Annotated in this window: 49 protein-coding genes and 3 tRNA genes (2 of these 52 only partly in view); 31 read left to right on the top strand and 21 right to left on the bottom strand. The window is 71.8% G+C overall.

The window, feature by feature from the left end; all coding sequences use genetic code 11:
- A protein-coding gene (locus IE313_RS21595) for a universal stress protein (protein ID WP_189934725.1) crosses the window boundary here: on the bottom strand, positions 1 to 344 show its 5' portion. 181 nt of this gene lie to the left of the window's left edge; the window shows 344 of its 525 coding nt (coding positions 1-344); it begins with the start codon at positions 342 to 344; the stop codon falls past the left edge of the window.
- 1,153 nt (positions 345 to 1,497) lie between these two features.
- On the opposite strand from IE313_RS21595, the gene IE313_RS21590 reads away from it, so the two are divergent.
- The 3 genes from IE313_RS21590 to IE313_RS21580 all read left to right on the top strand — a co-directional run bounded on the left by IE313_RS21590 (position 1,498) and on the right by IE313_RS21580 (position 3,844).
- The gene (locus tag IE313_RS21590) at positions 1,498 to 2,712 is read left to right on the top strand and encodes a GlxA family transcriptional regulator (protein ID WP_189934723.1); all 1,215 of its coding nucleotides are present in this window, start codon (positions 1,498 to 1,500) and stop codon (positions 2,710 to 2,712) included.
- Positions 2,713 to 2,981: 269 nt separating this feature from the next.
- On the top strand, positions 2,982 to 3,584 hold the full coding sequence (orn, locus tag IE313_RS21585) for an oligoribonuclease (RefSeq protein ID WP_189934721.1): 603 nt from the start codon (positions 2,982 to 2,984) through the stop codon (positions 3,582 to 3,584).
- Positions 3,585 to 3,771: 187 nt separating this feature from the next.
- Positions 3,772 to 3,844 (top strand) — tRNA-His (locus tag IE313_RS21580).
- Between the two features lie 815 nt (positions 3,845 to 4,659).
- Here IE313_RS21580 and IE313_RS21575 read toward each other — a convergent pair.
- Positions 4,660 to 5,145 carry a hypothetical protein gene (locus tag IE313_RS21575; RefSeq protein ID WP_189934719.1) on the bottom strand — a complete coding sequence of 162 codons (486 nt, stop codon included), beginning with the start codon at positions 5,143 to 5,145 and terminating at the stop codon, positions 4,660 to 4,662.
- A 9-nt stretch (positions 5,146 to 5,154) separates the two neighbouring features.
- Positions 5,155 to 6,600 carry an NsdA family TPR-like regulatory protein gene (locus tag IE313_RS21570; RefSeq protein ID WP_189934717.1) on the bottom strand — a complete coding sequence of 482 codons (1,446 nt, stop codon included), beginning with the start codon at positions 6,598 to 6,600 and terminating at the stop codon, positions 5,155 to 5,157.
- A gap of 195 nt (positions 6,601 to 6,795) precedes the next feature.
- Between IE313_RS21570 and IE313_RS21565 the strand changes: the two genes are divergently transcribed.
- The 7 genes from IE313_RS21565 (at position 6,796) to IE313_RS21540 (ending at position 10,538) form a co-directional block, all read left to right on the top strand.
- Positions 6,796 to 7,182, top strand: coding sequence for a DUF6415 family natural product biosynthesis protein (locus IE313_RS21565; protein WP_189934715.1), 387 nt, complete (start codon positions 6,796 to 6,798; stop codon positions 7,180 to 7,182).
- The gene (locus IE313_RS36630; protein ID WP_444546254.1) at positions 7,179 to 7,439 is read left to right on the top strand and encodes a DUF7848 domain-containing protein; all 261 of its coding nucleotides are present in this window, start codon (positions 7,179 to 7,181) and stop codon (positions 7,437 to 7,439) included. Before IE313_RS21565 ends, IE313_RS36630 begins: the two co-directional genes overlap by 4 nt.
- Positions 7,436 to 7,648 (top strand): hypothetical protein, encoded by a 213-nt coding sequence (locus tag IE313_RS21560; protein WP_189934713.1) that lies wholly within the window; start codon positions 7,436 to 7,438, stop codon positions 7,646 to 7,648. Before IE313_RS36630 ends, IE313_RS21560 begins: the two co-directional genes overlap by 4 nt.
- A gap of 100 nt (positions 7,649 to 7,748) precedes the next feature.
- Complete coding sequence (locus IE313_RS21555) at positions 7,749 to 7,982, top strand: DUF5999 family protein (protein WP_189934711.1); 234 nt, start codon at positions 7,749 to 7,751, stop codon at positions 7,980 to 7,982.
- Positions 7,979 to 8,248: a DUF7848 domain-containing protein gene (locus IE313_RS21550; RefSeq protein ID WP_189934709.1), complete on the top strand. Its 270-nt coding sequence runs from the start codon at positions 7,979 to 7,981 to the stop codon at positions 8,246 to 8,248. The genes IE313_RS21555 and IE313_RS21550 overlap by 4 nt, the downstream gene beginning before the upstream one ends.
- A gap of 519 nt (positions 8,249 to 8,767) precedes the next feature.
- Positions 8,768 to 9,712, top strand: a complete 945-nt coding sequence (locus IE313_RS21545; protein WP_189934707.1) for a radical SAM/SPASM domain-containing protein — start codon at positions 8,768 to 8,770, stop codon at positions 9,710 to 9,712.
- Positions 9,713 to 9,719: 7 nt separating this feature from the next.
- Positions 9,720 to 10,538: a hypothetical protein gene (locus tag IE313_RS21540; RefSeq protein WP_229924835.1), complete on the top strand. Its 819-nt coding sequence runs from the start codon at positions 9,720 to 9,722 to the stop codon at positions 10,536 to 10,538.
- A 252-nt stretch (positions 10,539 to 10,790) separates the two neighbouring features.
- On the opposite strand, the gene IE313_RS21535 is transcribed toward IE313_RS21540, so the two are convergent.
- Positions 10,791 to 11,846 carry a LacI family DNA-binding transcriptional regulator gene (locus IE313_RS21535; RefSeq protein ID WP_189934705.1) on the bottom strand — a complete coding sequence of 352 codons (1,056 nt, stop codon included), beginning with the start codon at positions 11,844 to 11,846 and terminating at the stop codon, positions 10,791 to 10,793.
- 355 nt (positions 11,847 to 12,201) lie between these two features.
- Between IE313_RS21535 and IE313_RS21530 the strand changes: the two genes are divergently transcribed.
- The 4 genes from IE313_RS21530 (at position 12,202) to IE313_RS21515 (ending at position 17,131) form a co-directional block, all read left to right on the top strand.
- The gene (locus tag IE313_RS21530; RefSeq protein ID WP_189934704.1) at positions 12,202 to 13,536 is read left to right on the top strand and encodes an ABC transporter substrate-binding protein; all 1,335 of its coding nucleotides are present in this window, start codon (positions 12,202 to 12,204) and stop codon (positions 13,534 to 13,536) included.
- 2 nt (positions 13,537 to 13,538) lie between these two features.
- Positions 13,539 to 14,546 (top strand): carbohydrate ABC transporter permease, encoded by a 1,008-nt coding sequence (locus IE313_RS21525; RefSeq protein WP_189934860.1) that lies wholly within the window; start codon positions 13,539 to 13,541, stop codon positions 14,544 to 14,546.
- 91 nt (positions 14,547 to 14,637) lie between these two features.
- A complete protein-coding gene (locus IE313_RS21520; RefSeq protein ID WP_189934702.1) occupies positions 14,638 to 15,489 on the top strand; it encodes a carbohydrate ABC transporter permease in 852 nt (283 codons plus the stop codon).
- Positions 15,490 to 15,694: 205 nt separating this feature from the next.
- Positions 15,695 to 17,131, top strand: coding sequence for a GH1 family beta-glucosidase (locus IE313_RS21515; RefSeq protein ID WP_189934700.1), 1,437 nt, complete (start codon positions 15,695 to 15,697; stop codon positions 17,129 to 17,131).
- A 90-nt stretch (positions 17,132 to 17,221) separates the two neighbouring features.
- Here IE313_RS21515 and IE313_RS21510 read toward each other — a convergent pair whose 3' ends face one another.
- The 3 genes from IE313_RS21510 to IE313_RS21500 all read right to left on the bottom strand — a co-directional run bounded on the left by IE313_RS21510 (position 17,222) and on the right by IE313_RS21500 (position 21,024).
- On the bottom strand, positions 17,222 to 18,271 hold the full coding sequence (locus IE313_RS21510) for a chitinase (protein ID WP_189934699.1): 1,050 nt from the start codon (positions 18,269 to 18,271) through the stop codon (positions 17,222 to 17,224).
- 642 nt (positions 18,272 to 18,913) lie between these two features.
- Positions 18,914 to 20,314 (bottom strand): sensor histidine kinase, encoded by a 1,401-nt coding sequence (locus IE313_RS21505; RefSeq protein WP_189934697.1) that lies wholly within the window; start codon positions 20,312 to 20,314, stop codon positions 18,914 to 18,916.
- Positions 20,311 to 21,024: a response regulator transcription factor gene (locus IE313_RS21500; RefSeq protein WP_189934695.1), complete on the bottom strand. Its 714-nt coding sequence runs from the start codon at positions 21,022 to 21,024 to the stop codon at positions 20,311 to 20,313. Before IE313_RS21500 ends, IE313_RS21505 begins: the two co-directional genes overlap by 4 nt.
- Positions 21,025 to 21,363: 339 nt before the next feature.
- Between IE313_RS21500 and IE313_RS21495 the strand changes: the two genes are divergently transcribed.
- The gene (locus IE313_RS21495) at positions 21,364 to 21,906 is read left to right on the top strand and encodes a hypothetical protein (protein WP_189934693.1); all 543 of its coding nucleotides are present in this window, start codon (positions 21,364 to 21,366) and stop codon (positions 21,904 to 21,906) included.
- 505 nt (positions 21,907 to 22,411) lie between these two features.
- On the opposite strand, the gene IE313_RS21490 is transcribed toward IE313_RS21495, so the two are convergent.
- Both IE313_RS21490 and IE313_RS21485 read right to left on the bottom strand, forming a co-directional pair.
- Positions 22,412 to 23,320, bottom strand: coding sequence for a spermidine synthase (locus tag IE313_RS21490; RefSeq protein ID WP_189934691.1), 909 nt, complete (start codon positions 23,318 to 23,320; stop codon positions 22,412 to 22,414).
- Between the two features lie 364 nt (positions 23,321 to 23,684).
- On the bottom strand, positions 23,685 to 24,077 hold the full coding sequence (locus IE313_RS21485; RefSeq protein WP_229924843.1) for a hypothetical protein: 393 nt from the start codon (positions 24,075 to 24,077) through the stop codon (positions 23,685 to 23,687).
- 809 nt (positions 24,078 to 24,886) lie between these two features.
- Between IE313_RS21485 and IE313_RS21480 the strand changes: the two genes are divergently transcribed.
- The 4 genes from IE313_RS21480 (at position 24,887) to IE313_RS21460 (ending at position 30,324) form a co-directional block, all read left to right on the top strand.
- Positions 24,887 to 25,855: a phosphatase PAP2 family protein gene (locus IE313_RS21480; protein WP_189934688.1), complete on the top strand. Its 969-nt coding sequence runs from the start codon at positions 24,887 to 24,889 to the stop codon at positions 25,853 to 25,855.
- Complete coding sequence (locus IE313_RS35360; protein WP_229924834.1) at positions 25,764 to 27,110, top strand: hypothetical protein; 1,347 nt, start codon at positions 25,764 to 25,766, stop codon at positions 27,108 to 27,110. Before IE313_RS21480 ends, IE313_RS35360 begins: the two co-directional genes overlap by 92 nt.
- Positions 27,101 to 28,744, top strand: coding sequence for a hypothetical protein (locus IE313_RS21465; RefSeq protein WP_189934686.1), 1,644 nt, complete (start codon positions 27,101 to 27,103; stop codon positions 28,742 to 28,744). Before IE313_RS35360 ends, IE313_RS21465 begins: the two co-directional genes overlap by 10 nt.
- Before the next feature lie 209 nt (positions 28,745 to 28,953).
- The gene (locus tag IE313_RS21460) at positions 28,954 to 30,324 is read left to right on the top strand and encodes an AAA domain-containing protein (RefSeq protein ID WP_373317034.1); all 1,371 of its coding nucleotides are present in this window, start codon (positions 28,954 to 28,956) and stop codon (positions 30,322 to 30,324) included.
- A gap of 135 nt (positions 30,325 to 30,459) precedes the next feature.
- On the opposite strand, the gene IE313_RS21455 is transcribed toward IE313_RS21460, so the two are convergent.
- A complete protein-coding gene (locus tag IE313_RS21455; RefSeq protein ID WP_189934854.1) occupies positions 30,460 to 31,233 on the bottom strand; it encodes a class I SAM-dependent methyltransferase in 774 nt (257 codons plus the stop codon).
- 667 nt (positions 31,234 to 31,900) lie between these two features.
- Between IE313_RS21455 and IE313_RS21450 the strand changes: the two genes are divergently transcribed.
- Together IE313_RS21450 and IE313_RS21445 are read left to right on the top strand one after the other, a co-directional pair.
- A complete protein-coding gene (locus IE313_RS21450; protein WP_189934684.1) occupies positions 31,901 to 32,299 on the top strand; it encodes a hypothetical protein in 399 nt (132 codons plus the stop codon).
- Positions 32,300 to 32,360: 61 nt separating this feature from the next.
- Positions 32,361 to 32,711 carry a DUF8844 domain-containing protein gene (locus tag IE313_RS21445; protein WP_189934682.1) on the top strand — a complete coding sequence of 117 codons (351 nt, stop codon included), beginning with the start codon at positions 32,361 to 32,363 and terminating at the stop codon, positions 32,709 to 32,711.
- Positions 32,712 to 32,847: 136 nt separating this feature from the next.
- Here the strand turns inward: IE313_RS21445 and IE313_RS21440 are convergent, their stop codons facing one another.
- Entirely contained in the window at positions 32,848 to 33,438 is a 591-nt protein-coding gene (locus IE313_RS21440) for a GNAT family N-acetyltransferase (protein WP_189934680.1), read from the bottom strand.
- A gap of 659 nt (positions 33,439 to 34,097) precedes the next feature.
- Between IE313_RS21440 and IE313_RS21435 the strand changes: the two genes are divergently transcribed.
- Together IE313_RS21435 and IE313_RS21430 are read left to right on the top strand one after the other, a co-directional pair.
- Positions 34,098 to 34,835 (top strand): hypothetical protein, encoded by a 738-nt coding sequence (locus IE313_RS21435; RefSeq protein WP_229924833.1) that lies wholly within the window; start codon positions 34,098 to 34,100, stop codon positions 34,833 to 34,835.
- Positions 34,826 to 34,899, top strand: a tRNA-Lys gene (locus IE313_RS21430). Before IE313_RS21435 ends, IE313_RS21430 begins: the two co-directional genes overlap by 10 nt.
- 154 nt (positions 34,900 to 35,053) lie before the next feature.
- Here IE313_RS21430 and IE313_RS21425 read toward each other — a convergent pair.
- Positions 35,054 to 36,646 carry a M6 family metalloprotease domain-containing protein gene (locus IE313_RS21425; RefSeq protein ID WP_189934852.1) on the bottom strand — a complete coding sequence of 531 codons (1,593 nt, stop codon included), beginning with the start codon at positions 36,644 to 36,646 and terminating at the stop codon, positions 35,054 to 35,056.
- A gap of 1,178 nt (positions 36,647 to 37,824) precedes the next feature.
- Here IE313_RS21425 and IE313_RS21420 point away from each other — a divergent pair.
- On the top strand, positions 37,825 to 39,609 hold the full coding sequence (locus IE313_RS21420) for a putative bifunctional diguanylate cyclase/phosphodiesterase (RefSeq protein ID WP_229924842.1): 1,785 nt from the start codon (positions 37,825 to 37,827) through the stop codon (positions 39,607 to 39,609).
- 213 nt (positions 39,610 to 39,822) lie between these two features.
- On the opposite strand, the gene IE313_RS21415 is transcribed toward IE313_RS21420, so the two are convergent.
- The 3 genes from IE313_RS21415 to IE313_RS21405 form a co-directional block, all read right to left on the bottom strand.
- Positions 39,823 to 40,932 carry an LLM class flavin-dependent oxidoreductase gene (locus IE313_RS21415; protein ID WP_189934676.1) on the bottom strand — a complete coding sequence of 370 codons (1,110 nt, stop codon included), beginning with the start codon at positions 40,930 to 40,932 and terminating at the stop codon, positions 39,823 to 39,825.
- A 286-nt stretch (positions 40,933 to 41,218) separates the two neighbouring features.
- On the bottom strand, positions 41,219 to 41,956 hold the full coding sequence (locus IE313_RS21410) for a maleate cis-trans isomerase family protein (RefSeq protein ID WP_189934673.1): 738 nt from the start codon (positions 41,954 to 41,956) through the stop codon (positions 41,219 to 41,221).
- 90 nt (positions 41,957 to 42,046) lie between these two features.
- On the bottom strand, positions 42,047 to 42,886 hold the full coding sequence (locus tag IE313_RS21405) for a maleate cis-trans isomerase family protein (protein WP_189934671.1): 840 nt from the start codon (positions 42,884 to 42,886) through the stop codon (positions 42,047 to 42,049).
- Between the two features lie 358 nt (positions 42,887 to 43,244).
- On the opposite strand from IE313_RS21405, the gene IE313_RS21400 reads away from it, so the two are divergent.
- Together IE313_RS21400 and IE313_RS21395 are read left to right on the top strand one after the other, a co-directional pair.
- Positions 43,245 to 44,201 (top strand): D-2-hydroxyacid dehydrogenase, encoded by a 957-nt coding sequence (locus tag IE313_RS21400; protein ID WP_189934669.1) that lies wholly within the window; start codon positions 43,245 to 43,247, stop codon positions 44,199 to 44,201.
- A 135-nt stretch (positions 44,202 to 44,336) separates the two neighbouring features.
- Positions 44,337 to 45,818, top strand: a complete 1,482-nt coding sequence (locus tag IE313_RS21395) for an amidase (RefSeq protein ID WP_189934667.1) — start codon at positions 44,337 to 44,339, stop codon at positions 45,816 to 45,818.
- A 534-nt stretch (positions 45,819 to 46,352) separates the two neighbouring features.
- On the opposite strand, the gene IE313_RS21390 is transcribed toward IE313_RS21395, so the two are convergent.
- Positions 46,353 to 46,856, bottom strand: coding sequence for a DUF3830 family protein (locus IE313_RS21390; protein ID WP_189934665.1), 504 nt, complete (start codon positions 46,854 to 46,856; stop codon positions 46,353 to 46,355).
- 95 nt (positions 46,857 to 46,951) lie between these two features.
- Here IE313_RS21390 and ehuB point away from each other — a divergent pair, with 95 nt between their 5' ends.
- From ehuB to IE313_RS21365, 5 genes are all read left to right on the top strand, one after another.
- A complete protein-coding gene (gene ehuB, locus IE313_RS21385) occupies positions 46,952 to 47,857 on the top strand; it encodes an ectoine/hydroxyectoine ABC transporter substrate-binding protein EhuB (RefSeq protein ID WP_189934663.1) in 906 nt (301 codons plus the stop codon).
- On the top strand, positions 47,854 to 48,603 hold the full coding sequence (gene ehuC, locus IE313_RS21380; protein WP_189934661.1) for an ectoine/hydroxyectoine ABC transporter permease subunit EhuC: 750 nt from the start codon (positions 47,854 to 47,856) through the stop codon (positions 48,601 to 48,603). Before ehuB ends, ehuC begins: the two co-directional genes overlap by 4 nt.
- Positions 48,600 to 49,250 (top strand): ectoine/hydroxyectoine ABC transporter permease subunit EhuD, encoded by a 651-nt coding sequence (gene ehuD, locus IE313_RS21375; protein WP_189934658.1) that lies wholly within the window; start codon positions 48,600 to 48,602, stop codon positions 49,248 to 49,250. The genes ehuC and ehuD overlap by 4 nt, the downstream gene beginning before the upstream one ends.
- A complete protein-coding gene (gene ehuA / locus IE313_RS21370; RefSeq protein WP_189934656.1) occupies positions 49,240 to 50,055 on the top strand; it encodes an ectoine/hydroxyectoine ABC transporter ATP-binding protein EhuA in 816 nt (271 codons plus the stop codon). Before ehuD ends, ehuA begins: the two co-directional genes overlap by 11 nt.
- Before the next feature lie 319 nt (positions 50,056 to 50,374).
- Positions 50,375 to 50,451, top strand: a tRNA-Lys gene (locus IE313_RS21365).
- A gap of 158 nt (positions 50,452 to 50,609) precedes the next feature.
- On the opposite strand, the gene IE313_RS21360 is transcribed toward IE313_RS21365, so the two are convergent.
- From IE313_RS21360 to IE313_RS21340, 5 genes are all read right to left on the bottom strand, one after another.
- Positions 50,610 to 50,978, bottom strand: a complete 369-nt coding sequence (locus IE313_RS21360) for a tyrosine-type recombinase/integrase (protein ID WP_189934654.1) — start codon at positions 50,976 to 50,978, stop codon at positions 50,610 to 50,612.
- Positions 50,979 to 51,598: 620 nt separating this feature from the next.
- The gene (locus IE313_RS21355; protein WP_189934652.1) at positions 51,599 to 52,000 is read right to left on the bottom strand and encodes an Imm32 family immunity protein; all 402 of its coding nucleotides are present in this window, start codon (positions 51,998 to 52,000) and stop codon (positions 51,599 to 51,601) included.
- Positions 52,001 to 52,434: 434 nt separating this feature from the next.
- Positions 52,435 to 52,881: a hypothetical protein gene (locus tag IE313_RS21350; RefSeq protein WP_189934650.1), complete on the bottom strand. Its 447-nt coding sequence runs from the start codon at positions 52,879 to 52,881 to the stop codon at positions 52,435 to 52,437.
- 307 nt (positions 52,882 to 53,188) lie between these two features.
- Positions 53,189 to 53,737, bottom strand: coding sequence for a hypothetical protein (locus IE313_RS21345; protein ID WP_189934648.1), 549 nt, complete (start codon positions 53,735 to 53,737; stop codon positions 53,189 to 53,191).
- 13 nt (positions 53,738 to 53,750) lie between these two features.
- Positions 53,751 to 56,653 carry the end of an RHS repeat-associated core domain-containing protein gene (locus tag IE313_RS21340; protein ID WP_229924831.1) on the bottom strand. It continues 3,730 nt past the right edge of the window, so only the last 2,903 of its 6,633 coding nucleotides appear in the window; its start codon lies off the right edge, out of view — the gene reads right to left on this strand; it ends in the stop codon at positions 53,751 to 53,753.

Below are 56,653 nucleotides of genomic sequence, written 5' to 3'. Positions count from 1 at the left end.
ACCTCGGTGAGGTAGTCCGCGCAGGCCAGTTCGAGGCCGAGCACCTCGGTGCGGTGGTCCGGAACGTCCACGAAGACGGGGGGCTCGCAGCCCGCCCAGACCGTGGTCGGCAACCGGTTGGCGACATGAACGATGATCAGACCGGAACTTGATCGGTGCGCCATGCCGATGGCATAGGCAAGGGCGCGCTCGCTCGATGTGGAGCCGTCGAATCCCACGACGACGCCGTGCTTGAAGGCGGGGTCGCAGGAATGGCGTGGGTCTTCAGCCGCCAGGGGGTCTGCCGTGGGGTCGGCGACCTGCCGCTTGCGGTCCGCTGGTTCGAAGTATTCGTGACCGGCCATCGGTGTCTCGGCGAAGGGAGTCCTCTTGTGGAGGGGGCGGCTGACGGGATGCGGCTGTCAAGGTGTCGGGGGCTTACGCGCGTGATTCAGCGGCAGTCAGGATGTCTGCAACACCGGAGCTGTGTCCGGGAATCATCTTCCCAACCCCATACCCGCGAGAGTACGGCGGCACTCCTTTCCTGCCGAGGTCCTTCCATGCCCCGCCCAGGGCACTGAACGGTCCTTTGCAGCGGCGCGATGCGGTGTTCACCGGAGCATGCATGAGCAAGCGCCCCTCTGGCAATGGTTGCTGCCCAGTACAGCCGGTTCACCCTCTGGCACGTTCCGTGCACGATCCCCGAGCATACGCCGCTGACCTGCCGGTACGTCATGTTGGGGGCACGTTACGGAGGCATACACACGACAAGTCCCGGCCATGTGCCGACGGGTCCGCGAGGCTCGGGGGACAGGCGGTCCGCTCCGCGGCGGCCGGCGGAGCGCCGCCGACGCACCCATGCGCCCCGCGCAGCCCCGCGGTCCATCGCGGCACTCCCGTGCGACCGCGGGCGCACACCGTCCTCAACGGATGCGCTACGGCGCACAAGAGGGTCGCACTCGGCACCTCGCAACGCGCCGTCCGAGCCGTCCGGGACGCTCGGGGGGCGCGTGCCGTCCCAGCCATCCGCGCGGTCGAACCTTTGAACCATCTCTGCGAACGGGGGCGGACCGCCGCACGAAGGCACAAGCGCCACGGGGCCTCCGAGGGGGTGCAGACCGGAAGACCGTCCGGTTTGTTGAGTCGCGATCGATGGTTTTCGGCCAACTTCTCAGGGGTGATTTTCCCTCGGCCATATCCCCCTCAACCCCTGTGGCCACCAGTACGGAAAGGGCTACAGGGGGGACTTGGGCCCTACAGGGATTGGCCACGAGGCGGAGGCCCACTTCCCAGCCGGGGCCCAGGAGTGCAACGCTTCGTGATCGAATGCTTTACGCCAAGTTGCCATGTCGACATAGTGGCGGGTGCTGAACTGGTCACGCCGGTACCACCGGACGCAGTAGATTCGATCATGACTGTCACACGGCGGGGGACTCGTGCAGGACCGAGGGGAAACGTGCAGGAGCGACAGACCCACAGGGTAAGGGGCGCCGCGACGACCGAGGGGGGCTTAGGGACATGAGCCACGACTCCACAGCCGCACCCGAGACCGCGGCTCGGAAGCTGTCGGGGCGACGCCGCAGGGAAATCGTCGCCGTGGTGCTGTTCAGCGGCGGGCCCATCTTCGAGAGTTCCATACCGCTGTCCGTCTTCGGCATCGACCGCCAGGACGCCGGTGTGCCGCGGTACCGGCTGCTGGTGTGCTCCGGCGAGGACGGCCCGCTGCGCACCACGGGCGGACTCGAACTCACGGCGCCACACAATCTCGATGCCATCTCGCGGGCGGGCACCGTGGTGGTGCCGGCCTGGCGTTCGATCACCGCGCCGCCTCCCGAGGAGGCCCTCGACGCGCTGCGCAGGGCCCACGAGGAGGGCGCAAGGATCGTCGGGCTGTGTACCGGCGCCTTCGTACTGGCCGCGGCGGGCCTGCTGGACGGCCGCCCGGCCACCACGCACTGGATGTACGCGCCGACGCTGGCCAAGCGCTATCCGTCCGTCCACGTCGATCCGCGCGAGCTGTTCGTGGACGACGGCGACGTGCTCACCTCCGCGGGCACGGCCGCGGGCATCGACCTGTGCCTGCACATCGTGCGCACCGACCACGGCAACGAGGCGGCGGGCGCGCTCGCCCGCCGGCTCGTCGTACCGCCGCGCAGGAGCGGAGGCCAGGAGCGCTACCTGGACAGGTCGCTGCCGGAGGAGATCGGCGCCGATCCGCTCGCCGAGGTCGTCGCCTGGGCGCTGGAGCACCTCCACGAGCAGTTCGACGTGGAGACCCTGGCGGCGCGCGCCTACATGAGCCGCCGTACGTTCGACCGGAGGTTCAGGTCACTGACCGGGAGCGCTCCCCTGCAGTGGCTGATCACCCAGCGGGTGCTCCAGGCACAGCGGCTGCTGGAGACGTCCGACTACTCCGTCGACGAGGTCGCGGGCCGCTGCGGCTTCCGCTCGCCGGTGGCCCTGCGGGGTCACTTCCGGCGCCAGCTCGGCTCCTCGCCCGCGGCCTACCGGGCCGCGTACCGGGCCCGCAGGCCGGGCGCGGACAAGTCCTCGGAGGCCGGTGTCCACCCGGAGGGCCTGCCCTCGGGGGCCCGCCGCGGCGCCGGCCCCCTCGGCGGGGGGGCACCGCTGGCCGCGGAGAACAGCCGGGGGCAGGAGACGTACGGTGCTGCCCGGCCCAGTCTTCCGGGCCAGCGGACCGACGCCGAACGATCGGCTTCGGGCCGGGTCTGAGCCAGGACCGGCCGGCACCGGCCGCGTCCGGGCCGCCCGTCGGCCGCCTGCCGGCCGCACGCGTGGTGCCCCGCGCTCCCGCCGGGACCCGCGTCCGGCAAGGGCGCGACCGGCCAGGACGCCATCCGCACCGCGCCACCGCCCGGCGGGGCGCCCCTGGCCCTGCCCTGGGCCCTGCCCTGCTCCGCCCATCGACGGGCGGGCGGGGGCGGCCCCCGTCACGGCTCCGGGGTGGCCGGGGGACCCGGGGGGCGCCGTAGGGTAGGCGCATGAACGATCGCATGGTGTGGATCGACTGCGAGATGACCGGGCTCTCGCTGACGAACGACGCGCTCATCGAGGTGGCCGCACTGGTCACGGACTCCCATCTGAACGTGCTCGGCGACGGTGTGGACATCGTGATCCGCCCGCCGGAGGCGGCGCTGGAGACGATGCCCGACGTGGTGCGGCGGATGCACACCTCCTCGGGCCTGCTGGACGAGCTCTCCCACGGCACGACACTCGCGGAGGCCGAGGAACGGGTCCTCGCCTATGTACGCGAACACGTCAAGGAGCCCGGCAGGGCCCCGCTGTGCGGCAACTCGGTCGGCACCGACCGCGGCTTCCTGGCCCGCGACATGCCGGGCCTGGAGCAGTACCTCCACTACCGGATCGTGGACGTCTCCTCCATCAAGGAACTGGCCCGGCGGTGGTACCCCAGGGCGTACTTCAACAGCCCCGAGAAGAACGGCAACCACCGCGCGCTCGCCGACATCCGCGAGTCCATCGTCGAACTGCGCTACTACCGGGAGGCGGTCTTCGTACCGCAGCCCGGCCCCGACTCGGAGTCCGCGAAGGCGATCGCGACGCGGCACGTACTGCCCCCGGAGTGAACGGGACCCGGACGGGCCGGGTACCGCCGCCCCGGTGCACCGCCCAGCCTAGGCCGCACCCGCCGGTACGGCACGGCGGCCCGCCCCCCGAAAAGGCGTGCGTGAGCACCCGCCCGGACCCTGTACACTTTTTCTCGGCCGGAAGGATCCCTCGTCACACGAGGACAGGGTGAGAAAACCGGTCGTGGTGGGTGTAGCTCAGCTGGTAGAGCACCTGGTTGTGGTCCAGGATGTCGCGGGTTCGAGTCCCGTCACTCACCCTGAATGATCAAGGGCTGACCTGCGCAAACGGGTCGGCCCTTTGTCATGCCCGGGCTCCGTGGGCACCCCGGAAGACGCCTCCCCTCGCCCGTCCGCAGACAGACCCGCGGCGACCGGCAGCGAAAGGCGGCGCCCATCACCCGACCGGCACGGGCGGGCACGGACACCCCGGCGTCTTCCCCCGGCCCGGCGTCTCCGCCCGGCCCGGCGCCGCTGATACCGATCCCGAGCACCTCCCCGGCGACCCTCGCCCACCCCTCGGCTGCGGACAGCGCGGGGACCCCCGGCAGGCTCAGGGGGCACCGGCCGCGCCCGACCCCGCGGACCGGCCCGGGCCCTGCCGGACCGGGCCAAGGTACCGGTGTCGATCCCGACCCCGCGGCGCGGCCGACATGCCGGGGAAGGCCGGCACCCACGGGAAGAACCGCCCCGACGGCAAGGACGGCGAGCCGGGCCCCGCGTCCACCGTCCCGGGACCACAAAGGCCGCAGGAGGAGCAGGGCCCCGTCAGCCCGCCCGGGCCACAGGGCGAGCAGGGGCCGAAGGGCGACACCGGCCCCGAAGGGCCCGCGGCCCGGTCGGGCCGGCCGGACCGGCCCACCCGGACGGCTAGTCCCTCCAGACGCCGCCCGGTGACCCTGACACACTCGTGCGCCGCCGGACCGGCACCCCAGCCCCGCCCCACGACGACCGCGGCTCAACGCCGCCGGTGGCCGCCGGGCTTGACCCGCAACGCAGGCAGTACCGGTGAAGCACGCCCCCTCCGACTTTCGGTGGCGGGAGGGGGCGAATTCGTCCCGTTCGGGAAGGGAGATCAGCCTCGGCGCGACGCGCCGTCTGGCCAGACCACGTCGACGAGGAGCCCTACTTCGCGGGCCTCGGCCACGGTGTCTGCGGTGCCGCCGCCCTTCCCCGTCGGCGGATTGCCGTCCCAGACAGCCATGAGCCGGTCAGAGCGCCGGAGAAGCGTGCGGTTGGCATCCTCATATGCCGAGCGGTTCGCGGTCTCGTGTTCCAGGACGACTACTTCGACGGCGCTGCGGACGAGCCGGTCGAAGGTTTCGGCGTGCTCCGGCTTCACCTTGCTCTGCCGGTAGTCCTGGGAAGGGATGATCGCGACGAGGCGTCCGCCGAGTTCGAGCACGGTCTCGGCGAACAAGGAGTCAGCGCCCGCAGCGATGCATGAGACGCCAGTGAGATCTTCGGCGTAGGGCTTGAGCGCCTCGCGAAGGGCATCGCGGATGAGAGGGATGCTGTCCACGGTCAGGTCCATGTGCCCAGTGACGGCGATGGTGGCCACGGTGCTTCCTTAGCTCGACAACAAGTCCCGGATCATAGTGCGGACCTCTGCTGTGGCCTGTGGGGCCCCTCGCCCGACGGTGTACGGGTAGAGCTGGTGGAGTTGAGTCCGTACCCGGTTCGACCTGGTTCGGGCGGCCGCCTCGACAGCCCGTCGGGTGTACTCGACGGCTCCCGTCACGTCTCCCATGAGGAAGTGGCACTCGGCGAGGCCAATGCTGTCCAGCGCGTAGCTGCGGCCGGCCTCAGCGCCGCGCATGCCCAGTGCTCCCTGGATGTATTCAGCCGCCGTTTGAGCATGCTGAGGCTCTTGCCTCGCCAGGTCCAGGTGGCGGCCGCCGGTTACGCCTGCCAGTTCCGCTTCGTCGAAGTACGCGATCCAGTACGGTTCGGGGACACCCGCGGTTCCAGCCAATGACTCCGCAGCCTCGTCTGTGGCGCGCCGGAACGCTGCTCTGCGCCCCATGGCCGCGTACGCCCAGGCTTCCCGGGTGTGCAACATGGCCCGAAGCCTCGGACCTGCGGCGTGGCGCACGCCCTTCTGAGCCAGGTGGATCAGCTCCAATGCGTCCTGAGGGCGCTCGCTGTACAGCATCTGCCGTGCCATGCCTGCCAGCGCATTGGCACCGTAGACGACATCGTCGCCTGCATGGGCTGCACGTAGGGCAAGTAGGTAGTAGTCCTGGGCTCGCCGCTGAAGCCCCGAGTCCCACGAGATGGTCGCCGCAGTGCCGCCGAGATACGCCATCACCCGAAAAAGCCCCCGCTGGACCTCGGGTTTCTGGTGATCTTCGAGGTGACTCGCCACCTCGTTGAGCTGGCCGACGACGGCTTTGCGACGCAGTCCGCCACCGTAGCGGTGGTCCCAAGAACGGAAAGCCCGCGCGGTACCTTCCAACTCTTGTACCTCCCGCATTCCGATGCGCCCTGGGCGACGTGCAACTGTTCCCGGGGATGCTGGCTGGAGCCATCGTTCCAGTGGGTCAAGGAGTGCGGCACCGGACACGACTGCGCCGGCCAGGGTGCGCGTTACTGCGCGGCGGTCCATCACGAGATCGCTCCTGGTCAAATCTTCGGCCATGTCCACGGTCTCAGAGGGGCACCAAGGAGTTTCACTAGCTGACCGTGTGGCCGGTTGTGCTGGCTGAGGGTTCGGGCTCTCTGGCTGTGCCTCCCAGGGGCGGTCAGCGAGTCCCACCATGCGCCCAGGAATGCGTAAGCCGTCAGCGATACGCCGGATCACGTCGAAGCTGGTGACTTGCTGTTGACCGCTCATGATGGTTGAGACCTTGCCCGGAGTGAGCTGGCAAGCCGCTGCGATGCGGTTCTGGGACAGACCACTCCACTTCTTGATGAGCGAGAAGACTGCTGCGAAGTCGTGCTCTGACAGGGCTCGCCGCAGATCGTCCCTGTCGAGGATATCTGGCGGGAGCAGGCCTGAGGTGGTGGTGTCCATGGAGTGACTTCCGAGGTAAGCGTAATCGCGGCCAAGTACTGAATCACTGCCTCAACGAGCCTATTACCGCCTCGGTAACCCCTGCTGGGCATCCCGAAATTGCAGGTAAACGGCGACTCTCATTGCACACGACATGACGCGCCCCGGCGACCGCGCCACACGGCCCCGAGGCTTGGCCGACTGCAAGGAGTCGACGTGAACGAACGTAGCGCCCTGCCGGCGCTGGTGCGAAGTGGGCCTCCGGACATCGCGAAGATGCGCGTGGCCTCGGCCGCACTGCTCGCCGACGGCGCGTCGCTGCCGCGGTTCGACGACCTCGACGAGAGGGCCATCCGGCTGCGGGGGCATCTGAAGCTGCTGATCCCCGTGGTGGAGGAAGCCGCACGCGCACTGCCTGATGAGCATGCGACCCGGGTCACCGCGCTGGCCGCCGTGGCCAACGCCCGTGTCCGCCTGAGCGCGTCCCCGGGTCCGGGGCTGGTGTCTGCTACGCAGCACGCCCGCAGTCTCGCCCGCGAGCTGGCCTGGCTGTGCGACCACTACGAGGCACTCGCCGGTACCCCGGCCGTGGGGCTGGCATGAGTGGGCCGCGGGAGCCGGTGTCCGGCGGGTGGCTGCTGGAACGGGGGAGCGGCCTCGTCCGGCCGCCGGTGCGCGACATGCTGTGTCTGATCTGTGGGGCTCCGTCCGAGGCCGTGCAGGGTAGTCCGGCCGAGGTGCGCCAGTGGGCGACCGGGCACGCCGCCCGCTACGGGCACCACGACTATCTGGAGACGGCCCGCGTGATCCTGCGCGCCACCTTCGTGTCTTCGGGTGCTCGGCGCAGGGGGGATCGGTGAGCGGTCCGCACGCCGGCCCCCGCCGCCGGCCCCCGTCCCGGGCCGCCCGGCTCGCACGCGACACCTCCGGGCACCCCGTCCGCACGCTCCACCGGATCCAGGCCGCGGCCATACGCCGCTGGGGCATCGGCCTCGGAGCCGGCCTCGTGGTCACGCCCGCCCTCGTCTACACAGGCTGGGTCCTCCACAAGCTGCACCAGCTCGGGTAGCCCAGCCAGCTCGGCCAGCTCGGGTAGCCACCGCGCGCCATCCTGCGCCCGCCCCGGGGCACGGGCACCTTCTATCACCCCTTTCCTCACGGAGACCTCTGTGCTTCCTACTCGCAGCCCGGGCCGTTGTCCGCACCAGCCGCCCTGCCCGCCGGCCGATTCCGCCGACCGGGAGGCCGCCCATCCCGTGGCGCACCGCCCGGAGCAGGGCTGGACCCTGCTGTGCAACGGGGTCCTGCTCTTCGACGACACCGGCGAACTCCTGCCGGACGGGCAGGCCATCGCACCGCACCGGCCCCCGGTGACGGCCGCGGCCCTGAAGGCGGCGCCATGAGCGCCGTGCTCCGGTACGCGGAATGGACCATCGGCCCCGAGCGGGACAAGGACGGGCACCTCGTCGTACCCACCCGGCTCGTGCAGTGCACGACCTGCCCCGAGGCATCCCCGCCCGGCGCGCAGCAGAGCGACACCGACATGTGGGCCATGAAGCACGCCGATAGGACCAACCACCGGTCCTTCCAGGAGATCACCACCGCCCCGCTCACCGCCCACCCGGCGCCCACCAACCCACTCGCCGAAGCCGAACGGGACACGCGGTGACGCACACCCGACAGCGACCTCGGCCCCTACTCGCCCGCCTGCGGCGCGTGCACGACGCGCTTGTGGCACACACCGGTCTCGGCCTCGGCCAGATAGCCGTGGTCGTGACCGCCGTGCTCACCGACGCCGCATGGGCCCTCTACCACCCGACCTGAAAGGCACACGCGTGTACTGCGTCCGCTGCGATCAACTCATCCACCCGGACGAGCCCTACGACACTCACATCCACCACGGCGCCAGCGGCCCGGGCAGCACGACCCACACCCACAAGCAGTGCCCCAAACGACCGCGGCGACCCACCCCAGGGCCCGCGAACCGCTCGCAACCGAAACCCGACCACCGCCCCTGACCGCCTTGACCCGCCAGATGCCCGCGCACCCGACCCCCCGCCGTCCGGCTGGCCCCAACCCCGCACCGCGGGACACGCGACCACCAGAACCACGTGGCCGCACCCCGGCCTGGGCCGCAGCGCTGCGGCCCAGGCCGGGGGACCCAACCCACGAACCACTCGGAAAGGCCATGAGCGCCAAGGACACCATTCGGGCAGCCCGCACCTCCGGCGTCGACCCGCCGGCATACATCCGCCTCGCGCGCACCCCGCAACGTCAGATCGACGAGGGCGTGCACAAGCCCGGCCGGCGGATCGCGCGGCCGGAACGGGCCAGAACTTCACACCACAACAGGAAGGGACAAGCGGTGACACCGATTACGGACACATCAGCGAAGAAGTCCACGACTCGGCTTCTGTGGCTGGACCTGACGCGCAGGTGCCAACTCGAATGCACGCACTGCTACAACGCGTCGGGGCCGAATGGGGACCACGGCACGATGACCCGCGACGACTGGGCCGGGGTTCTGGATCAGGCCGCCTCTTGCGGAGTGCTCGATGTCCAGTTCATCGGTGGGGAACCGACCACCCTCGCCACGTCCTACTACTCGCACCGGGCCGCCGAGCACAACGCGATGACAGGTCGACCGAGCCACGCCCGGACCCGGGCCAACATCGAAAAGGCCGTCCGGCTCGGCGTCCCGCTGCGCGTCGGGGTCGTCTCCGGTAGTGACGCCCAGTGCGTCAGTGAAGCGCGGCGGGAGTTTGAGGCTCTGGGCGTCACGAGGATCACAGTGGACCACGTCCGACCCTTCGGGCGGGGAGCGCAGGACAGGGCCCCAGACCCGGCCAACCTCTGCGGCCGGTGCGGCGTGGGCACGGCTGCCGTCAGTCCTACCGGCGAGGTCTCCCCGTGCGTCTTCTCCGGCTGGATGAACGTCGGGAACGTTCAGGACGCCCCGCTGGCCGGTATCCTCGGCGGCGCTGCAATGGCTAAGGCCAACATCTCGATTCGCAGCTCCGCCCGTAACGGTGGCGGCGATGACGAGAGCGGCGATCACTGCGACCCCGGATGCGACCCCAATGCGGAGTGCAGTCCAGGGTTCCCGAGCGGTGAATGCGATCCCAGGAGATGAAAGCTGTATGGCGGACGGCCCCGGACCTGGGTTTCATGCGCTGATCCACCCGCACACCGGAGATATGACCGGTATCCGGCCGACTGAGCGCGGGAACATGTCGGATCTCACGGCGCTCATCGAGTGTGAGAAAGGGGCGTTCTTCGTCAAGGCGATGCGCAACCGACCGGGAGGCCGGCGTGACTCCGTCCTTCGGGAGAAGCGGATCAACACATTCGTGCAGCCCGTGTCCCCGGTTCTGCGGTGGCATGCGGAAAACGAGGAGTGGATCGCTCTCGGGTTCGACGTCGTGGACGGCAGGCCGTCGAACTTCAAGCCGTGCTCACCCGATCTGCTGTCCATCGTCGAACTGCTCAACCGGATCGGGGAACTGGACCTGCCCGACGTCGCACGGGACTGGCCCGAGACCCGCTGGAACAGGTTCGCCTCCAGCGCATCGGAAGCGGAGCTGTTCCAGGGAGACGCACTGCTCCACGCAGACATCAACCCAAGCAACCTGCTCGTCGGCGACCGGGACGCGTGGGCCGTGGACTGGGCCTGGCCAACCCGCGGCGCAGCATTCATCGACCCCGCCCAACTCGTCGTGCAACTCGTAGCGGCAGGGCACTGCGCCGAAGCTGCCGAGTCATGGGCAGCCGAGTGCAAGGCATGGGCGGACGCGGATCCGAAGGCCATCGACGCGTTCGCCGCCGCCAGTGTGCGCATGTGGCGTGCGATGGCTGATCGGCGCCCCGCCGAGCCATGGCTCACGGCCATGGTGGCAGCAGCGCAGGCATGGGCCAACCACCGAGCAGTGACCCGGAGGCTCAGCGTGTCCACTGGGTGATCCGGCACCACCATGGCCGCCACCCACCCAGATCGACCCGCTCCGTACCGCCCCCCAGGCATCGGAGATCGGCCGCGACGCCCTCGGCCCACCCCTCGAAGCCGCGGACAGCGCGGCGCCCCGGCAGGCTCAGAGGACGGTCGTCATGCCTGCGTCCGCACGACCCGTCCCCCCGCACCCCTGGCACCGCCGTGCCACCGGAAAGCCTTCCGCTCGGGCACGAGCCCGCTCCCCCTCAGCGAGAGAGCCCCGCTAGGAAGAGGCCCGCTCCACCAGCTCCGTGGGCAGCAGCACCTGGCGGTGGACCGCGCCCCGCACGCCCGTCGGGCGGCGTTCCGCGATCTCCGCCAGGAGGACGTCGATCATGGCCCGGCCCATCTCCTCGATCGGCTGCCGCACGCTCGTCAGCGGCGGGTCCATGTGCCGGGCGATGGCCGAGTCGTCGAAGCCGATCAGGGCGACGTCCTCGGGTATCCGGCGGTTCAAGGCGCGCAGCGCCTGGCGGGCGCCCGCCGCCATCACGTCGGACGCGGCGAAGACGGCGTCCAGGTCCGGGTGGTGCTCAAGGAGGCGGGTCATGGCCCGGCGGCCGCCCTCCTCGGTGAAGTCGCCGGGCACGATCAGGTCCTCGTCGACCGCGTGGCCCGCCTCCTCCAGACCCGCGCGGTACCCGTCGACACGGCACTGGGCACCGTAGATCTCCAGGCGGCCCGCGATGTGGGCGATGGTCGTGCGGCCGCGGGCGACCAGGTGCCGGACGGCGGAGCGTGCGCCCGCGAAGTTGTCGGCCTCGACCGCGGGCAGGGTCTCCTCGGCGGACCTGCGGCCGCTTATCACCGTGGGGATCTCCAGTTGGTCGAGCAGGTCCGGGAGGGGATCGTCCGCGTGCACGGAGACCAGCAGCACACCGTCCACGCGGTGCGCCGCCAGGTACTGGGCGAGCCGCTGACGCTCCCGTGCGCTGCCCGCGAAGATCAGCAGGAGCTGCATCTCGGTGTCCGCGAGCTCGGCGCCCACGCCGTGCAGCATCCCGGAGAAGTACGGCTCGGCGAAGAACCGGGTCTCCGGCTCGGGCACCACGAGGGCGATGGCGTTCGTGCGGTTGGCGGCGAGCGCGCGTGCCGCGGTGTTCGGCACGTAGCCCAGCTCCGCCACCGCCGCCTCCACCGCGGCCCGGGTCGCCTCGCTGACCCGTGGGGAGCCGTTGATCACCCGGGAGACCGTGCCCCGGCCCACGCCCGCCCGCGCGGCGACCTCCTCCAGGGTCGGCCGCCCGCCGCTCCGGCCCCGCGTTCCGTGGCCCGTCATCTGCCCGCCTTCCGTCAACCGCATCCGGCCAGGAATCTAACAGCCCCGGATTCCCCGCCCGGATCCCGCCGACCTCCCGGGACGGCTTCCCCGCTCCGGCCCCCGCCGGTCCCTGTCGACACTGTTCTCCCATATCTAACAGGCCGATAACTCACGCCGTATCTGCGCGCCGGTGTCTTGACACCCTCCCGCATACCCGCGAGTCTTCAACACATCACTTGTGGGAGCGCTCCCACAGTACCTCGCACATACATCTCCCGCACGTTCCCCACCCGCGCCGCCGCCACGCTCGATCGTGTGTCCAACAGTGCAGTTGGCCGGGGGGTCGGCACGTCAGGGGCAACAGGAGGACGCAATGCGCACGAGCATCCGCGGGTCCCGGCGGCTGGTGGCCTTCGCGGTCGTCGCCGCGCTCACGACGGGGCTGCTTGCCGGTTGCGCCGAGGACTCGGACGGCGGGTCGTCGAACGCCTCGTCGGGCGGCGGCGACTCGGACGGCAGGATCACACTGACGGTGGGGACCTTCGGTGTCTTCGGATACAAGCAGGCCGGTCTCTACGACGAGTACATGAAGCTGCATCCGAACATCAACATCAAGGAGAACGTCACCGAGCGGAACGACGTCTACTACCCCAAGCTGCTGACCCGTCTCCAGGCCGGCAGCGGCGCGGACGACGTCCAGGCCATCGAGATCGCCAACATCACCGAGGTCGTGCAGACCCAGGCCGACAAGTTCGAGGACCTGAGCAAGGCCGGGGGCTACGACAAGTCGCGGTGGCTCGACTGGAAGACCGAGCAGGCCACCGCCAAGGACGGCAAGCTCGTGGCGCTGGGCGCCGACATCGGCCCGATGGCGATCTGCTACCGCAAGGACCTCTTCGAGAAGGCGGGACTGCCCACCGACCGCGAGGAACTGTCCAGGCGGTGGGCGGGGAACTGGGACGAATACGTGGACCTCGGCAAGCAGTACATGAAGAAGGCGCCCGACGGCACCAAGTTCGTGGACAGCGCCGCGGGTGTCTACAACGCCGTGATCTCCGGCTCCAAGGACCGCTACTACGGCACGGACGGGCAGCCTGACTACGAGAAGAGCGCGGGCCGCAAGCTGGCGTGGGACACCTCGATGAAGGTCGCCACCAGCACCATGTCGGCGAAGCTTAAGCAGTTCGACAAGCCGTGGGACCAGGCGTTCGCCAACGGCAGGTTCGCCACCGTCTCCTGCCCGCCGTGGATGCTCGGCTACATCGAGCAGAAGGCCGGCGCCGCCGGCAGGGGCAAGTGGGACGTGGCCGCCGCGCCCAGCTCCGCCGCCTGGGGCGGATCGTTCGTCGGAGTGCCCTCCCAGGGCAGGCACAAGGACGAGGCGATCAAGCTCGCGACCTGGCTGACCGCGCCCGAGCAGCAGGCCAAGGTCTTCGCCAAGCAGGGCACCTTCCCGTCCACGCCGAGCGCCTACGCGAAGCTGAAGGTGCAGCCGGACACCGACACGTACTTCGGCCAAGCCCCGCTCGCACAGATCTTCAGCGACGCGGCCAAGACGATCCCGATCGCGACCTACGGCGTCAAGGACCAGCAGATCGGCTCCGCCATCACGGACATCGGCGTGCTCCAGGTCGAGCAGCAGGGCAAGAGCCCCGCGCAGGGCTGGTCGTCGGCCGTGAAGGAAATCAAGGACGTACTGGGCGAGTGACGATGTCCCACACCACCGAGTACGCCGAGACCGCGCCCCCCTCCGACGGGGGCGCGGCCCCGGCCGCGTCCGGCCGCCCGCGCGGCACTCCCCCGCCGCCCACCTCGTGGCGCAGCCGCCTCTACCGCTGGGACACGAAGGCGAGCCCCTACGCCTTCATCGCGCCCTTCTTCCTGTTCTTCGGCGCCTTCGGGCTCTTCCCGCTGATCTACACGGGCTGGTCGTCGCTGCACAACGTGCAGCTCGCCAACCTGGACAGCCAGACCTGGGTGGGCCTCGACAACTACGCCAACCTGATCCGGAGCGACTTCTTCTGGACCGCGCTGGAGAACACCTTCGCCATCGGTGTGATCTCCACGGTGCCGCAGTTGCTGATGGCCATCGGCATCGCGCACCTGCTCAACTACAAGCTGCGCGGCTCCACCTTCTGGCGCGTCACCATGCTGGCGCCGTACGCCACCTCGGTGGCCGCCGCCACGCTGGTCTTCACGCTGCTCTACTCGTGGGACGGCGGTGCGATCAACTGGCTGCTGCACTTCGCCGGCATCGACCCCGTCAACTGGCGCGAGTCGATCTGGGGCTCCAAGTTCGCCGTGTCGTCGATCGTGATCTGGCGCTGGACCGGCTACAACGCCCTGATCTACCTCGCCGCGATGCAGGCCGTGCCCGCGGACCTGTACGAGTCCGCGGCGATCGACGGGGCGTCGCGCTGGGAGCAGTTCCGCCATGTGACCGTCCCGATGCTGCGGCCCACGATCCTCTTCACGGTCGTGGTCTCCACCATCGGCGCCACGCAGCTCTTCGGCGAGCCGCTGCTGTTCGGCGGCAACTCCGGTTCGAAGGGGGGCGCGGACCACCAGTTCCAGACGCTGGGCCTGTACATGTACGACCAGGGCTGGGTGATCGGCAACCTCGGCAAGGCGTCCGCCATCGCCTGGGCGATGTTCCTGATCCTGCTGGTCATCGCCGCGATCAACATGCTGGTCGCCAGACGCCTGAGGAAAGACTGATGCGGTACGCCCCCGGGCGCGCTCCCGGGACCCCGGGCCGTCCCGGCCGCCCGGCCCGCCGGCCCGCCGCCCGTCCGCGAGGAGGAGTCCAGTGAAGTCCACCGCCCTGGCCCCGCGGGCCGGCCGCCAGTTGCACGCCGGCCCCGTCACCTACACCGTGCTCGGCCTGTTCACGGTGGTGTCCCTGCTTCCGCTGATCTGGACCGCCGTCGCCGCGTCCCGTACGGACCAGCGGCTCGCCCAGACCCCACCGCCGCTGTGGTTCGGCGGCAACCTCCTCAAGAACCTCCAGACGGCCTGGGACCAGGGCGGCCTCGGCAAGGCGATGGTCAACTCGTTGATCGTCGCGGGCAGCATCACCGCCGGCACGGTGCTCTTCTCCACGGTCGCAGGCTTCGCCTTCGCCAAGCTGAGGTTCCGGTTCAGCAGCACCCTGCTGCTGATCACCATCGGCACCATGATGGTGCCGCCGCAGCTCGGCGTGGTGCCGCTCTACCTGTGGATGGCGGATCTGCACTGGTCGAACCAGCTCCAGGCGGTGATCCTGCCGACCTTCGTGAGTGCCTTCGGCGTGTTCTTCATGCGGCAGTACCTCGTCCAGGCGCTGCCGGGCGAGCTGATCGAGGCGGCGCGCACGGACGGCGCCAGCAGCCTGCGGGTCATCTGGCACGTGGTCTTCCCCGCGGCCAGACCCGCGATGGCCGTGCTGGGGCTGCTGACCTTCGTGATGGCCTGGAACGACTTCCTGTGGCCGATCATCGCACTGAACCAGGCGAATCCCACCGTTCAGGTGGCCCTGAACCAGCTCGGTACGGGGTATATCCCCGACCAGGCGGTCATCATGGCGGGTGCCCTGCTGGGCACGCTGCCGCTGCTGGTCGCGTTCGTCCTGTTCGGCAAGCAGATCGTCGGCGGCATCATGCAGGGTGCCGTCAAGGGCTGAGAGCCCGCCGCACCCCGCGGACAGCGCCGTCCTGCGGGCCCGGGTTCCGCCGGCCCGCGCGGCGGCGGCTCCCGCGGTCCCCGGGACCGCGGGGCCGTTCGCCCGCGGCCGCCACAGGGCGCCCGGGCCCGCCGGGCGCCCCTCGTCCGCCTCCATCCCGTCCGTCCTTCCGTCCCTTCCCCGACCTGACTATGGGAGCGCTTCCATGCCCGAATCACTGACCTTCCCGCCCGACTTCCTCTGGGGTGCGGCGACCTCCGCCTACCAGATCGAGGGAGCGGTGCGGGAGGACGGCCGCACTCCCTCGATCTGGGACACCTTCAGCCATACCCCCGGCAAGGTGGCCTTCGACGAGAACGGGGACACCGCCGTCGACCACTACCACCGCTACCGCGACGACGTGGCGATGATGGCGGGCCTCAACCTGCGCGCGTACCGATTCTCGGTCTCCTGGTCCCGGGTGCAGCCCACCGGCCGGGGCCCCGCAGTGCAGCGCGGCCTGGACTTCTACCGCCGGCTCGTCGACGAGCTCCTTGAGCACGGCATCGAGCCCGCCCTGACCCTCTACCACTGGGACCTCCCGCAGGAGCTGGAGGACGCCGGGGGCTGGCCCGAGCGGGAGACGGCGTACCGCTTCGCCGAGTACGCCGCGCTCCTCGGCGAGGCGCTCGGTGACCGCGTCGAGCGCTGGATGACCGTCAACGAACCCTGGTGCGCCGCCTTCCTCGGCTACTCCTCCGGGGTCCACGCGCCCGGCCGCACCGACCCGGCGGCCTCCCTGCGCGCCGCTCACCACCTCAACCTGGCGCACGGCCTGGCCACCAGCGCCCTGCGCGGTGTCCTGCCGGCCCGGGCCGCCATCGCGCTCAGCCTCAACTCCCAGGTGATCAGGGCCCTCACCGACGACCCCGCCGACGCCGACGCCCAGCGCCGCGTGGACAACCTCGCCAACGGCGTCTTCCACGGTCCCGTCCTCCAGGGCGCCTATCCCGCCTCCCTGTTCACGGACACCGCCGGCCTCACCGACTGGAGCTTCGTCAAGGACGGTGACCTGGCCGCCTGCCACCAGCCGGTGGAGGCCCTCGGCCTCAACTACTACACGCCCGTCCTGGTGTCCGCGAAGTCCAGCACTCCCGCCGGACCGATCGCCACCAACCACGGCGTCAGCGAGCACTCCCCGTGGCCCGGTGCGGACGACGTCACCTTCCACCAGCCGCCGGGCGAGTGCACCGAGATGGGCTGGGCCATCGACCCGAGCGGCCTGTACGACCTGATCACCCGCTACAGCAGGATGCGGCCCGACCTCCAGTTGTACGTCACCGAGAACGGCGCCGCCTACGACGACAAGCTGGAGACCGACGGCCAGGTCAACGACCCGGAGCGGATCGCCTACCTGCACGGCCACCTCCGGGCGGTGCACCGCGCCATCGCCGACGGCGCCGACGTCCGCGGCTACTACCTGTGGTCCCTGATGGACAACTTCGAGTGGGCGCACGGCTACAGCAAGCGCTTCGGCGCGGTGTACGTGGACTACCCGACCCAGACCCGCACCCCGAAGGCCAGCGCGCTGTGGTACGCGGAGCGGGCACGGACCGGCGAGCTGCCCGCGGAACCCGTCTGGGAGGGCAGCACCGTGCGCTGACCGGCACCGGACGGGTGCGCGCCCCGGCCGTGTGGGGGGAAGCCGGCCGGGGCGCGCGTTCCGTGGGGGGTCGGGGTGGCTCGCCGCGGGTCACTTGTAGGCGGCGAAGGCCTTCATGAAGGCGAGCGGCTCCTGGTCGACGGAGGAGCAGGTGGGCTGCGCGGTGCCGGACGAGCCCCCGGCGCAGGGCCGGTCACGGCCGGCCGACCACATCGAGAGCCAGCCCGCGCCCTTGTCCTGGGCGAACCCCACCAGCTCGGTGGCGTCGTCGACGGTGAACGTCTCGGTGCTGACGTCGTTGAGGCCGATCATGGGGGTGATGGCGACCTTCTGCCACGCCTCGCTGTCCAAGACCCCGAGCGCGTCCTTGATCTGCCCCTGGGCGGCGGTGGCGGCCTGCTCCGCGTACGCCGCCATGTCGTCGCCGTACGCGGGGCCGTAGTCCATGGCCATGATGTTGACGGCGGAGACGTCGACGCCGTTCTCGCCCGCGTTGGCGAGCAGGTCGGCGCCGGGCGGGGTCAGGCCCTCGGGCATCACCGGCAGCGTGAACGAGACGTCCAGGTCCGGGTGGTCCTTCTGGAGCAGGGCGATGGCCTGGGCACGGCGGGTGTTGGCCTCGGTGTCCGGCAGCGCGGAACCCTCGATGTCGAAGTCGACCTTGGTGAGCTTGTAGGCGTCGATCGCCTTGCCGTAGGCCGCGGCGAGGTCGTCGGCGCCGGCGCAGGCCAGCGCCAGCTCGGAGCCGGCCACGCCGCCGAAGGAGACCCGCACGTCGCCGCCCTCCGCGCGCAGGTCGTCGATCTGGGAGGCGACCTCGTTGGAGTCCAGGTCGCCGCTGCCGCCCCACTTCGCCTCGCAGCCGCCGCCGGAGGTGAGGAAGGCGAGGTTGAACTGGTCGACGCCGGTCTCCTCGGCGGTGGCCACGAGGTCGAAGGCCGGGGAGAGGGAGGTGTCGACGTACGGGGCGAAGGCGCCGGCCGCCGCGTCGCCGGCCGTGTCGGACGTCGGCGCGGCGGTGGGGGTGGCGAGCGCGGTCGCGGAGAACAGGAAGCCGCCGCCCACCACCATGCCTGCGGTGGCGAAGCCGCGCATCGCCTTGATCGTGCCGCTGACCGTACGACGGTGCATGCTGCTCATCACGTGCCTGCCTTAGCTGTGCGGCGGAGCCTGCTCGGCGCGGCACCACCGGCACTCGGTCGTGGGGGGAGGGCGTCCGTGTCCGAAGGACGGCGGACACCCGGGGCCGGGGGTTGCCCCGGGTGTCCGGTGGGGGTGGACGCCCGTGGGGGGTACGCGGCAGCACCGTAGCGATCCGGAACCAGACAAAGCGCCCTATCCGGGCGGCAGTTGGTGTTCTTAGGCTGCTCTTAAGGAAGGCATCGGGGTCGATTAAAGGTGACCCCGTGCCGGGGAGGGGTGCGGGTGCGGCGAGGTGCGTCCTGCGCGCACCACGGCGGCACCCGCCCGGCGGCCCGAACGCGGCGGAGTTCGCGGGGCCGGTGGCCATCCGGCGGTCCTGTCCCGGCCCGGTGCGCGGCCGGCCGGCCGGGCGGCCCGTGCCCCTGACGGGGATGCGGGCCGACGGGAGGGCGCACCGGTGCGCCGCAGGCCGACGGGCGTGCGCACCGCGCGCCGCGGGCCGACCGGCGTGCGCACCGCGCGCCGCGGGCCGACGGGCATGCGCACCGCGCGCCGCGGGCCGACGGGTGGGCGGCCGCACGCCGCGTGCAGGGGGCTCGCGCGCGGGGCCCGTCCCGTCCCGGCCGGTGGGCCAACGGGTCAGGGCACGCCCGCGGTGCGGGGCCTGCGGGAGCCCCGGTGGGCGCGGCGGAGCCGGGCGGTGACGCGGCGGCCGTCGCCGCTCTCCCGGCCCAGTTGGAGCCGGATCCGCACCTCCGTGCCGCCCAGCACCGAGCGACCGATCCGGGCGTCACCGCCGGTGGACTCCGCCAGCCTGCGCACGATGTCCAGGCCGAGTCCGGTCGAGCCCGCCCCGCCCGAGCTGCCGCCGCGGGCCAGCGCGGCCCGCGGGTCCGGTATGCCGGGGCCCGCGTCGGAGACCAGGACCAGTACCGCGTCCTCACCGTTGTGCACGTCGACGGAGAAGGCGGTGCCCTCCGGTGTGTGCCGGAAGACGTTGCCGAGGAGGGCATCGAGCGCGGCGGCGAGGTCCGAGCGCACCACTGGGATGCGCACCGGCCGCTCCACGCCGGCCACCCGCACCGTGCGCCCCTCGTCCTCCGCGAGCGCCGACCAGAAGCCCATCCGCTCGCGGATCACCTCGGCGGCGTCGCAGCCCGCGCCGGGGCCCTGGGCCGCGGTCTGCGGCTTGGCCTCGCGTGCGGTACGGATGATGGTGTCCACTTCGCGCTCCAACTGCTCGACGGCCGCCCTGGTCTGCTCGGCCGCGGGTCCGTCGCCGAGGGAGGCGGTGTTGAGCCGCAGCACGGTCAGCGGGGTGCGCAGGCGGTGCGAGAGGTCGGCGGCCAGCTCGCGCTCGTTGGCGAGCAGTTGCACCACCTGGTCGGCCATCGAGTTGAACGCGACGGCGGCGAGCCGCAGTTCGGTGGGGCCCTCCTCGCGCACCCGGGCCCCGAGCCGTCCCTCGCCCAGCTCGTGCGCCGCGCGCACCAGCCGCCGGGCCGGCTTGACCATCCGGATGCCGAGCCGGTCGGCGACGGCGACGGAACCGACGATCAGGGCGATGCCCACCCCGCCCAGCACCAGCCAGGCCCTGCGCACCCCCTTGGTCATCTCGGCCTCGGGCACGAAGACCTCCACGAGGGCGATCTTCCCCGAGCTGAGCGCGGTGGGCTGGAGCAGCACGGAACCGCCGGCCACCGCGGAGAGGGAGGCCCGGCCGAGCCTGCGGGTGGCCGCCAGGTCGTCCCGGGCGGCCCGCCGGGGCCCGATGTCGAGCGCGGGCCGGTCGCCGGTGGCCGGGATGTGCAGGGCCATCCGGCCACCCGGGCCGTCCTGCGCGGCGGCCAGCGCCCAGGCCAGCTTGTCCCGGTCGCCGGTGATGGACAGGGTGGGGCCGAGCGCCGCGGCACGCCGCTCCGCGTCGGAGACCGCCCGGTCGCGTGCCATCTCCCTGACGACCAGGCCGAGTGGGATCGCGAAGGCGACGACGACCATGGCGGTGACGGCCAGGCAGACCCTCACCAGCGCCCACCTCATCGCAGCGGCTCCGCCCGCGGCGGCTCCAGTTTCACGCCCACGCCCCGCAGCGTGTGCAGGTAGCGGGGCCTGGCCGCGGTCTCACCGAGTTTCCTGCGCAACCAGGACAGGTGGACGTCGATGGTCTGGTCGTCGCCGTACGACTGCTGCCACACCTCGGCGAGGAGTTCCCTGCGCGGCACCACGACGCCGGGGCGGCCGGCGAGGAAGGCCAGCAGGTCGAACTCACGGCGGGTCAGGTCCAGTTGGGCGCCGTCCAGTTCCGCCTCGCGGCGCAGCGGGTCGATGGAGAGCCCGCCCACCTGGATCACCCGGCCCGGCAGCACCTCGCGGACGCTGGCGCGGGAGCGGCGCAGCACGGCGGCGATCCGCGCCGAGAGGTGCTCCACCGAGAACGGCTTGGTGAGGTAGTCGTCGGCACCGTCGTTGAGGAGCCGTACGATCTCGGCCTCGTCGTCCCGCGCGGTGGCGATGATCACCGGTACGTCGGTGATGCCGCGCAGCATCTTCAGCGCCTCCGCGCCGTCGAGGTCGGGCAGGCCGAGGTCAAGGATGACCACGTCGAAGTGGTGGTGGGCGACCTCGCGGAGCGCTTCCAGGGCGGTGCCGACGCTGCGTACGGCGTGGGAGTCCGTGGGCAGTTCCGTGAGGTGCCGGATGAGGGCCGAGCGGACGAACTGATCGTCCTCGACCACGAGCACACGAGCCATGCCCGGCACCGTACGCCATGGGGGCGCGCCCCGGTCCTCCTCTGCTCCCCTCGGCCCCCTGGTCCCCCGCCTCCCTGCGGCCTCCCCGGCCGCTGCGGCTTCCTCGGCCGCTGCGGTCCCGGCTGTCCCGGCTGTTTCTGCTGTCCCTGCTGCCTCGGGGCGCGGTCTCCCTCGGACCTGATGGCCGGCCCGGGCGTGGCTCCGGCGCTGTGCCGCACAAGGGGAGTGCGGGCAGGAGGCGTGCCGCACGGCGGTGAGCGCGTGCCGCGCGTGGGCGGGGCACCCGGCACCCGGACCCGCCGGGGACAAGGCACGGGTCCGTGGGGCACCATGGCCGGGATGCTCAAGGGACTGATGCACGGCCTGGCTTGGTCGCTCGCCACCGGCGGCGCGGCAACGCTGTCGTGGTGGGGCGTCCACACGGTGCTCGCAGGCACCGCCTACGACCCACCGCGTGCGGTGCCGATCGCGGCGGGCGGCTCGCCGCGCCACGCGAAGCCGGTCTCGTCGTCCACCCACCGCCCGCGGCCCACACCGTCCCCCACCCGCAGACCCCGGCCGCCGAGGCCGCCCGCGCCCGTGCACAGCGCGCCGGCGGAGCGGGGGCCGAGCCACTCGCCCCCGCCGTCCTCGCCCGGCACCGGCACCGGCACCGACGACGGGGTGGTGCGGAGCTACGACACCAAGGGTGGCCGGGTGGTGCTGGACATCGGGAGGACCTCCGCGCGCCTGGTCTCGGCGACGCCCAATCCCGGCTGGTCGATGCAGGTGTGGAAGGAACCGAGCTGGATCCGCGTGGAGTTCGCCACGGACTCCGACGAGGTGTCCGTGTTCTGCACCTGGAACGGGCACCAGCCCCAGGTGCAGATCGTCACGTACTGAGCCCGTTGCGACCTGAGCCCGTTGGCGTCCTGAGCCGGTCACGCATGAGCCGGTCACGTCCTGAGTCCATTGCGTCCTGAGTCCATCACGTCCTGAGTCCGTTGGCGTCCTGAGCCCGTCAGGTCCTGAGCCCGTTGCGCAGTGGGCCGTTTCGGCACCGCCGGGTTGTGCCCGGTGCCAGGCGTGTCCGGCACCGGGCCGTGTTCGGCCGCCGCCTGTGTCCGGTGACCGCCGGGCGTGCTCGCGTTCCCGGCCGGGCGCCGGGACGACCGCGCGCACCGAAGCGTCCGCGGCCCGGCGCCCGCGCCGCACGGGGCAACGGCGCGCACGCGTGGTGCGGGAACCACACCCGCCCCGGGGGCGCCTCGGCCGCCGGAAGCCGTCGCCTCCGCGCCGGGGCACACGGCCGCGTACGGCCGCCGGACCGCCGCGCCGGTGGGCCGCCGCGCCGGTGGGGCGTGGGCCTGGGCCGACCCCGTGCCGTGCGGCGTCACCTCGTGCGACGTCACCTCGTGCGGAACGTGGACGGCGGCGGGGCCGGGGAGTCGGTGGCCGTGGCGTCGGTGACCGGGGGCGCTCCGGCGGTGAAGTCGGTGAGCGAGCGGCCGTGCTCGACGCGGCCGGGGTGCGGGTCGGCTGCGGCGCGGCGGGTGAGTTCGGCCAGCGGCAGGGGGTGGTCGGCGGCGAGGAGGACGGCGTTGCCGAAGCGCTTGCCGCGCAGCACGGCCGGGTCGGCGATCAGCGCGGGCTCGGCGAAGAGCGCGGCGGCGGTGGCGACCTGGCGGCGCAGGTGGGTCAGTGGCGGGCCGTCCGCGAGGTTGGCCGCGTAGCTGCCGCCGGGCCCGATCACCCTGCGCACCTCCGCGAGGAACTCGGTGCTGGTGAGGTGGGCGGGCGTGCGCGCACCGGCGAAGACGTCGGTGATCACCAGATCGGCCCAGCCGTCCGGGAGCCTGGCGAGCGCGGCGCGGGCGTCGTCGGAGCGCACCCGGACACGGGCGCCGGGGTCCAGGGGCAGGGCGTCGCGGACGAACGCGACGAGGGCCGCGTCGTGCTCGACGACCTGCTGGGTGGAACGGGGGCGGGTGGCGGCGGTGTAGCGGGCGAGCGTGAGGGCGCCGCCGCCGAGGTGCAGGGCCCGAACCGGCCTGCCCGGTGGTGCGACGAGGTCGATGAGATGGCCGATCCTGCGCTGGTAGGCGAAGTCGAGGTGGACCGGGTCATCGAGGTCCACATGGGACTGCGGGGCGCCGTCGACGAGCAGGGTCCAGGCGCGCGGCCGGTCCGGATCGGGCACCAACTCGGCGTGACCGCCGTCGACCTCGGCACGGACCGTGGCGTCGCCGGCTCGCCGGCGCCCCGTCCGTGCCCCCGCGTCGCTCGCGTCTCCCCGACGCCCCTTACCCCTGGCCACCCTGCCATTATGAGCGGCCGCACGGGGCCCTCCGGTCGCCACCGGCCCTCCGGCAACTCCAGGGGGCACCAGCCCCTCCGCAGCTCCAGGGCTCGCCAGGCTCTCCTCGCAGCTCCAGGGCTCGCCAGGCTCTCCCGCAGCTCCAGGGCCAGCGTTGCCTTCCGCACCTCGGGCGGTCGCCGACGCCGTGCGCACCTCGGCATGGGGCGCCCGCCCGCCGCCGGGGCCCTCCGCGCCGGGGCCTTTCCACCGCCGGGCCCTGCTCGCGCTGCGGCTGAACCCGGCGGGGCGGGGCAGCCTGGGATCCGCCTCCGGGCCCGGCCGCGACAGGCGTCCCGTCCGCCGCGGCGGAGGCCCGGCACCGTCAGCGGCAGTCGTCCGCGGCCGCGATCAGCCGTGCCGCCTCACCCAGAGCGGCCCGCAGCACCGTGGGGTCGGTCAGCCGCCCGATGTCACCGGGCGGCAGCAGCCATCCGCCGCCGACCGCCGACACGTCCGCCGGCCCCGGCACATCACCGCCGGTGTGCGTGCAGGCGCTGCCCGGCAGGTCCCAGGCGTCCGCCGTACCGGGCGGCACCAGGAATTGGAGGGTGTCGCAGGCACCGTCGTGCAGTACGGGCCCCACGGCCCGCGCACCGACCCGCCGCAGGATGTCGACGGCTTCGAGTCCCTGCCGGACAGGGACGGTGACCAGGTCGCAGAAGTCGTCGCACGCATCGGCGGTCGACGGCCGCACCCCCGAACCGTGCCCGAGCACCTTCACCACGGTCCTCCTCGTTCGCGCTCGCTGTGCTCACCGGGCCCGGGAGGGCGTACGCCCGGGACCCACCGCACGGCACAACGCGGCCCGCCCACCCCGGCTACGGCCCGGGCCCCGGCGCGAAACGGCGGTCGGCGACCGGTTCGGGGGTGGGATATCCGGCTTGTACTCCCAACCCTTCGTGCGCGGGCGATCACCCAACGTGCCCAATCCCTGCGTACGCTCCCCCACCGAGCACGGCTCACCACCCGCGCCACCCCCCGCGCGACAGCGCACCCCCAGGGGCGCGTAGTGCGCCCGAAGCGCCCCCACCACACACCGAGATCCCGCCGGACGCCCCCCGACCGGTCCAAGCACACCCCCGCCACGCGCACCGAAGCCCCCGCAGCCCTCGGGCAACCCCCGACCCCGACCCTGCGCCGACACCCGACCGCGACCCCAGCCCTGCCCCGACACCAGGCCCCGCCCCCGACCCCGACCCGTGAGCACCGCAGCGAGGCCGGCGGCATCAGCGAAGCCGGGCAGGGCAACAGCAGAACAACAGACCAACACGAGAGACACTGACCGGATTTGTCATGACATGGATCACGGGGACCACATCGATCACGCGGCCTCAACCCGCTTGCGCACTCCTTTCACAGGCAACCCACCAGTCGGTACTTGCGTCTATGACGATCAGGGGGCGGCCCGCGACGGGCGATCCCATACACCATAAAGTGGGACGCCGTGGCCCTTGAGGACACCGAGCAGCCAACCGACGTTCACACCCCATGGGCCGCGGGCCGGGAAGTAGGGAGACCATTCGGATGCCGCAGACGGACGCACCGGCCAATGGGGCGACAGAAAGCAGCCGGCTCCGCTGGTGGACCGAACTGCCCCTGATCATCGCGGTGTACGCGACGTACTCCGCGGGCAGGCTGCTCGCCCGCAGCGGCGCGGCCGTCCCCACCGAGCACGGACTGGCGATCCTGCGCATCGAGCGGGCCCTGCACCTCACCATAGAACAGCCGCTGAACCGTATCTTCACGCGCCACCTCTGGATCGGGCTGCCCGCCGACTTCTGGTACGCGTCCCTGCACTACGTCGTCACCCCCGCCATAGCCGTCTGGCTCTTCCGCACCCGTCCCGTCCAGTACCGGCTGGCCCGCACCTGGCTGCTGCTCTCCACGTTCGTCGGCCTGATCGGCTTCACGCTGCTCCCGACCTGCCCGCCGCGCCTCCTGCCGGCCGTGCACGGGTTCGTCGACACCATGGCGGAGTACAGCTCGTACGGGTGGTGGGCCGGTGAGGCGAGCGCGCCTCGCGGCCTCGGCGGAATGACCAACCAGTACGCGGCGATGCCCAGTCTGCACGTGGGCTGGGCCCTGTGGTGCGGCCTGATGCTGTGGCGGCACGGCCGCTCTCCGCTGGCCAAGGTCGCCGCGGTCGGATATCCGCTGGTCACCACGGTCGTCGTGGTGGGCACCGCGAACCACTACCTGCTCGACGCGGTCGCCGGGGCCGCGGTCATGGCCCTCGGACTGCTGCTGAGCCGGCCCTTCCTGCGGTTGGCGGACGCCGTTCGTGAGCGGCTCGCGGCCCGCGGCGCGCCGGTGCGCGCCGCCTCGGCCCGCGCGGCGGCCGGACGGATCGGAGCCGCCCGGGATGCCGCGGTTGTCGGTGACGGATGCCAGACTTCGGCGGGTGAGCGAATTCCCCGACAGCGCAAGCAGCGTGCCGAGCCGAGCACCCGCCCCGCCGACGCGGGGGACGGCGCTGCGGCACCGGCTCGCTGAACTGCGCGGCCCCACCGCCCCGCCCCAGCCCCTGGACGCCCGCCGTCTCGCGGCACTCGCCGCCAACCCGGGCTGCAGACGGCGTGCCCTGCTGGACGGCGCCGGTGTGGACAAGGCCGCCCTGGCACATGCGCTGGGCGCGCCCTCGGGCTACGGGCAGTCCCAGTTCGCGTTCGTCCGGGGCCACGCCTTCGAGGCCCGCGTCAAGGGCGACGGCGGGGCGGAGCTGGTCCGCCTGGTCCACCGTCATCTCGATCCGGCCGCCGAGCCGCCCACGACCGCCGAGGTCCGCGTCCCGGACCTCACGGCCGGCGGCCCCGAGGGACGGGCGGCGCGTACGGCCCTGGTGCTCCGGGAGGCGGCGCCCGGCACCACCGGGCCGGAGCCGGGTGCCGCCGGGACCATCCCGGCCGACGGCACCACCGCCGAAGCGGAAGACTCCCACGTCCCCGACGTCCCCGACGCCCCCGACGCCCCCGACGCCCCCGACGCCCCGGACGTCCCCGACGCCACGGGCGGCCCCGGCACCCCCGGCGCCGCGGCCGCCCCGGTGTGGACGCTGCTCGACCACCCCATGCTCACCCTCGACGTCGCCGGCACCCCCGCGTTCCTTGAGCCCGACGCCCTGGTGGTGCACCCGGACGGCAGTTGGACCGTCGTCGAGATCAAGTCCTTCCCGATGATCGACGGTTCGGCCGAACCGGAGAAGGTGGGCGCGGCAGCCCGGCAGGCGGCGGTGTACGTCCTGGCGCTCCAGCACCTGGCCGAGCGGATCGAGCCGGCCCCCCGCGTGCGGCACCGGGTGCTCCTGGTCTGCCCCAAGGACTTCTCCAACCACCCCACGGCGGCCGCCGTCGACGTACGCAAGCAGCTCGCGGTCACCCGGCGGCAGCTCTCCAGGCTCGCCCGGATCGAGGACATCGCGGCGGCCCTGCCCGAGGAGGCCCGCTACGACGTCTCCCTCCCGCCGAACGAGCTGTACTCGGCCGTCGAGGCCGTTCCCGCGGCCTATGCGCCCGAGTGCCTGTCGGCCTGCGAGCTGGCCTTCCACTGCCGGTCCCGGGCCCGGGCCGAGGGTGCCGTGACGACCCTCGGCCGCGCGGTGCGGGGTGAGCTGGGCGGCCTCACCACGGTCGGGGCCGTCCTCGCGGCGGCCCGCGGCGAGAGCGGCGACCCGACCGACCCCGCGGTCGCCGCGCTGCGCCGCGCCGCCGCGCTGCGCGGGGCGGCACTGGAGGCCGGCGCATGTCGCTGATCACCGACCTGGCGCGGCTGGAGGCGATGGCGAGCGGCCGGGCCCAGCCGACCGCCACCGTGCGGCACCGCCACCTGTCCGCGCGGCCCCTGGTGTTCGTGCCGCTGACCACCGCGGGCGAGACGGGCGCACCGCTCGGCGCCCTGGTCGGCACCGAGCGCACCGCCCCCCGGCTACTGGTGGTGCCCCAGCCCCGCGACCGCGATCTGCGCTTCGCCTTCCTGGCGGAGCTCGCCGAGATCGTCCTGCCGTACATCGGCTCCTTCGCGGACGACGTGGAGGCCGCCGAGCGCACCGAGACCGACCCGGGCACCGGCAAGCGCGTCAGGACGGAGGCCGAGCTGTGCACGGACGCTCCGCAACTGATCGTGCCGAACCGCGCGGGGATCGCCTTCGTACGGCTGCTCGGCCGCTCCATGCGGTTCCGCCGCACCGCGGAGGCGGATCCGGACTCGCCCTACCCGGCGCCGCCCGCCGTGCCCCTGCTCGGCCGCTGGCTGACGCACTTCGGCGAACGGTCCCGGGTCCCGGGTTCGGCACTCCTGCTGGCCATGACGGACCTGCTCACCCGGCACTGGGCAACCGGGCAGTCCAGCCTGGAGGACCAGCACCTGGGGGCGCTGCTGGCCTGGCTGACGGCCCCGCCGGGCACCTCGGGGGCTCAGGCCGCACACCGGGCGGAGCTGGACCGGGACCACCACGGCCAGTTGCTCTGCCCGCCCGCCGGCCCCGCCACCGACCCGGCGTTCGACAACCGTCTGCTCGCTCCGGCCATCGAGCGCTACGACCGCGCACGCACCGCCCTCACGACCGCCGAGGACGGCGTGGCGGCCGACGAGCGCCTGGGCGCGGTCACCGCCGCGGAATACGAGATCCGTGCCCTGGTCGACAGCCGCACCCGCCCCACCTGGGACGCCGTGTGGCGCGGCCTCGACCTGCTGTGCAGGCTGCCGGAGGGCGCACACGTGGCGGACCGCTGGACGCGCGACCGCTGGTCGTTCACCGGCCACCGGGACCGGGTCCTGGCCGGCGAGCCCCCGCAGCCCCGCCGCGACGACGCGGTGACCGCGGCGAACAAGCTGTCCGCCCGCGAGCGCGAGCAGGCCCGCCTCGACGCCCAGGAGGCCCTGGACGACCCGCTGGTGATGGCCGGGCGGCAGTTGGCCGGGGAGGCCTTCGCGGGCGAGGTGACGGACGTCGTGATGACCCACTCCGAAGGCAGGCGCCCGAGCCCGCGCCCCCTCGTCACCGTCCGTACGGACGACCGCCCGAGGCTCACCGTGCGCGCCAAGGTCTACCGCTCCCTGGCCGGCCGCCCCCAGACCGCGGAGGTGGTGGAACTGATCGAGGATCGCGACGCCGCGGCGCCCGGCGCGCCGGGCGCGTTCCAGGCGCCCGGGGGCGAGGGAACGGTCGTCGTCCTGCGCGTCACGGACAAGATGGGGCGGGGCCGGGACCCGGAGCCCGGTTCGGTGCCGGAGAAGGGCGACCACGTCCTGTTCACCCTCTTCGAGCACGACCAGCGCGGCGGCCCCAAGCTGCCCGACCCGGAGGAGACGCCGTGGACCCACGGCGGCCCGCCGGGCGACACGGCGGAAGATCCGGACCCGGTCACCGCGGAGGACCTCCTGTGACACTGCCCGAACACTCCCCCGCCCGCGTCACCGGCGCACCCGCCGCGAACACGCCCACCCGTGGCACACCCACCGGCGAGACACCTGCTGGCGAGCCTGCTGGCGAGACACCTGCCGGTAGGACATCCGCCGGAGTCCCACCGGCAGGCGCACCCACCCGTGGCACGCCTGCCGGTGGGACTCCGGCCGGCCGGACATCCGCCGGTGGAGTGGTCGCCGTTCCCGGCCTGCCACCGCGCCGCGCCGCGCGGCCCCCCGTCGACCCGGCGACCGCTGCGGCCCGCGCCACGGAGGCGATCCTCCGCGACACCCTGCACGGCACGGCCCGCGGCGTGGTGGTCGACTCGCCCCCGGGCGCGGGCAAGTCCACCCTGGTGGTGCGCGCCGCGCTGGAACTGGCCGCCGCGGGCCACCCCCTGATGGTGGTGGCGCAGACCAACGCCCAGGTCGACGACCTGGTGCTGCGGATCGCCGAGAAGGCTCCCGACCTGCCGGTGGGCCGGCTGCACAGCAGTGACGCCGATGCCTACGACAAGGCGCTCGACGAACTGCCCCAGGTGCGCACCGCCGCCAAGGCGTCGGAACTCGCCGGCCTCGGCATCGTCATCTCGACGGCCGCGAAGTGGGCGCATGTCAGGGGTGTCGAGCCCTGGGGGCACGCGATCGTCGACGAGGCGTACCAGATGCGGTCGGACGGACTGCTCGCCGTGGCCGGCCTCTTCGAGCGTGCGCTGTTCGTGGGCGACCCCGGCCAGCTCGACCCGTTCACCCTCGTCGGCTCCGACCAGTGGGCGGGACTGTCCTACGATCCCGCCGCGAGCGCCGTTTCGACCCTGCTCGCGCACAACCCCGACCTGCCACAGCACCGACTGCCGGTGTCCTGGCGGCTCCCGGCGTCCGCGGCCCCCCTGGTCTCGGCGGCCTTCTACCCGTACACCCCGTTCCGCAGCGGCACCGGCCATGGCGAGCGGGCGCTGCGGTTCGCGGTCACGTCGGACGGCTCGGGCCCGGACCGGGTGATCGACGAGGCGGGGGCATCCGGCTGGGGACTGCTCGAACTGCCTGCCCGGCACACCCCGCGCACCGATCCCGAGGCTGTGCACGCCGTCGCCCAGGTCGTGCGCCGGCTGCTGGAACGCGGCGGCACGACCGTCTCCGAGCGCGCACCGGAGCCCGTGCCCCTGACAGCCGACCGCATCGCCGTGGGCACCGCCCACCGCGATCAGGCCGCGGCGGTGCGGGCCGCGCTCGCCGCGCTCGGCGTCACGGACGTGACCGTGGACACGGCCAACCGGCTCCAGGGCCGCGAGTACGACGTCACCGTGGTCCTGCACCCGCTCTCCGGCCGTCCCGACGCCACCGCCTTCCATCTGGAGACAGGCCGTCTGTGCGTACTGGCCTCGCGCCACCGGCACGCCTGCATCGTGGTCTGCCGTGCGGGGGTCGCCGATCTGCTGGACGACCATCCCTCCATGGAGCCGGTGCAACTGGGCGTCACCATCAAGTTCCCGGACGGCTGGGAGGCGAACCACGCGGTGCTGTCGCACCTGGCGGAGCACCGCGTGGCCACCGCGCCGTGAGGTGCCGGGCGACCGGCTCCCCGTGGCCCGGTCGGCTCCGGTGCATCGCCCGAGCCGACCGGACCCCTCCGCTCAGGGGCCCATGCCGATCGTCCCCCGCGCCTCAACGGCCTTTCGCCGTCCGGACCAGGCCCCTCAGCGGCGCTCCGCCACGATCAGCTCATGGAGGTACCGCTTGGTGATCCGGCCGCCGTGCTGGTCCTCGATCAACCGGCCGAGGCAGTCGAACAGGCCCCGCAGCGCCGGGGCGGGCAGGGCGCGGTGTCCCGAGTAGGTGTGCAGCACGGCCAGGTACTGGGCGGTGGTGTAGGTGATCTCCTGGGGGTGGTGGTGGACGGTGACGGGCCCGAAACGGTGTGAGCGGGTCAGCTCGGCGGTGTCCGTACCCACCTCGGTCTCGGGTTCGAGGCGCAGGCCGGGCGGGGTGGCAGGGTCCCAGCGCTCGTAGCAGTCCTGGGCCCGGGCGAAGAAGTCATTGCTGCCTCCTGCGACGTGGTGGGTGGTGACGAGGGCGAGCAGGCCGCCCGGGCGCAGCGCGTCCGCCGCCCTGTCGGCCCGCGACACGGGATCGAGCCAGTGGAAGGCCGTGGCGCTGACGGCGAGGTCGAAGGGCCTCGGGGGCAGCGGCCACCGTTCGAAGTCGGCGACCTCGACGCGGGCGGCCGGGAAGGGTGCCAGATGGCGCCGGGCCACCGCGGCCAGGGAGGGGCCCAACTCCACGGCGGTGATACGGCATCCCGTCCTGGCCAGGGGCACGGTCAGTTGCCCGGTGCCGGGGCCGATCTCCAGCACCCTGCTCTGCGCGCCCAGCCCGGCCCGTGCGGTCAGGTCGTCGACCAGGGCGGGCGGATAGCGGGGCCGGGCCCGGTCATAGCCTTCCGCGTCCTCGTTGAAGGTGTCCCGCAGCATGTTCCTGTGCCTTTCTCGTGGTGCGGCTGTGGTCAGCGGAACAGCCTTGCCGTCGGCGGGCACCTGCGCCACGGAAATACGGTGATGCCGGAACGCCGGCGCCGGGGCGGCCCTTGCACCCCTGCGGTACCGGCGCCGATTGCCCCCGCGGCCGACCGCTTCGGCCACCCCGCCACCTGAGGACCCCGCACTCGGGGACCCGCCACCCGCACTCCCCACCATCCGCGTGCCTCGCCGCCGCATACCGCGCCCCACCACAGCTTTCCTCCCCCGCTTGCGCGCCGGCCCCAGCCCCGGTCACGGGCTGCTCTCCTGCACCGGCTTCGACATGCCGACCGGCGTACCGGGCCCTCCGGCAGTCACCGATCCCCTGCCCTTCGATGGTGAGCCCAGCGAGCGCCCGGCACCATGAGGTTCACCGCACACCTGGGACTGCGGAAAACCTCAATCCCCCTTGGGAGGGGGAGGGAGGAAAGGAAGACAGGCAGGCCGACAGTGTGGCCGACAGGCGACAAGCGACACGCGACACGCGACACGCGCCAGACTGACAGGCCGACAGGCCGACAGGCCGACAGGCCGACAGGCCTACAGGCCTACAGGCCGACACGCAGGATGAGCCCGCCTCGGCGGGGCGCGCCGCGTCGAGTTCTTCGCCGAGGACACCGAAGTGGCCTGGCCGAGGGCTGCCCACGAGGTGCGCGTCAGCACACCGAACGGTGGCGTGCACGTCAGCACGCTGGACGAAGTCGCGCACGTCAGCACGCGGAACGGCGGCGTGCACACCGGCGCGCAGGACTTGGCCGCGCCGGTCGGCGCGGGCGGCCCGGAGCAGGGCCGCGCGTCGGCCGCCCCGGTGTACACGGTGCAGGTACGAGCGCACACGGTCCTGCGGGACGTCGCCCTCTCCTCCGACCGTCTCGATCCCGACGCGGCGGTCGACGACATGCTGGTCACGCTGCTGCCCGGCGAGAGCATGCAGTTCCGGGTGACGGGCGCGGAACTGGACAGCCCCGAGGCCCTGGGACGTCCTCCGGTGCCCCGCTGCGTCGACGACTCGGGGCGGTGAGGCGGCAGGTACTTGCGGGGCGCGGGACAATGGACGCGGAACCGACGCTAGGAGGAGAACCATGGCGGAGCCCGAGCGGCCCCGTAGCGCGCCACGTCTGCGCCCCGCCCCGCTGCTCTTCGAGCCCGCCGCGGCCGCCGCGGACCCGGAGCACTTCTTCGACCTGGAGTCCATAGCCGATCCCAGGGAGCTGCTGTCCCGCGCCACCGAGCTGACCCACGCCTTCCGCGCGGCCACCGACCGGGCCATGGAGTACCAGGCCATGGCCGCCGCCCAGCTCGCCGACCCGCGTCGCTTCGACCGGCTCACGCCCGATGTGATCGCCGAACGCGCCGGCTGGACCGACGACTACGCGAAGAAGATGATCGAGTTCGGCCGTGAGCTGATGCGGGGGCCCGACGACCTCGGCTGAGCCGCGGGCGCGCGGGAAGAACCCGCCGTGACCGTACCAGCGCGCACAGATGCCCGGCCCGGGGCCCGCCCGCACCACGCGGCACGACCGCCCGCACCACGCGGCCACCCCCGCCCCACACGGCCACCGCCCGCCGCTACCGGCCGTGCCGTGACGGCGCGCGTCCGGTCGTACCGGTGCCGCAGGCGTCCTCGCCCGGGTGCACCCAGATCAGGCAGTCGTGCCGGGTGTCCCGCGCGGCGTCCTCGTGCACGTGGTCGCGGCAGTGCAGGGGCAGGCGCCCTTCGAAGCGGTAGCCGGTGCGCCGGGCGAGGCGCAGGGACGGCTCGTTGCCGGGGCGGATCTCCAGCCAGATCCGGGACACGCCGAGGGACGTGTGCGCCCACCGGGTGGCGGCCCCGACGGCGCGGGACGCGATGCCGCGTCCGCGCTCCTCGGGCCGTACCCAGTACGCGAGCTCGATGCCGCCGCAGTCGTCCGGCATCAGGCCGACCGCGCCGAGCAGCCGGGAACCGCCGAGAACGCCGACGGAGAACCGGTCCCCCGCACCGGGGTCCCAGGCCGCGAGCGCGATCTGCCCGTCCAGCAGGGAGTACGGCCCTGCGGGACGGGCGCCCCACAGCGACCGCGCCGGTTCCCCGCTGGTCGCCTCGACCAGCAGGGCCGCGTCCTCGTCGGTCAGCACCCGCAGGCGCAGGCCGTCGCCGAGATCCAGATCAGGGTCCATGGCCACCATTGAAGACCCGCGCCGGGCCCGGGACCAACGCCCGCTGCCGGCAACGGTACGGGTGCGGGCGCCGGCCGCCGCGGGGAAGGGCACGGGCCCCGGCGCCCCGCCTGCGCGCACGCGTTCGTGCCACCGCGACGGCGAACGGCGGCCGGTCGGCGTGCGCCGGCCCCGTCCCGGTGTCCGTGCGGGCTGCCCGGGCGCGGTGGGCGACGGTCTCCGGACGGGGCGCCCCCAGCAGGCGGACGGGGCCCCCAGCAGGCCGCGGTACGTGCCCCGCCACCGCGACGGCGCGTGCGGCCCGTCCCGTGCCCCGCGGGACGGTGTGCGGCAGCTCTCCGCCTGCGGCTCGACGTGCTCCATACACCCTTCCCGGGCGGGTCCGCGCGACACGGTGATCCTAAGTCGCCAAGTCGTCCGCCCACCGGAAGCCGTGACCGCCGGGGCACCCGACGCGAGGAGGGCATCCGGCACCCTGGCCTGCCGAACCCCCGAGGGCCCGTGCACCAGTGGGCCACAGGGCCCTCACGGCCCAGGATGCGCCCAGCACGATCTTCCGGCATATGCCCGCGGGCACGATACTCCCCGAACCTCCACCTTGTCTTGAAATCTCGGAACTCACAGGAGCCGACTGCTCACGCACGGTAGACATGGCTCCCATGAGCAGCCCATGGCACGCGTCCGCCCCCGGAAGGCCCGAACCTGCCCGGCCTCATCCCGGCCTCCACGGCGACCAGGGCGGCCCCGGCCACCACGGCGTCCTCGACCCTCCCGGGGACCCCGGCCTCCACGACACCCCCGATGCCCTCGACGACCGCCTCCACCGGTCCGGCACCTGGGAGGTCACCGGCGAGGGAGCCGCCTGGCTCGTCTCCGCAGGAACGTATCCGCACAGCACCCTGGCCCGCTGGGCCGACAACCCCACCGCCTCGCTCGTACTGCCCTGCGGCGCCGCCTTCGACGTGGTGAGCACCCCGGCCGCCTTCGGGCACCGGATGCTCGACCTGCTCCGCGGCGAGGGGCCGGGGTCGGGGCCTGTCGCCGCGCACCGCGGGCGGGTGCTGCTGTTCGCCGCGCCCGGCACCGCCCACCGGCTGCCGTCGCTGCTGCGCTGGGAGGAGTGGGGTGCGGCGGGCCGGGGTCGCACGGCGCCGCCGCTGCTCTGCCACGGACCCGGCGACGCCGTCACCGTGCCCCCGCTGGCCCCCGGCGCGGCCCCCGGGGCACGCTGGCTGGTCGCCCCCGGCTCCCGCAGACCGTGGCTCCCGGGGCCCGAGGTCCTGCTCTGGGCCTGCGCACGCGCGGCCCGCGCGGCGGACGGCGGCGCGGTACGCCTATCGATTTTTCCTCGCGCCGACCAGGGTGCTAATGTCTACGACGTCAGCAGGCGCCGCTAGCTCAGTTGGTTAGAGCAGCTGACTCTTAATCAGCGGGTCCGGGGTTCGAGTCCCTGGCGGCGCACAGACAGTGAAAGGCCCCTCGCCCAGCGCGAGGGGCCTTTCGCGTGCCCCGGCCCCCGCCTCGCCCGCCGTCCCGTGCGCCGGCGCCCCCTGACCCCGCAAGCACCTGCCGCGCCCGCCACTCCGTCGCCGCACCCCGTCGGCCCCCTGTCACCTCACCCCGTCGTCACCCGCACCCGCCAGCCGCCCGACTTCGTCCGGGGCCCGACCTCCAGGTCGATCCGCACCCGCTCGTCCGGCACTCGGAAGTGCTCACCGGTGCGGACGGGGGCGTCCGCGAGCGGCGGGTACACGGAGTCGCCCCAGCAGGCCGCCGTGGCCGGATGCGCGTCGACCACCTCCACAGGGCCGCCGCCGGACGCCGTCCCGCTGCGCACCCGGTACACGAGCACGCCCTGGGTGCACGTCGACCGGTCGTTGCCCCGCGCGCTGCGCGCCTCGAAGGCGATGGCACTGGTCCGGCCGGTGCGGACCACCACGAGCCGGGCAGGACGCGCGGCCCGCGCACCCTCGGCCGCCCGGCCGCCCTCGGCACCGCCCGGCCCCGGCGGTCCGGCCGGACCGCCCGCACCGGCACCCCTGCCCACCCCGACCGTGCCCGCGACCGCACTCCCGCCCGTACCGGTACTCGCACCCGTATCCGCACCCGGGGCCGAACCCGCGGCCGCGGCGGCCGCGAGCGCGGGGCCCGGACGCCGGGGAGGCGCCGACAGCGGCGCCAGGTCGACCCGGGTGCTGCCACCGCCCTCCACGCAGACCACCTGGCGCGGGTCCAGCCAGCCGAGCTTCCACTTGTGCCACCCGAAGAAGTCCGGCGCGAGACCGAACTGGCTGCCCATGACGTCCCAGTCCCCGACGTACGTGTCCCAGTCACCCTTGCCGTCCGAGGGGCGGTGGTAGAGGTCCGGCAGATCGAAGACATGTCCCGTCTCGTGCGCCAGTACATTCCGATCCGGAGGATGCCGCTCGAAGACGGTCACGATGCGTCGCAGGCTCGTACCGTCGACGCTGAACGGCTGGTCGAAATTGACCACCTTCGTTGCGTCGGAGTCAACACCGGGGGCATCCGGGTCGGCCACGAAGTAGACGAGGTCGAACCCCCCGAAGTCGACGTGCCGGTCCGCCGCCGCCACCGCGTCCCGCAGGTACTCCGTGCGGTGCCCGGCGTCCCAGTCACGCCGTATCCGGTACGCGGTGGACGGCTTGGGCATCCGGATCCAGGTGCGGTGCGGATGGGGGCGCAGGGTGAAGCTGCCGTACGAGGCGCGCTCGTAGAAGCGGCTGGTGGCGGGGAAGTAGTCGGCGAGCAGTTCGGCGGGCGTGGTCTGCGGGCGGGCGTCGGGGAAGGACAGGAAGACGAGCAGCGCGTCGACCGTCCTGCGCGGGCGCGGATAGGCGGCGTTCCAGGTGTCGAGGCCCTCCGAGTGGTGGGCGCGGGTGCGCTCCAGCGCACAGGGCGCCGGCTGCCTGCCGGCCACCGCGGGCCCGGCCACCAGCGAGGTGGCGGCGAGCGCGGTCAGTGCGGTGATCGCAGCCCCGGTGCTGCGCAGCCGCCGCTCGGGGCCCCGCGGCTCGTCGTCGCCGCCTCCGCCACCGCTGCCGCCGCCGCGGCCCGCGTCGTTACCGCCGCCCCCGCCGCCCAGCGCGAACGGCTCGGCGGGGCCGCCGGACCACCACCCGTCCGGGCCGTGGACCGCGCCCACGGCGCCGTCAGCCGGTCCCCCCGGGCCGCAGAAGGGCTCGGCCATCTCCCTGGAGTGGAGCGGACGCGGCACGGCTACCTCCGGGCACGGATTTCGGGGACACCGCACCCAGCGTGATGGCGTTTGTCAGATTTTGTCCTGTTGGGCTGACCCGCCCGGGTGAGCAGAGGATGACTCTTTTGGCACTCACGGAACGTCACAGCCGGTCGAGGACCGACAAAGCCGTAGCGGTGGCCGGGCAGGACCGGGCGGGAACGATCCGGCGATGAACGGACGAGGAACCGTTCCGGATCGTGCGGGGCGCGCCTGGCCGGGCGATGGCTGGATACGCCCCGGAACGCGCTCTATGATCGGCACACTTTCCTGCGCGGACCCGGCCGAAGCGGCCCACCCGACCACCGGCCCCGTCCGCCGCGAGGCGATACGGCGGGACCTGGGGCACCGGGAGTTTCTCCCAGGCCCGTGGGGCCCTGGGGGAGCGACCTGTACGACATCGACTGCACTACGACGCACTGCGGGAGCAAGCGGTGAGCGGAAAGCCAGAAGGACCGGCCCCTCCGGCCGACCTCGCCCACCGGACCGTCATGGAACGCCGCACCCGGGACCTGCACGGCGGCCCCGGGCCGAGCGCTCCCGCGGGCGCCCGCGCAGGCGGGCCCCGCGGCGGCGCCGAGTCCCACGAGGACGCGGAGCCGCGCGATACGGAGCCCCACAGTCCCGGGGGCCGCCAGACCGACGGCCCGGCCCCGCCCCCCGACGCCGCCGCACCGCCCGCGACCCCGGCACCCACCCCCCCGCCGGCGCTCCCGGACCCGGCCGCCGATGCCCCGGAGCCCTCCGCTTCGGCCACCGCCCACCCGGCACCCCCGCAAGCGGCGGCCGCCCTCCCGCCGCACACCGACCCGGCGGCCCCCTCCCCCCCGGGCACCTCTCCGGCCCCGTCGCCCGCTTCCCCGCCCGGCACACCCGGCACACCCGGGGCCCCGGCGCACCCCACCGCTCCCGCGCCGGGCACCGCCACCGGTCCGGGCACCGCCGCGCACCCCGGCGGCGCGCAACCGCGAGCCGCGCGCCCGGACGCCGTGCCCACCTCCGCGCGGCCGTCGGACCTCCCGGCGCCCCAGGCGGCCGAGGGCACCCCCGCGGGCGGTCGCCCGGCCCCCGACCCCGCCCTCCACCCGGCCGCCCTCCACCCGGCCGCCTTCGACGCCGCGCCGCTCGCGATGGCCGTGGTCGACGGCCGGGGGATCGTGGTGCACCCGAACGCTGCCTTCACCCGGATCTTCGGTACCGACCGCGGCGACCCGACCGGCCAGGTCGCCGCGGACCTGCTGAACCTGGCGTCGGACAACCGGACCTGGCACGCCTACCGTGCCGTGCTCGGCGGCCGGGAGGGCGGGCTGCGCTGCACCCGGCGCCTCAAGCACCCCGAAGGGCACTCGCTGTGGGGCCAGGTCACGGTCGTCCCGCTGCCGCCGGGCGGGGCGCCGCGGGAGACCGGGGGCGCGGTACTGCTGTCCGTCCTGGACATCAGCGCCCACCGCGAGCACCAGGCCAGACTGCGGCACCTCCAGATGCACGACCCGGTGACCCGGCTGCCCAACCGCACCCTCTTCTTCGAGCGGCTGACCGCCGCCCTGGAACCGGGCCGCCACGACCCGGGCGGGGCCGGCCCGCAGGACGCCCGCACCGCCCGCCCCTCCCCCGCCCCGCACCGCCCGCACCCCGCACGTTCCCCCCACAGCGCCCACGAGGACGGCGGTACCGGCCGGATCGGGCTGTGCTTCCTCGACCTCGACGGCTTCAAGGCGGTCAACGACACGCTGGGCCACCGGATCGGCGACCGGCTGCTCACCGCCGTGGCGGAGCGTCTGACGCGCTGCGCGGACCAGGCGGGCCGCGGCCGCGTCGGCATCCCCCTGGTGGCCAGGCTCGGCGGCGACGAGTTCGCCCTGCTGGTGGAGGACTCGACCGGCACGGAACAGCTCGCGGACCTCGCCGAGTCACTGCTGCACGCCTTCCAGGAGCCCTTCGACCTGGGCGGGCACAGGCTCACGGTCTCCGCCTCGATCGGTGTGGTCGAGCGGCGGGTGGCGGACACCACGGCCACCGGTCTGATGCAGGCCGCGGACACCACGCTGTACTGGGCGAAGGCCGACGGCAAGGGCCGCTGGACGCTCTTCGACCCGGAGCGCAACGCCCACCGCATGACCCGCCAGGCGCTGTCCTCGACACTCAGGGCCGCGGTCGAGCGGGGCGAGTTCCTCCTGGAGTACCAGCCCCTGGTGGGCCTCGGGGACGGCGGGCTGCACGGGGTGGAGGCGCTGGTGCGCTGGCGCCATCCGCAGTTCGGGGTGTTGACGCCGAATCGGTTCATCGGACTGGCGGAGGAGGACGGCTCCATCGTGCAGCTCGGCCGGTGGGTCCTGCGCACCGCGTGCCGCCAGGCCCGCCGCTGGCAGCTCGACCACCCGGACGTGCCCCCGGTGTACGTGAGCGTCAACGTCGCCGTGCGCCAGGTCTGGGACTCCGACCTGGTGGCCGACGTCGCGGAGATCCTCGCCGAGACCGGACTCGCGCCCCGGCTGCTCCAACTGGAGCTCACCGAGTCCGCGGTGATGGGATCGGCGGGCCGCCCGCTCCAGGCGCTCAGCGACATGGGCGTGCGGATCGCCATCGACGACTTCGGCACCGGGTACTCCAACCTCGCCTACCTGAGCAGGCTGCCGGTGTCGGTGCTGAAGCTGGACGGCTCCTTCGTGCACGGCTTCCGCTACGAGGAGGGGGCGCACCCCAATCCGGCCGACGAGGTGATCGTCGAGGCCCTGGTCCAGCTCGCCCACCGACTCGGCCTCACCGTCACCGCCGAGTGCGTGGAGACCTCGGGCCAGGCGGACCGGCTGCGCCGCATCGGCTGCGACACGGCGCAGGGCTGGCTCTACTCACGCCCGGTGGCACCGGAGCGCGTCTCGGACATGCTGACGGCCGGGGTGTGCCCGCGGGCTTGAGCCCAGGGCGCGCCCGAAGACCGGGGCGCGCCCGAAGGGGCACGCGCCCGGGCGCGTGCAACCGCGCGGCAGACCACGGCGGGACTCCCGGCCGGTGGCGGTGCGCACCCCCGCGCACCGCCGCACCCCGCACTGCCCGCACCCCCGCGCCCCGCGCCCGGCCCGGGGTGAGCCCCCGGCTTCGGGGGCGGCACGGCAGTCGCCCGGGCGCGCTCAGGGCGCCGTCAGCCCGTAGGCGTCCGCGATCAGCTCGTACGAACGCACCCGGACGTCACCGCTGTGCGCATTGGCCGTGATCATCAGCTCGTCGGCGCCGGTCCGCTTCTGCAACTCGTCGAGGCCGCTGCGGACCCGGTCCGGCGTGCCGTGGATGACGTTGGCGTTCCAGTCGTCGATGAACTCGCGCTCGATGGGGCTGAACGCGTACGCCGCAGCCTCCTCCGGAGTGGGCACCAGGCCGGGCCGTCCGGTGCGCAGCCGCACCATGTTGAGGGCCGCGGCCAGCACCTGGCGGCGGGCCTCCTCCTCGTCGTCGGTCGCCAGCGCCGAGACGCCGATCAGCGCGTACGGCTCGGCCAGCACCGCGGAGGGCGAGAAGGACTCGCGGTAGAGGTCGAGCGCGGGGACCGTGTTGCGCGCCGAGAAGTGGTGGGCGAAGGCGAACGGCAGCCCGAGCATGCCGGCGAGCCGGGCGCTGAAGCCGGACGAGCCGAGCAGCCAGATCGGCGGCCGGGCCGGCGACTGCACACCGCCCGCCGCGTTGGCCTGGACGGGTCCCGGCACGGCGTGGATACGGGAGTACGGATGCCCGTCGGGGAAGTCGTCGTCCAGGAAGCGGGTCAGCTCGGCGAGCTGCTGGGGGAAGTCGTCCGCGCTCTCGTTCAGGCGGTCGGCGCGGCGCAGCGCGGCCGCGGTGGCGCCGTCGGTGCCGGGTGCGCGGCCCAGCCCCAGGTCGATCCGGCTCGGCGCGATGGCCTGGAGGGTGCCGAACTGCTCCGCGATGACGAGCGGTGCGTGGTTCGGCAGCATCACACCGCCGGAGCCGAGCCGGATGCGGTCGGTGTGGGCGGCGAGGTACGCCAGGATCACGGCGGGCGAGGAGGACGCGACCCCGGGCATCGAGTGGTGCTCGGCCACCCAGTAGCGGTGGAAGCCGCGGCCCTCCGCCAGCCGCGCCAGTTCGACACTGGTGCGCAGCGCGTCGGTCGCGGTGTGGCCCGCGCCGACGGTGACCAGGTCAAGGACGGACAGCGGCACGGGGGCGGTGCCCCTGCTGTGGCCGACGATCTCCTCGGACGGCTGGGCGGGGTCGCTCGCGTTCAACGGGTGTGCCTCCTGTGCGTGCGTCTGTGGGCTGCGCCCGCACGAACAGGAGGCCGACTCCGTTTTATTCCCGCGCCCCTGCCCGAGCGCGCGCCCCTGACGGGCGGCGGGAACCGCGCGACCACCTCGCGGCGCCTTCCGCACCCGCCCGTGCCCCGGGACCACCGGAGGCGGGCAGGTGCGCCCGCGGGGCCGCACCGGTGGACGGCCGCCACGTCCGCGGGGGCGGGCGGCCTTCCCGCCGCCGTCGAGCACCGGCGGCGTCCACGGCACGCCGGGGCCGGCCTCAGACCGTGACCTGGACCAGCGGCTCCTTGGTGAAGAGAGCGCCCATCGACGGCGCGTTGACCCGCCGTCCGGCGAGCCGCAGCGCCTCCCATGCCGTGACCTGGTTGGCCGTGAGGACCGGCTTGCCGAGGACGTCCTCCAGCTCCGGCAGGTGGGCGACCGTGTGCAGGGCCGTGTCGGGCAGCAGGACCGCGTCCGCGTCGGGGTGGTCGCCCGCCCGGGCCAGCGCCAGCACCTCCTCACGCCCCCAGGTGCCCACCTCGGCGGCGGTGATGATGCCGCTGCCGCGGGTGGTCAGGACCTCGACCCCGCCGGCCTTCAGGAACTGCGAGAACAGCCCCGCGACGTCCTCCGGGTAGGTCGCGGCGATCGCCACCTTGGCGGCCTCCATCTCCTGCGCCGCGTGCAGGAACGCGAAGGACGTGCTGGACGCGGGCAGCCCCGCCGACTTGGCCAGGGACCGCACCTGGTCGTGCGCGCCCTTCCAGCCGTACACGAAGCTGGCGCTCGTGCACGCCCATACGACGGCCTCCGCGCCGGACAGCCGCAGCTCCTCGACGCCTGCGGACAACCGGTCCGCGGAGCCCATCTCCAGCAGCGCGTCGACACGGTGCGCATCCTCGCCGATGTCCGTGTGGACGACGGTGAGCCGGATGTCGCTGCCGATCAGTTGCTCCATGCGCGGGTAGTCGTCCTCCGCCGAGTAGCCGGGATAGAGGAATCCCAGTGCGGTCACGTCCAGCCTCCTTCTGCGGGTACTACGTCGGGTGGGGCCGCCCCCTGTCCGCGCCGGGGAACGGCGCCCGGCACGGTCTGCCGCCTGCCCTCACGCCCAGCCTCCCTCGGCCTCGGCCGTGGGGGGCGCCTCCGGCAGGGCCGGGGTGCCGCCGGCGGGGGCCGGCGGCGGGTCGAGCTGCAGGGCGCCCGGCCTGGCGCCGGGGTTGAGCAGCGCCTGGTAGGGCCCGACCGCACTGGTACCCAGGTGACGCAGCGCGGCCCACATGGTCACCTGGTTCGCGGACAGCACGGGCATCTGGAGCTCGGCCTCGAGCTGCGGGATGACGTCGTACGTCGGGAGGTTCGTGCAACTGATGAAGAGCGCGTCCGCGGTGCCGGGGACCGCCTGCCGTGCCATGTCCACCACATCACGGTACGGCACCTTCCAGATGTGCCGGGTCAGGCCGAGCCCGGCCCGCCCCGTGACCTGCACTCCGGCCTCGGCCAGATAGTCCTCCAGGGCACCGGTCACCGAGTCGGTGTACGGGGTGACCAGGGCGATGCGTTTCGCCGAGACCTCCGCAAGGGCCTCGAGCAGCGCACCCGAGGTGGTGAGCGAGGCCACCTCGCCCGCGCGGTTCATCGCCTCGCACATCGCACGCTCGCCGGCGGTGCCGCCCACGAAGCTGCCGGAGGTGCAGGCGTAGGCGATGACCTCGGGCTCGGCGACGCTGAGCGCCCGGACCGCCTCCTCCAGGGTCTCGTGCTCGCTGACCATCCGCGCCAGGTCGAGGCTGACCTCGACGGGCACGAACGGCGTGCGGGTCAGATACAGCGATATCTCGTCCGGAACCCAGCGCCAGAGTTCACGGTCGAGCGCGAAGTCAAAAGGGGCGACGATCCCCACACCGCGCTGAGGGTGGGGTCCACCCATGATCGAGACGTCCATTGCAAGCCCCAATTCAAATCGAGCCAGGAAGGAGCATTGAGGTGCGACGGCCGGAGCCGGATTGACACCGAGAAAGGAGATCACCGGAGGACCACCGGACTACCAGTGTGGAACACCCGCGGAGCAAACAGGAGCCGCAAGATCACAAAGGCGTCGGAGAGCCCCGTCGGAGCTCCGGGGAGAAGAAGACCGGCACACGCCGGGACGTCGGGACGGGGGTGTGCACGGAACCCACGAAAGGGATCCGTGTTGACGAAGGTAGGTTCGGCTGCCAGCGTGGTCAATCCGCATATTCCAGACGGCCTCGGCCGACACTGACCAGGGAAGCGGAACGCCGTTGCAGAAGGGTTTCATCCCGATGTCCGAAGCCGCTCTTCCCACCCTCCTCGTCCTGGGTGCCGAGCCGCCGCCGCGACTCGGCGGGCTCACCGGGCGCGTCCGGATCCAGTTTGCCGACGCGACCACCCTCGCCGCCCAACTGCCCAGCGCAGACGTGTTGTTGGTGTGGGACTTCGCCTCTCACGCAGTCCGCTCGGCATGGCCGGGCGATGGCCCCCGACCACGCTGGGTACACACGGCGAGCGCCGGTGTGGACCATCTCCTCAGCCCCGAGCTGGCCGCCTCGGACACCGTGGTGACCAATGCGCGGGGCATCTTCGACCAGCCGATCGCCGAGTACGTCGCCGGCCTCGTCCTGGCGATGGCGAAGGATCTGCCAGGCACTTGGCGTCTTCAGGGCCACCACGAGTGGCGGCACCGCGAAACGCAGAGAGTGGCCAGAAATCATGCTTGTGTGATCGGCGCGGGCCCCATCGGGCTCGCCATCGCCCGGACCCTGGAGGCGCTCGGGATCACCACGGCGGTGGTGGGCCGCACTCCCCGGCCCGGTGTGCGCGGTGCGGACGACCTCGGTCCGCTGGTCGCGGCGGCCGACTGGGTGATCAGTGCGGCACCGCTCACGGACGCCACCCGGGGCATGTTCGACGCCCGGTTCTTCGGGCTCATGCGGCCCTCCGCGCGGTTCGTCAACATCGGGCGCGGGCCCCTGGTCGTCGAGGCGGACCTCGTGGAGGCGCTGGAGAAGCGGTGGATCGCGGGCGCCGCCCTCGACGTCTTCGAGGAGGAGCCGCTGCCGCCCGGCAGTCCCCTCTGGGACACCCCGGGCCTGCTGGTGTCCCCGCACATGAGCGGTGACACCATCGGCTGGCGGGACGACCTCGCGACCCAGTTCGTCGAGATGTACGAGCGGTGGGAGGCGGGCGAGCCGCTGCCGAACGTGGTCGACAAGGAGCGCGGCTATGTACGCGGTGCCTGACCCGGGGGCCCGGCCGCCCCGCACCCGGCGCCCGGGCGGCGCCCGCGACCCGGGCGGTACCGGCGGCCCGGGCGGTACCCGCGGCCCGGGCGGGTACGGGGGACAGCAACGGCACACCGGTATGAGGGAGAGCGGATGACCGAGCTCACAGACCTGACCGCCACCCGGCTCCTGGAGGGCTACCGGGACGGCACGCTCAGTCCCGTCGACGTGGTGGACGCGGCCCTGCGGCGGTGCGAGGACGTCCAGCCGGTCGTCAACGCCTTCGTCCGCATCGAGCCCGACCAGGCCCGTGAACAGGCGCGGGCGTCCGCCGAGCGCTGGCGCCGCGGGGAGCCGCAGGGCCTGCTGGACGGGGTGCCGGTGACCGTCAAGGACATCCTGCTGCTGCGCGGGGCGCCGACCCTGCGCGGCTCGATGACCGTCAGCCCCGGGGGCGCCTGGGACGAGGACGCGCCGTCGGTGGCGCGGCTGCGCGAGCACGGCGCCGTCTTCCTCGGCAAGACGACCACTCCGGAGTTCGGCTGGAAGGGCGTGACGGACTCGCCGCTGTCGGGGGTCACCCGCAACCCGTACGACCCCTCGCGCACCGCCGGCGGGTCGAGCGGCGGCAGCGCGGCGGCGGTGGCGCTGGGCGCGGGCCCGCTGTCGCTGGGCACGGACGGCGGCGGCTCGGTGCGCATCCCGGCCTCCTTCTGCGGCATCTTCGCGCTCAAACCGACGTACGGGCGCGTGCCGCTGTACCCGGCGAGCGCCTTCGGCACGCTGGCGCACGTCGGCCCGATGACCCGGGACGCCCGGGACGCCGCCCTGATGATGGACGTGATCAGCGCGCCCGACGCCCGCGACTGGTCGCACCTCGGGCCGGCCCCGAGCAGCTACCTCCAGGCCCTGACCCGGGCGGAGGACGGCACCGACCTGCGCGAGCCCGGCAGCGCCCTGCGCGGACTCCGGGTGGCGTACGCGCCGACGCCGGCCGGGTACGCCGGGGTGCAGCCGGCGGTGGCCGCGGCGGTGGAGCGCGCCGTGCGCCGGCTCGCGGAGCTGGGAGCGGTCGTGGAGGAGGCCGACCCGGGCTACACCGACCCGGTGGAGGCCTTCCACACCCTGTGGTTCAGCGGTGCGGCCCGCGTCATCGAGCCGCTGGGCGTCGCGGAGCGCGACCTGCTCGACCCGGGCCTGCGCGAGGTCTGTGCGCAGGGCGCCGGGTACAGCGCGCTGGACTACCTGGCCGCGGTCGACGTCCGGATGGACCTCGGCCGCCGGATGGGGCGCTTCCACGACACCTACGACCTGCTGGTCACGCCGACGCTGCCGCTGACCGCGTTCGAGGCGGGGCGGGAGGCGCCGGCCGCGGGAGGCGCGGGAGGCGCGGCGGGATCCGGGCCGGGGGCCGGGGACGGGCGGTGGACGAGCTGGACGCCGTTCACCTACCCGTTCAACCTGACCCAGCAGCCGGCGGCCTCCGTGCCCGTCGGCACCGACGAGGCCGGGCTGCCCATCGGCCTCCAGATCGTGGCCGCCCGGCACGCGGACGCCCTCGTGCTGCGGACGGCCCACGCGCTGTACACGGCGGGGGTGGCGACCTCGGGGACGGCGCCGGTCGCGCACTCCTGATCGCCCGGCGCGCCCGTTGATCGCCCGGCGCGCCCGTTGATCGCCCGGCGCGCCCGTCCGCTCGTGCGCTGGACCGGTGCGCTCCCCGCTGGACCGGTCCGCTCGTGCGCCGGACCGGTCCGCTCGTGCGCCCCGCCGCGCCGGGTCTCTCGTCCGCCGTGCACCGGCGTCGTGCGACACGCGCCGTGCGACGGGGACGGGGACGGGGACGGCAACGGCAACGTGCGATCGTCCGCGGTGCGCCCGTCCGGCCGCCCGCCCGCCGGGTCACCGGGCCCCCGGAGCACCGGGGCACCGGGGCTGAACCGCCGCCGGACGGGCGCACCGGAGCCGCAGCGACGAACCCGCACCGCCGGGCCCGGGCCAAAGGGCCACCGAACCCGCACCGCGGAGCCCGGACCACCGGACCACCGGACCACCGGACCACCGGACCACCGGACCACCGGACCACCGGACCACCGGACCACCGGACCAGGTGCGGACCACGTGTGGGGGCCCGCACCGGCAGTCCGGCCACATGCTATGTGAGATACCTCACGCCCGCCGGAACGACAGGGTCTCCCCCAGCGCGCCCGCCCGCCACAGGTCCTGGCAGGCGTCCGCCATCCGGTCGAGCCCGTCGACGACCTGCCCCCAGACGATCCCGGGGATCCACCCGAGGTCCCCGTTGAGCAGGAGGTTGTTGCGCTCGTAGAACAGCGCGAGGTCGACCATGACGGCACCCGCCTCGACACCCGCGTCGGTGCTCGAATACCCGTACGCCTGGCTGCCCAGTTGCGTGCCGTTGAAGGAGAAGTAGCAGAGGTCGCCCGGAATGGGAGTGACGGTCGGGTTCTCCAGGGGCGGCTCCTTGTCGGTGAACGGGGAGAAGAGGGCGTAGATCTCGTTGCGGGCGTACTTCGCGTGATAGACGTCACCGCCCAGCGGCAGCGCCTCCCACACGGCCGCGCAGGTCAGCGGCGCCCGGTCGTCGAGCAACTTCGCCGTGCACGTCACGCCACGCTTGGCCAGGGACACCTCGATGAATCGATCAGTCATGAACTCATCGTGCCCTCCAGGTCAAGACCGCATCACCTGCAACGGGGCTAAAAGCGATCGGCATACCTTGCATGAGATGGGGTAGCCGCGCGCCCATGGCTCCGACTCCGGAAAGAGAAAACCGACGAGAACCAGGCGGCATAGGGCGCCGGACGCTCCTTGCGGGCGCGGCGGCGCTGGGTACTGCCGCCGCCGTGGGGGGTGCGGCGGGCTGTGCCCGGGTGGACGAGGGCAACGCTCTGGAACGGCTGCGCTCCCAAGGCGTGGTCCGGCTGGGAATAGCCGGTGAGGTGCCGTTCGGCTACATCGACGAGGACGGCAATTTCACCGGGGAAGCCCCCGACCTGGCAAAAGTGATCTTCAAGAGACTGGGGATCGACCGGGTGGTACCGGTCGCCACGGAGTTCGGCTCGCTGATCCCGGGCCTGAACTCCCAGCAGTTCGACGTGGTCTCCGCGGGGATGTACATCAACAAGGAACGCTGCCAGCAGGTCATCTTCGCCGAGCCCGAGTACCAGATGCTCGACGCCTTCATCGTCCGCAAGGGCAACCCGCTCAACCTGCACGACTACAAGGACGTGGTGAAGGCCAAGGCGAAGTTCGCCACCGGCACCGGGTACGCCGAGATCGACTACGCGGAGCAGGCCGGCATCAAGCAGAGCGACATCGTGATCCTCCAGGACCAGGTGGCCGGTCTGAACGCGGTCGAGTCCGGCCGTGTCGACGTCTTCTCCGGCACCGCGCTCACCACCCGGATGGTGGTCAAGAAGAGCACGAAGGCCGAGGTCACCGCGCCCTTCGCGCCCACGGTCGACGGCAGGAAACACATCGACGGCGGAGGCTTCGCGTTCCGGCCCGTGGACACCTCGCTGCGGGACGCCTTCAACGTGGAGATCGCCAAGATGAAGAAGAGCGGCGAGCTGCTGCGCATCCTTCGGCCCTTCGGCTTCACCGAGAAGGAAATGACGAAGCTCACCGCGAAGGAGCTCTGCGCCCAATGACCACGGGACTGTGGCAACACTGGGTCCTGCCCGGTATATGGATCACCGTTCAGCTAACGGTCTACAGCGCGGCGCTGGCGGCGGCCGTCGCCTTCGGTGTCGGCATGGCCCGCACCCACCACCTGCGGATCGTCCGGTTCCTCGCGGGTTTCTACACCGAGATCTTCCGCGGCACCTCCGCCGTGGTCCTGATGTTCTGGATGTTCTTCGTGCTGCCGCTGCTGTTCGGCTGGCAGCTCGTCCCGATGTGGGCGGCGGTGCTCGCCCTCGGCCTGTCCTACGGGGCGTACGGGGCCGAGGTCGTACGCGGTGCGCTCAACTCGGTGGCGACGGCGCAGCGCGAGGCGGGGGTAGCGCTCAGCTTCACACCGTGGCAGCGGATGCGGCTGATCATGCTGCCGCAGGCCGTTCCCGAGATGATCCCGCCGTTCAGCAACCTGCTGATCGAACTGCTCAAGGGCACCGCACTGGTCTCCCTGCTGGGCATCGCGGACACCTCGTTCGCCGCGTACCTGGTGCGCCTGGCCACCCAGGAGAGCGCCAAGATCTACTCGATCAGCCTGGTCATCTACTTCGTCCTCGCCTTCGTCCTGTCCCGCGGCATGCGGGCCCTGGAACGCAAGACCAAGGCGAACATCGGCCGGCCTAGTGAGCCCGGCCTGCTCAGGAACCTCTCGCTGCGCCGCTCCTCCGATGACGCGGACGAACGCCTGAAGGACCTGACGGAGACCGGAGGTGTCGCATGAACTGGGATTGGTCGGCCGTCGGTGACTTCCTGCCGCGTTTCTGGGACGGCGTGCTCACCACGCTGGAGGCGGTGGCACTCGGTTCCGTGATCTCCTTCGCGGTCGGTCTGGTGTGGGCGTTCGCCTACCGCGCACCGACCCGCCTCGTCCGCTGGCCGGTCGGCGTCGTCACGGAGTTCATCCGCAACACGCCGCTGCTGGTCCAACTGTTCTTCTTCTACTACGTCCTGCCGGAGTGGGGCATCGAGTTCAGCGCCCTGACCACCGGCATCCTGGCGATCGGGGTGCACTACTCGACGTACACGATGCAGGTCTACCGTGCGGGCATCGAGGCCGTGCCGCCCGGGCAGTGGGAGGCGGCCACGGCGCTCAGCCTCCCCACCCGCCGCACCTGGACCGCGGTGATCCTGCCGCAGGCGATCCGCCGCGTGGTGCCGGCACTCGGCAACTACGTGATCTCGATGCTGAAGGACACACCGATGTTCATCGGGATCGGCGTGCTGGAGATGCTCGGCCAGGCCCGTCTGCAGGGCGCCGACACCTTCCGCTACGTCGAGCCGCTGACCGTCGTCGGCGTCGCCTTCATCGTCATCGCCTATCCGGCATCCCTTCTCGTACGAGCCCTGGAGCGTCGTCTTGTCCGCTGACACCTCACCCAAGAACCTGGACGCCAACCCGCCGGTGGACGGCAGCGAGCTGATCCGCTTCGACAAGGTCACCAAGCGGTTCGGCAGCAATGTCGTCCTCGACGAGCTGGACTTCTCGGTCGCCTCCGGCAAGCACGTCACCCTGATCGGCCCCTCGGGATCCGGCAAGACGACGATCCTGCGCCTGCTGATGACCCTGACCAGCCCCGATTCCGGCAGCATCAAGGTGAACGGTGACTATCTCACCCACGAGCAGCGGAACGGCAAGCTGGTGCCGGCGGGCGACAAGCACATACGCGAGGTCCGCAAGAACATCGGGATGGTCTTCCAGCAGTTCAACCTGTTCCCCAACATGAAGGTGCTGCGGAACATCACCGAGGCTCCGGTGACCGTGCTCGGCCTGTCCAAGGACGAGGCGGAGGAACGGGCCCGCGAACTGCTCGACATGGTGGGCCTCGGCGACCGCTGCGACGCCTACCCCACCCAGCTCTCCGGCGGCCAGCAGCAGCGGGTGGCCATCGCCCGGGCCCTGGCCATGCGTCCGCAGGTCCTGCTGCTCGACGAGGTCACCTCGGCCCTCGACCCGGAACTCGTGGCGGGCGTCCTCGACGTCCTGCGCGACATCGCCCGCACCACCGACATCACGATGCTCTGCGTCACCCACGAGATGAACTTCGCACGGGACATCTCGGACCGGGTCCTGATGTTCGACGCGGGGCGGGTCATCGAGTCGGGCTCGCCGGACAAGATGTTCACCGAGCCGGAGCACGAGAGGACCCGGGAGTTCCTGAGCGCGGTGCTCTGAGGAGGCCCGTGGGCTCCCACGGCCCACGGCCCCCGGCTTTTCCGTGGGCTCCCACGGCCCACGGCCCCCGGCCTCCCCGTGGGCTCCCACGGCCCACGGCCTTCGGGGACGGGAGGTGCCGCCGGTCCTCCCGCCACGCCCACCCGCGACGGCTCCCCCGGCTCCCCGACCGCCCCGGTCCACGGCCTCCGACCTGCCGTGCCCTCCCGAGGCGAGCCCGGAGGCCCCACCGGCCGACGCAACGGCACGGCCTCCCCAACCCCACCCCACATGGTCAGGAGCACCCCCGCGGACCAGGTAGTATTTCCTTTGTCAGCAGGCGCCGCTAGCTCAGTTGGTTAGAGCAGCTGACTCTTAATCAGCGGGTCCGGGGTTCGAGTCCCTGGCGGCGCACCAGCCTTCACCGGGCTGACTTGGGCGTTCTCGGTTTCCGAGAACGCCCACTGACGTTTCTAGGGCGCGTATGGGTCCGAAATGGGTCCGTGTGCGGGAGATGCGTCGGCGGGGCATTAACTGCTCGGAATCGCATGTCCCCACTCTGTGCACAGCGTGCATCAACGACCGAGGTCCTCCGACAAAAGCACCTCACCGCCCACACCCCCACGTGTGGCAGGAGGCGTGGGCGGTGGGCCGGCACCCATCGGATGGGGCACTAGCTGCGGACCGCGCGAGGTCAGAGGCGGCGCAGGCGCGTCGAGACTGTTGCGGTGACTGTTCTGTTGGAGTCCCGCGGCCAGAATCACGCGGGCGACGGCGCCCGCGGCGTGGTGTTCGACCTCGTCGGCCACGCTCGTGTACGTCTCGCGGGTGAGCGTGGAGGAGGAGTGGCCGAGCATCTCCTGGACCACTTTGACGTCCACTCCTGCTGAGAGGGCGTGGGTGGCTGCGCCGTGGCGCAGGTCGTGCAGCCGGATGGGCGGCAACCCGGCTTCTCAGACGAGCTGCTTGAACTGTCCGGTCACCCAGCCGGGATGCAGCGGAGTCCCGTCGTCACTGGTGAAGACGAGGCCGCTCTCCACCCACCGCGTCCCCTGAACCAAACGCTTCTCCCTCTGTCGCCGACGGTGCACGGTCAGGACAGTTACGGTCAGCGGGTCGAGGGCGATGGTCCGTTCTCCTGCGTCTGATCGCTCAGGTCCGAGCCGTACCGGGGCCGGCGCCCTGGGCGGTCGGCTGCGTTCCCGAACCGATCAGCGAGACAGTCACACCCAGGAGTAGACGGACTGGACCCGGCATCCGTGACCACGCGACACTTCGATCACAGGGCCTCTTGCTCCTCTCTGGACTCGACATCCGCAAGCTACCAAGAGGCCCTTCTTCCATGCATCCGCACCGCCACACTCACCCAGACGCTGCCCCTGCCCGAACCGCACCGACCACCGAACAAATAGAGAACAGTCAGGTAGGCATCCTCAGCAACGCCCTCCGCGAACCTGGCCGACCCACCGTCCGGCCCCACGACGGTGACGAACCACCACTTGGTGCAGCACCCATCCGATGACGTTGCCCGACATGGAAACAAGGCCAGTTACACCCAGCCGCTTCATGGCACCTGCACTGCATTGCAGTCAATGGCAACAACCAGCGATCCCGACCCCCCAGTTAGATAGTCATGTTCCGGAAAATAGTCCACATGTAGGTGGTCGCTCTGATCCGCCTCCAAAGCGAAGCCTTCGATGTTCTCAGCAAGGAGAGAAAGGAATAGCAGTCTGCCTTCTACGTCCAGAGCCTCACCACGCTCGGAAGAAGAAATCCTTACCTTCCCACTCGCTTGGCGAATTTCGATGCGCAACAACGATCTGCTGTAAGGGAATGGATCTGGCACCTTCGCCAGGAGGGTTTTTCCGTCACCGCTACGCAGCTTTCGACCCAAGGCCATCAGTTCGGAGCGGGTTCCAGACAGCTCCAATTCCCCTGTCGAATCGTCGCGCAATACTTTCATCATCACGTCTCCGTCAGTGACCTATGGCCAGTAGTCACCCGGCCGGATAGTGGATGGATCTATACCGGTGTGCGGGTCCTTGAGCGGGCCACTAGCTAGTAACCGTCTTTCTATTGATCTGAGTTTCCAGATTCAGGTGCGGCCCCAGTTTCTGAACGTGAGGACTATTGGGGTTCACATCAAACCGTGCAATCTTCCTCACCGCCTTACCGGGCTCATCAGTCGTCACGCTCATGAACTGAACTCCGCCCGCCGAGCAGCCGAGCAGCAAGGAGCCCCGCACCGTCACTACGGTGCGGGCCTCCGTCCACCGCTGTCACCGTCAGCCCTGCCGTCAAACCAGCCAAGAGGCTCGCCGGAACTACCTTCGACCGGGAACTCATGGCAAGCCGTACAACAATACATAAAAAGCATGCATTACTGCGACAACTGCCCCCTCAACTCCCATGCATTCCCCAACAACGGATTCTTGCAACGCGCCGAAGGAACGGATTTCCTTCAAGCCCTGGATGAGTCGACAGGATCTCACCCGTGGCCGAATCAAGCAATGCAGAAACGGAATTATGATATTCCAGAACGGAAATTAAGGCGCTTTCCTCGACCCGATCCGAAGCGATTCTCAAACCCTTCGAGTCCCGGATGAAGTACATACGGAAAGAGCCAGTGGACGACTGAATTTGAGATCCTCGATGAGCCTGCAGCTCCCGGCAGCCAAGATTCAGCATCAGGCAATAATCAACTAGGGTCTGATTTGGCTCATCCACCCCAAAATTGATTCCGTTCACAATAAAGGACACGGCAGCCCGAAAGAGGTCGAAGGTGAAGGCGCTGGCGCTGACCTGCTCCCACTCGACCTGCCCCCCGAAGAGTCGGTAGGGGTCCATCCAGCGGACCAGGAGGGATCTCCACCTCTTCGCTCAATGCTGAACTCAATCACCGGGGGGACTCCTCAGCCACGCCCACATAGGTGTCACCGCTACGGTTTACGCCCACGTCGCCTCCGCTCGAGCGCGACGCCATCGACCTCCTCGACGACGCCCTCCGAAGTCCTGCCGAGACCATCGAGCAGCCCGACGACGGCGACGAACCACCACTTTGTGCAGCTCCCGTCCGCTGACGTTGCCGTCAACTACTGCCGTCAGACGCCACAGCGGCCCTACCGGAAGATATCCGGTAGCGCCCTACTATTCCCTAGGGGCGCTCGAACGTTTCTACCTTGGTGCGATATCCAGAACGCTCTCGTGAATCTGCAAAAATCTCCACAATGAAGTCAGGAAGAGCATTAGGAGCGGGCTTTCCATCGCTCCCCCGACTGCCTGGTTCTGCCTGCCAGTCCAGCAGATGCACAACAACTGCATACTGGCCACTATCGAGAGAGATCCCAACGGTTTCGGCTCCCGAGTAGTTCCCGACACCTTCAAGACCGCCGAGCTCAAGCTCGCCATCAGAAATGAGTAGGTAGGGCTCCGAAGAAACGAGCAAATACTCCCTCTCTCTCTCGCTCAGCTGCCCGGGAGACTCCACGCCTCGCACTGTCGCCTGAAAAGCTCCGCTTCCACCGATGTTGAGGGGAACGAAGGCACCATCGGAGATCTGGCGTGAGAGGGCGGAGTCTTCAGCAATCTCGTCCTCCCACTGGTCCAGCTCGCTGACGTGCGCGAAGACACTTGTGCGCCAGATGCCGAACATGCCGGCATCGGTCGCTACAGCGCGGGAGACGTTCAGGTCTCGCAACTGCATGGCCCTACCTCACCTAACATCGTCTGACTGTGATCGTGATGCTACACACCAGATCACCTGGCTGTAGACTCTGCCTCTTCAGCTGGCCGGAAATCTGGGAGCCCAAGCTTCGGTTGACGGAACTGTCGAGTGGCCACATATTACTGACGTCGTCAGCCCCGCCAAGCTGGAGATCAATCTTGTGGTCGATATCAGTTCCTGGCACCGCATTTTTTCCAGCTCGACGCCAAACATCCGCAGCGCTTCCGGAGCGGTTGACCTTGGTGACAACGAGCTGCGGTGCGTCATTCAAAGCCGCGACCTTGGCATCCGCCGCGGCAATCTGCTCCGGCGTCCAATCCGGCTTATAGGTCAGCTCAAGATTCGCCCCATTGCAGTTATGAACCAGGACCGGCGTGGCCCCCGCCAGCACATAGTACGTGTGAAGCGTGCCGACGGTGAGGTCGTAGGTGGTGGCGTGCTGGTGGAAGTTGCGGACCGCGGTGACGGTGAGGGTGGTGCCGTCGGGGCGGCGGAGTGTGGTGCCGGGGGTGAGGTTGTGGGCGTCGGTCCAGTGGTGGTGGGTGCTGTCCCAGAAAGGGTGGTGCCAGGTGGTGGTGAGGGTCTGAGCAGTGTTCCCGTGGTCGTGGTGAGGAGGGCCGCGGGTAGGAGCGGTGTCCAGGGTGAGGGTGGTGAAGTCCTTGTCGGTGTGGGTGACGATGACCCGCTGGACCTTCTCCGGAGCGGTCACGCCGGTCTGCGGGTCGGTGGCCAGGACCGTGTCACCGGCCTTTACCTGGCTGATCGGTTTGGATGAGCCGTCGGCCAGGCGTACCGGGGTGGCGGGTAGGAAGCTGTGCACCGCGCAACCGGCGGCCTCCGCCCCTGCTCCTTCCGACTCCGCGGCCCTGACGACGGCGCGCTCGGCCTCCACCGCGTCCTCGGCCACCCTCGCGGCCTCCTCCGCGTCCTTGACCAGCGTGTAGGCGCGATCGAGGGAACGCCACACCTTGAAGGCCTCGACACCGACCTTGATGGCCTTGAACGCCTTCCCCCAGGGGACCGCGGTCAGGGCCGTGCTGATGCAGCCCATGACGTCGCCCTTGGTGAAGCAGTTGTAGGCATCGGTCAGGCCGAGGACGTCCGCGACCAGGTTGACCAGACGGTGTCTGAAGCCGGATGCCTGTTTCTTCGCCGCGGCCACTGCCGCGTTGGCCGTGGCTTTCTGTCTCTCCAGAGCCCGCTGCTCCGCGTGGGCGTTGGAGACGCTGTTGCTGATGTTGGCTTTGTACTGTCTTCCGTATGCCTTGGTGTTGCCTGGAGTACTGCCCGAGCCCGGATAGTCGTGCAGCGCCGGCGAATGGGGGTTGGTGTCGGTGGGCGTGCGGTTGAGGCAAAGCGGGCAGTTGCGGGTCGGGCAGTCGACGTCCGCGCACGCCCCGGAGGGGTCGGACGTCGTCACCGGGGTGTCGTCGGCGTAGTCGTAGGCGTTCCACGACTGCGGCGCCCCCGGGTCCAGGATCGGGTCCGGGCTGAGGAAGCGGCCGATGGACGGGTCGTATTCGCGCGCGCCGAGGTTGGTCAGGCCCGTGTTGTCGTCCTGGGTGCCGCCGACGAATCCACGCTGGCCTGCGGTCCAGGTCCCCGACTGGTCCCGCACCTCACCGAACGGTTTGTACTGGCGACGGGTGACCTGCTGGGTCTGGGAGTCCACGGCCAGGGTGCTCGTTCCCTGATGGTCGGGAATCAGGTAGGTGAAGTGCCCATCAGAGGAGTGACTGGCCACGACCTGGCCGGCAACGGAGATGTAGCGCACACCGTCCGCAGTCGTAGCACCCTTCTTCTGCGTGATCTCCTCATCACCCGTGTAGAGGGTGGTGGCGTCCGGACCCCGGCGCAGCAGCAGGTTGCCGTCGGCGTCGTACAGGTATGTCGTGTCGCCGCTGGTGCCGGTGGAGGCCAGCTCGGACAGGTTGCCCTCGTCGTCGTAGGTGAGGGTGTCGGTGCCCGCGCGGGTGGTACGGGTGCGGACGTTGCCGGCCTCGTCGTAGGTGTAGCTGTTGGTGGTGTCGGCGGTCGCGTCTGCCGGTACCACCTTGTTCACCTCGGCGACTGCGTGCGCGGGTCCCTTGTCCGCCGCGACGGGCGTGTACGTGGCGGTGGCGTCGCGGGAGGTGTCCCCGGCCGGATCGTGGTCGACCTGGGTGGCCCGGGCGCCGGTGGCGTCGTAGGTCCACGTCTGCCAGTACGGGGAGGGACCGCCCACCGTCGAGGAGGAGCCGGGTGCGGGGGCGGCTGCACAGTCGTCGGTGGCCGTCCAGGCGGCCTTCAGCCGCTGGGCCCAGTCATAGCCGAAGCACTGGGTGTCGATCTGACCGGTGTCCAGCTTGTCGGTGATCTTCGTGACGTTGCCGGACGGCTGGTACGCGTAGCTGGTCTGGTCGGCGAGCGCGCGACCCGACTGGGCCACGGTGGTGGAACTGGTCAGCCGCTGGGTCTGGTCGTCGTAGGTGAGGGTCTGCTGGGTGAAGTTGCCGGAGGTGCCGTAGGTGAACTGCAGCGGCTGGTCGAAGTCGTTGTAGCGGAGGCCGCTGACGTAGGCCCAGGTGTTGACGCCGGCCGCAGCGATGGGCCGGTCGTTGGCGTCATAGGTATACGCCACCGTCTCCTGCGGAAGCTTGACGGTGCTGGGACTGGCATCCGTGTATTCCTCCAGCGTGCCGTTGAGGTTGTAGTTGTTCTGGTGGACGTAGGTGCCGCCCAGCGCGCCCTCGGAGCCCGGGATGATGAGTTCGGTGGCCTGCACCCAGCCGTGGCTGTCGTAACCGAGAACCTTGTTGGTGTAAGCCGTGCCGGTTGTCCCGTCCACATAGCGGGTGGAGGAGGTGGGCTTGCCCTTCTTCAGCGTGTCGTAGGTCCAGGAGGCCTGCTCGTTGC

Origin of the sequence: Streptomyces sulfonofaciens, from assembly GCF_014656295.1 — a bacterium.
Classification (GTDB): Bacteria; Actinomycetota; Actinomycetes; order Streptomycetales; family Streptomycetaceae; genus Streptomyces; species Streptomyces sulfonofaciens.
This window is presented reverse-complemented; position numbering and strand designations above follow the sequence as displayed.

What these genes read in the sequence shown, in the direction of transcription:
- IE313_RS21355 (WP_189934652.1), bottom strand. Translation starts at nt 52,000, where the DNA reads ATGATGAAAGTATTGCGCGACGATTCGACAGGGGAATTGGAGCTGTCT.
- IE313_RS21550 (WP_189934709.1), top strand. Translation starts at nt 7,979, where the DNA reads ATGAGCGCCGTGCTCCGGTACGCGGAATGGACCATCGGCCCCGAGCGG.
- IE313_RS21465 (WP_189934686.1), top strand. Translation starts at nt 27,101, where the DNA reads ATGTCGCTGATCACCGACCTGGCGCGGCTGGAGGCGATGGCGAGCGGC.
- IE313_RS21390 (WP_189934665.1), bottom strand. Translation starts at nt 46,856, where the DNA reads ATGACTGATCGATTCATCGAGGTGTCCCTGGCCAAGCGTGGCGTGACG.
- IE313_RS21500 (WP_189934695.1), bottom strand. Translation starts at nt 21,024, where the DNA reads ATGGCTCGTGTGCTCGTGGTCGAGGACGATCAGTTCGTCCGCTCGGCC.
- IE313_RS21510 (WP_189934699.1), bottom strand. Translation starts at nt 18,271, where the DNA reads ATGAGCAGCATGCACCGTCGTACGGTCAGCGGCACGATCAAGGCGATG.
- IE313_RS21495 (WP_189934693.1), top strand. Translation starts at nt 21,364, where the DNA reads ATGCTCAAGGGACTGATGCACGGCCTGGCTTGGTCGCTCGCCACCGGC.
- IE313_RS21590 (WP_189934723.1), top strand. Translation starts at nt 1,498, where the DNA reads ATGAGCCACGACTCCACAGCCGCACCCGAGACCGCGGCTCGGAAGCTG.
- ehuB (WP_189934663.1), top strand. Translation starts at nt 46,952, where the DNA reads ATGGCTCCGACTCCGGAAAGAGAAAACCGACGAGAACCAGGCGGCATA.
- IE313_RS21545 (WP_189934707.1), top strand. Translation starts at nt 8,768, where the DNA reads ATGAGCGCCAAGGACACCATTCGGGCAGCCCGCACCTCCGGCGTCGAC.
- IE313_RS21570 (WP_189934717.1), bottom strand. Translation starts at nt 6,600, where the DNA reads ATGGACACCACCACCTCAGGCCTGCTCCCGCCAGATATCCTCGACAGG.
- IE313_RS21455 (WP_189934854.1), bottom strand. Translation starts at nt 31,233, where the DNA reads ATGCTGCGGGACACCTTCAACGAGGACGCGGAAGGCTATGACCGGGCC.
- IE313_RS21395 (WP_189934667.1), top strand. Translation starts at nt 44,337, where the DNA reads ATGACCGAGCTCACAGACCTGACCGCCACCCGGCTCCTGGAGGGCTAC.
- IE313_RS21435 (WP_229924833.1), top strand. Translation starts at nt 34,098, where the DNA reads ATGAGCAGCCCATGGCACGCGTCCGCCCCCGGAAGGCCCGAACCTGCC.
- IE313_RS21345 (WP_189934648.1), bottom strand. Translation starts at nt 53,737, where the DNA reads ATGCAGTTGCGAGACCTGAACGTCTCCCGCGCTGTAGCGACCGATGCC.
- IE313_RS36630 (WP_444546254.1), top strand. Translation starts at nt 7,179, where the DNA reads ATGAGTGGGCCGCGGGAGCCGGTGTCCGGCGGGTGGCTGCTGGAACGG.
- ehuD (WP_189934658.1), top strand. Translation starts at nt 48,600, where the DNA reads ATGAACTGGGATTGGTCGGCCGTCGGTGACTTCCTGCCGCGTTTCTGG.
- IE313_RS21540 (WP_229924835.1), top strand. Translation starts at nt 9,720, where the DNA reads ATGGCGGACGGCCCCGGACCTGGGTTTCATGCGCTGATCCACCCGCAC.
- ehuC (WP_189934661.1), top strand. Translation starts at nt 47,854, where the DNA reads ATGACCACGGGACTGTGGCAACACTGGGTCCTGCCCGGTATATGGATC.
- IE313_RS21530 (WP_189934704.1), top strand. Translation starts at nt 12,202, where the DNA reads ATGCGCACGAGCATCCGCGGGTCCCGGCGGCTGGTGGCCTTCGCGGTC.
- IE313_RS21480 (WP_189934688.1), top strand. Translation starts at nt 24,887, where the DNA reads ATGCCGCAGACGGACGCACCGGCCAATGGGGCGACAGAAAGCAGCCGG.
- IE313_RS21425 (WP_189934852.1), bottom strand. Translation starts at nt 36,646, where the DNA reads ATGGCCGAGCCCTTCTGCGGCCCGGGGGGACCGGCTGACGGCGCCGTG.
- IE313_RS21420 (WP_229924842.1), top strand. Translation starts at nt 37,825, where the DNA reads ATGGCCGTGGTCGACGGCCGGGGGATCGTGGTGCACCCGAACGCTGCC.
- IE313_RS21505 (WP_189934697.1), bottom strand. Translation starts at nt 20,314, where the DNA reads ATGAGGTGGGCGCTGGTGAGGGTCTGCCTGGCCGTCACCGCCATGGTC.
- IE313_RS21515 (WP_189934700.1), top strand. Translation starts at nt 15,695, where the DNA reads ATGCCCGAATCACTGACCTTCCCGCCCGACTTCCTCTGGGGTGCGGCG.
- IE313_RS21535 (WP_189934705.1), bottom strand. Translation starts at nt 11,846, where the DNA reads ATGACGGGCCACGGAACGCGGGGCCGGAGCGGCGGGCGGCCGACCCTG.
- orn (WP_189934721.1), top strand. Translation starts at nt 2,982, where the DNA reads ATGAACGATCGCATGGTGTGGATCGACTGCGAGATGACCGGGCTCTCG.
- IE313_RS21445 (WP_189934682.1), top strand. Translation starts at nt 32,361, where the DNA reads ATGGCGGAGCCCGAGCGGCCCCGTAGCGCGCCACGTCTGCGCCCCGCC.
- IE313_RS21400 (WP_189934669.1), top strand. Translation starts at nt 43,245, where the DNA reads ATGTCCGAAGCCGCTCTTCCCACCCTCCTCGTCCTGGGTGCCGAGCCG.
- IE313_RS21440 (WP_189934680.1), bottom strand. Translation starts at nt 33,438, where the DNA reads ATGGACCCTGATCTGGATCTCGGCGACGGCCTGCGCCTGCGGGTGCTG.
- IE313_RS21405 (WP_189934671.1), bottom strand. Translation starts at nt 42,886, where the DNA reads ATGGACGTCTCGATCATGGGTGGACCCCACCCTCAGCGCGGTGTGGGG.
- IE313_RS21525 (WP_189934860.1), top strand. Translation starts at nt 13,539, where the DNA reads ATGTCCCACACCACCGAGTACGCCGAGACCGCGCCCCCCTCCGACGGG.
- IE313_RS21350 (WP_189934650.1), bottom strand. Translation starts at nt 52,881, where the DNA reads ATGGACCCCTACCGACTCTTCGGGGGGCAGGTCGAGTGGGAGCAGGTC.